The organism is Streptosporangium sp. LJ11 (assembly GCF_051918945.1).
Classification (GTDB): domain Bacteria; phylum Actinomycetota; class Actinomycetes; order Streptosporangiales; family Streptosporangiaceae; genus Streptosporangium.
Window position 1 is genome coordinate 1 of the sequence record NZ_JBPXMB010000016.1, and the last position, 57671, is coordinate 57671.

Annotated in this window: 46 protein-coding genes and 2 tRNA genes (1 of these 48 running past the window's edge); 14 read left to right on the forward strand and 34 right to left on the reverse strand. The window is 70.8% G+C overall.

The window, feature by feature from the left end; translation table 11 throughout:
- Positions 1-541 precede the first annotated feature (541 nt).
- Together ACTOQ3_RS23295 and ACTOQ3_RS23300 are read left to right on the forward strand one after the other, a co-directional pair.
- Positions 542-952, forward strand: coding sequence for a hypothetical protein (locus ACTOQ3_RS23295; RefSeq protein ID WP_440085460.1), 411 nt, complete (start codon positions 542-544; stop codon positions 950-952).
- A 53-nt stretch (positions 953-1005) separates the two neighbouring features.
- On the forward strand, positions 1006-1239 hold the full coding sequence (locus ACTOQ3_RS23300) for a hypothetical protein (protein ID WP_440085461.1): 234 nt from the start codon (positions 1006-1008) through the stop codon (positions 1237-1239).
- 129 nt (positions 1240-1368) lie between these two features.
- Here the strand turns inward: ACTOQ3_RS23300 and ACTOQ3_RS23305 are convergent, their stop codons facing one another.
- The 7 genes from ACTOQ3_RS23305 to ACTOQ3_RS23335 all read right to left on the reverse strand — a co-directional run bounded on the left by ACTOQ3_RS23305 (position 1369) and on the right by ACTOQ3_RS23335 (position 8816).
- Entirely contained in the window at positions 1369-1797 is a 429-nt protein-coding gene (locus tag ACTOQ3_RS23305) for a PH domain-containing protein (RefSeq protein ID WP_440085462.1), read from the reverse strand.
- Between the two features lie 138 nt (positions 1798-1935).
- Positions 1936-2012: transfer RNA gene (locus tag ACTOQ3_RS23310), tRNA-Met, on the reverse strand.
- 610 nt (positions 2013-2622) lie between these two features.
- Positions 2623-2696 (reverse strand) — tRNA-Met (locus tag ACTOQ3_RS23315).
- Positions 2697-2770: 74 nt separating this feature from the next.
- Entirely contained in the window at positions 2771-5716 is a 2946-nt protein-coding gene (locus ACTOQ3_RS23320) for a UPF0182 family protein (protein ID WP_440085463.1), read from the reverse strand.
- 279 nt (positions 5717-5995) lie between these two features.
- Complete coding sequence (locus tag ACTOQ3_RS23325) at positions 5996-7042, reverse strand: YlbL family protein (RefSeq protein WP_440085464.1); 1047 nt, start codon at positions 7040-7042, stop codon at positions 5996-5998.
- Positions 7043-7125: 83 nt separating this feature from the next.
- Entirely contained in the window at positions 7126-7551 is a 426-nt protein-coding gene (locus ACTOQ3_RS23330; protein WP_440085465.1) for a molybdenum cofactor biosynthesis protein MoaE, read from the reverse strand.
- 191 nt (positions 7552-7742) lie between these two features.
- The gene (locus ACTOQ3_RS23335; RefSeq protein ID WP_440085644.1) at positions 7743-8816 is read right to left on the reverse strand and encodes an NAD-dependent epimerase/dehydratase family protein; all 1074 of its coding nucleotides are present in this window, start codon (positions 8814-8816) and stop codon (positions 7743-7745) included.
- 130 nt (positions 8817-8946) lie between these two features.
- On the opposite strand from ACTOQ3_RS23335, the gene ACTOQ3_RS23340 reads away from it, so the two are divergent.
- The 3 genes from ACTOQ3_RS23340 to ACTOQ3_RS23350 all read left to right on the forward strand — a co-directional run bounded on the left by ACTOQ3_RS23340 (position 8947) and on the right by ACTOQ3_RS23350 (position 11922).
- Entirely contained in the window at positions 8947-10218 is a 1272-nt protein-coding gene (locus tag ACTOQ3_RS23340; protein ID WP_440085645.1) for a zinc-dependent metalloprotease, read from the forward strand.
- On the forward strand, positions 10215-10760 hold the full coding sequence (locus ACTOQ3_RS23345) for an NUDIX hydrolase (RefSeq protein ID WP_440085466.1): 546 nt from the start codon (positions 10215-10217) through the stop codon (positions 10758-10760). Before ACTOQ3_RS23340 ends, ACTOQ3_RS23345 begins: the two co-directional genes overlap by 4 nt.
- A gap of 160 nt (positions 10761-10920) precedes the next feature.
- On the forward strand, positions 10921-11922 hold the full coding sequence (locus ACTOQ3_RS23350; protein WP_440085467.1) for an endonuclease/exonuclease/phosphatase family protein: 1002 nt from the start codon (positions 10921-10923) through the stop codon (positions 11920-11922).
- Positions 11923-11989: 67 nt separating this feature from the next.
- Here ACTOQ3_RS23350 and ACTOQ3_RS23355 read toward each other — a convergent pair whose 3' ends face one another.
- The 3 genes from ACTOQ3_RS23355 to ACTOQ3_RS23365 form a co-directional block, all read right to left on the reverse strand.
- The gene (locus tag ACTOQ3_RS23355; protein WP_440085468.1) at positions 11990-12571 is read right to left on the reverse strand and encodes a DUF2064 domain-containing protein; all 582 of its coding nucleotides are present in this window, start codon (positions 12569-12571) and stop codon (positions 11990-11992) included.
- A 14-nt stretch (positions 12572-12585) separates the two neighbouring features.
- A complete protein-coding gene (locus ACTOQ3_RS23360) occupies positions 12586-13101 on the reverse strand; it encodes a M48 metallopeptidase family protein (RefSeq protein ID WP_329085638.1) in 516 nt (171 codons plus the stop codon).
- A 141-nt stretch (positions 13102-13242) separates the two neighbouring features.
- Positions 13243-14028 (reverse strand): enoyl-CoA hydratase/isomerase family protein, encoded by a 786-nt coding sequence (locus ACTOQ3_RS23365; RefSeq protein WP_440085469.1) that lies wholly within the window; start codon positions 14026-14028, stop codon positions 13243-13245.
- 449 nt (positions 14029-14477) lie between these two features.
- Here ACTOQ3_RS23365 and ACTOQ3_RS23370 point away from each other — a divergent pair, with 449 nt between their 5' ends.
- Both ACTOQ3_RS23370 and ACTOQ3_RS23375 read left to right on the forward strand, forming a co-directional pair.
- Positions 14478-15578: a ThiF family adenylyltransferase gene (locus ACTOQ3_RS23370; RefSeq protein ID WP_440085470.1), complete on the forward strand. Its 1101-nt coding sequence runs from the start codon at positions 14478-14480 to the stop codon at positions 15576-15578.
- Positions 15579-15641: 63 nt separating this feature from the next.
- Complete coding sequence (locus tag ACTOQ3_RS23375; RefSeq protein WP_440085471.1) at positions 15642-16979, forward strand: ABC1 kinase family protein; 1338 nt, start codon at positions 15642-15644, stop codon at positions 16977-16979.
- A gap of 441 nt (positions 16980-17420) precedes the next feature.
- Here the strand turns inward: ACTOQ3_RS23375 and ACTOQ3_RS23380 are convergent, their stop codons facing one another.
- From ACTOQ3_RS23380 to ACTOQ3_RS23400, 5 genes are all read right to left on the reverse strand, one after another.
- Positions 17421-17615, reverse strand: coding sequence for a hypothetical protein (locus tag ACTOQ3_RS23380; protein WP_440085472.1), 195 nt, complete (start codon positions 17613-17615; stop codon positions 17421-17423).
- Positions 17616-17747: 132 nt separating this feature from the next.
- The gene (locus ACTOQ3_RS23385; protein WP_329085648.1) at positions 17748-18017 is read right to left on the reverse strand and encodes a WhiB family transcriptional regulator; all 270 of its coding nucleotides are present in this window, start codon (positions 18015-18017) and stop codon (positions 17748-17750) included.
- A 128-nt stretch (positions 18018-18145) separates the two neighbouring features.
- Entirely contained in the window at positions 18146-18430 is a 285-nt protein-coding gene (locus ACTOQ3_RS23390; protein WP_440085473.1) for a hypothetical protein, read from the reverse strand.
- 130 nt (positions 18431-18560) lie between these two features.
- Positions 18561-19427: an acyl-CoA thioesterase II gene (tesB, locus tag ACTOQ3_RS23395; protein WP_440085474.1), complete on the reverse strand. Its 867-nt coding sequence runs from the start codon at positions 19425-19427 to the stop codon at positions 18561-18563.
- The gene (locus ACTOQ3_RS23400) at positions 19424-21496 is read right to left on the reverse strand and encodes an ATP-dependent DNA helicase UvrD2 (protein WP_440085475.1); all 2073 of its coding nucleotides are present in this window, start codon (positions 21494-21496) and stop codon (positions 19424-19426) included. Before ACTOQ3_RS23400 ends, tesB begins: the two co-directional genes overlap by 4 nt.
- Before the next feature lie 190 nt (positions 21497-21686).
- On the opposite strand from ACTOQ3_RS23400, the gene ACTOQ3_RS23405 reads away from it, so the two are divergent.
- Both ACTOQ3_RS23405 and ACTOQ3_RS23410 read left to right on the forward strand, forming a co-directional pair.
- Positions 21687-22919 carry an alpha/beta hydrolase gene (locus ACTOQ3_RS23405; protein WP_440085476.1) on the forward strand — a complete coding sequence of 411 codons (1233 nt, stop codon included), beginning with the start codon at positions 21687-21689 and terminating at the stop codon, positions 22917-22919.
- 78 nt (positions 22920-22997) lie between these two features.
- Complete coding sequence (locus ACTOQ3_RS23410; RefSeq protein WP_440085477.1) at positions 22998-23252, forward strand: glutaredoxin family protein; 255 nt, start codon at positions 22998-23000, stop codon at positions 23250-23252.
- Positions 23253-23399: 147 nt separating this feature from the next.
- On the opposite strand, the gene nudC is transcribed toward ACTOQ3_RS23410, so the two are convergent.
- The 6 genes from nudC to ACTOQ3_RS23440 form a co-directional block, all read right to left on the reverse strand.
- Positions 23400-24377 (reverse strand): NAD(+) diphosphatase, encoded by a 978-nt coding sequence (gene nudC / locus ACTOQ3_RS23415; protein WP_440085478.1) that lies wholly within the window; start codon positions 24375-24377, stop codon positions 23400-23402.
- 325 nt (positions 24378-24702) lie between these two features.
- Positions 24703-25302 carry a class F sortase gene (locus ACTOQ3_RS23420; protein ID WP_440085479.1) on the reverse strand — a complete coding sequence of 200 codons (600 nt, stop codon included), beginning with the start codon at positions 25300-25302 and terminating at the stop codon, positions 24703-24705.
- 2 nt (positions 25303-25304) lie between these two features.
- Positions 25305-26021 carry a hypothetical protein gene (locus tag ACTOQ3_RS23425; protein WP_440085480.1) on the reverse strand — a complete coding sequence of 239 codons (717 nt, stop codon included), beginning with the start codon at positions 26019-26021 and terminating at the stop codon, positions 25305-25307.
- Between the two features lie 96 nt (positions 26022-26117).
- Positions 26118-26780 (reverse strand): response regulator transcription factor, encoded by a 663-nt coding sequence (locus ACTOQ3_RS23430; protein ID WP_362837064.1) that lies wholly within the window; start codon positions 26778-26780, stop codon positions 26118-26120.
- Between the two features lie 91 nt (positions 26781-26871).
- On the reverse strand, positions 26872-28260 hold the full coding sequence (locus tag ACTOQ3_RS23435; protein ID WP_440085481.1) for a sensor histidine kinase: 1389 nt from the start codon (positions 28258-28260) through the stop codon (positions 26872-26874).
- Positions 28261-28329: 69 nt separating this feature from the next.
- On the reverse strand, positions 28330-28743 hold the full coding sequence (locus ACTOQ3_RS23440; RefSeq protein WP_440085482.1) for a hypothetical protein: 414 nt from the start codon (positions 28741-28743) through the stop codon (positions 28330-28332).
- Positions 28744-28920: 177 nt separating this feature from the next.
- Here ACTOQ3_RS23440 and ACTOQ3_RS23445 point away from each other — a divergent pair, with 177 nt between their 5' ends.
- From ACTOQ3_RS23445 to ACTOQ3_RS23455, 3 genes are all read left to right on the forward strand, one after another.
- Positions 28921-30078 carry an ATP-grasp domain-containing protein gene (locus tag ACTOQ3_RS23445; RefSeq protein WP_440085483.1) on the forward strand — a complete coding sequence of 386 codons (1158 nt, stop codon included), beginning with the start codon at positions 28921-28923 and terminating at the stop codon, positions 30076-30078.
- Positions 30079-30155: 77 nt separating this feature from the next.
- Positions 30156-31946: an IucA/IucC family protein gene (locus ACTOQ3_RS23450; protein ID WP_440085484.1), complete on the forward strand. Its 1791-nt coding sequence runs from the start codon at positions 30156-30158 to the stop codon at positions 31944-31946.
- On the forward strand, positions 31943-33595 hold the full coding sequence (locus tag ACTOQ3_RS23455; protein WP_440085485.1) for an IucA/IucC family protein: 1653 nt from the start codon (positions 31943-31945) through the stop codon (positions 33593-33595). The genes ACTOQ3_RS23450 and ACTOQ3_RS23455 overlap by 4 nt, the downstream gene beginning before the upstream one ends.
- Positions 33596-33642: 47 nt before the next feature.
- On the opposite strand, the gene ACTOQ3_RS23460 is transcribed toward ACTOQ3_RS23455, so the two are convergent.
- Positions 33643-36876, reverse strand: coding sequence for a penicillin acylase family protein (locus ACTOQ3_RS23460; RefSeq protein WP_440085486.1), 3234 nt, complete (start codon positions 36874-36876; stop codon positions 33643-33645).
- A 307-nt stretch (positions 36877-37183) separates the two neighbouring features.
- On the opposite strand from ACTOQ3_RS23460, the gene ACTOQ3_RS23465 reads away from it, so the two are divergent.
- The gene (locus ACTOQ3_RS23465) at positions 37184-37987 is read left to right on the forward strand and encodes an SAM-dependent methyltransferase (RefSeq protein ID WP_440085487.1); all 804 of its coding nucleotides are present in this window, start codon (positions 37184-37186) and stop codon (positions 37985-37987) included.
- A 51-nt stretch (positions 37988-38038) separates the two neighbouring features.
- On the opposite strand, the gene ACTOQ3_RS23470 is transcribed toward ACTOQ3_RS23465, so the two are convergent.
- From ACTOQ3_RS23470 to ACTOQ3_RS23485, 4 genes are all read right to left on the reverse strand, one after another.
- Complete coding sequence (locus tag ACTOQ3_RS23470) at positions 38039-38875, reverse strand: carbohydrate ABC transporter permease (protein WP_440085488.1); 837 nt, start codon at positions 38873-38875, stop codon at positions 38039-38041.
- Between the two features lie 3 nt (positions 38876-38878).
- Positions 38879-39820, reverse strand: coding sequence for a carbohydrate ABC transporter permease (locus ACTOQ3_RS23475; RefSeq protein ID WP_440085489.1), 942 nt, complete (start codon positions 39818-39820; stop codon positions 38879-38881).
- On the reverse strand, positions 39817-41106 hold the full coding sequence (locus ACTOQ3_RS23480; protein WP_440085490.1) for an ABC transporter substrate-binding protein: 1290 nt from the start codon (positions 41104-41106) through the stop codon (positions 39817-39819). Before ACTOQ3_RS23480 ends, ACTOQ3_RS23475 begins: the two co-directional genes overlap by 4 nt.
- A gap of 98 nt (positions 41107-41204) precedes the next feature.
- Complete coding sequence (locus ACTOQ3_RS23485) at positions 41205-42374, reverse strand: trans-sulfuration enzyme family protein (RefSeq protein ID WP_440085491.1); 1170 nt, start codon at positions 42372-42374, stop codon at positions 41205-41207.
- 62 nt (positions 42375-42436) lie between these two features.
- Between ACTOQ3_RS23485 and ACTOQ3_RS23490 the strand changes: the two genes are divergently transcribed.
- Positions 42437-43453, forward strand: coding sequence for a LacI family DNA-binding transcriptional regulator (locus tag ACTOQ3_RS23490; RefSeq protein WP_440085492.1), 1017 nt, complete (start codon positions 42437-42439; stop codon positions 43451-43453).
- A gap of 120 nt (positions 43454-43573) precedes the next feature.
- On the opposite strand, the gene ACTOQ3_RS23495 is transcribed toward ACTOQ3_RS23490, so the two are convergent.
- The 8 genes from ACTOQ3_RS23495 to ACTOQ3_RS23530 all read right to left on the reverse strand — a co-directional run.
- Positions 43574-44320: a hypothetical protein gene (locus tag ACTOQ3_RS23495; RefSeq protein WP_440085493.1), complete on the reverse strand. Its 747-nt coding sequence runs from the start codon at positions 44318-44320 to the stop codon at positions 43574-43576.
- Between the two features lie 43 nt (positions 44321-44363).
- Positions 44364-45557 (reverse strand): cytochrome P450, encoded by a 1194-nt coding sequence (locus ACTOQ3_RS23500; RefSeq protein WP_440085494.1) that lies wholly within the window; start codon positions 45555-45557, stop codon positions 44364-44366.
- A gap of 31 nt (positions 45558-45588) precedes the next feature.
- Positions 45589-46296 carry a TetR/AcrR family transcriptional regulator gene (locus tag ACTOQ3_RS23505; RefSeq protein WP_440085495.1) on the reverse strand — a complete coding sequence of 236 codons (708 nt, stop codon included), beginning with the start codon at positions 46294-46296 and terminating at the stop codon, positions 45589-45591.
- A gap of 155 nt (positions 46297-46451) precedes the next feature.
- On the reverse strand, positions 46452-50222 hold the full coding sequence (locus tag ACTOQ3_RS23510) for an ATP-dependent helicase (protein ID WP_440085496.1): 3771 nt from the start codon (positions 50220-50222) through the stop codon (positions 46452-46454).
- Between the two features lie 132 nt (positions 50223-50354).
- On the reverse strand, positions 50355-53522 hold the full coding sequence (locus tag ACTOQ3_RS23515) for an ATP-dependent helicase (protein ID WP_440085497.1): 3168 nt from the start codon (positions 53520-53522) through the stop codon (positions 50355-50357).
- 475 nt (positions 53523-53997) lie between these two features.
- The gene (locus ACTOQ3_RS23520; RefSeq protein WP_440085498.1) at positions 53998-56898 is read right to left on the reverse strand and encodes a CDP-glycerol glycerophosphotransferase family protein; all 2901 of its coding nucleotides are present in this window, start codon (positions 56896-56898) and stop codon (positions 53998-54000) included.
- Between the two features lie 183 nt (positions 56899-57081).
- The gene (locus tag ACTOQ3_RS23525) at positions 57082-57390 is read right to left on the reverse strand and encodes an MGMT family protein (protein ID WP_440085499.1); all 309 of its coding nucleotides are present in this window, start codon (positions 57388-57390) and stop codon (positions 57082-57084) included.
- On the reverse strand, positions 57378-57671 hold the 3' portion of the coding sequence (locus ACTOQ3_RS23530) for a hypothetical protein (RefSeq protein ID WP_350947866.1). The gene runs 57 nt beyond the window's last position; only the last 294 of its 351 coding nucleotides appear in the window; its start codon lies off the right edge, out of view — the gene reads right to left on this strand; it ends in the stop codon at positions 57378-57380. Before ACTOQ3_RS23530 ends, ACTOQ3_RS23525 begins: the two co-directional genes overlap by 13 nt.

Here is a 57671-nt window from a genome sequence, read left to right on the forward strand (position 1 = left end):
GCTTCATGCACTGGCTTTTAACACACTGTTGAGTTCTCAAGAAACGGACGCGTACACCATCACCCTGACCCGACCAAGTGGTCCGGCAGAACTCCGGGGCGTTCCATTTCGTGTCACTATCTTATCAGGAGTGTCGGTTTCGTGTCAAACTGTCGGATTTCCGACGCTCGACTCGAACCCGCCGAACCCGCTAGGATTGCGACTGCCCCGTTTCCAGGGCAACCCCTCTAACTTACTCCAACATCCGGTGGTTGTCCAATCGTGCGGACACGCCCGATTTGCCGGGATCAGAGAGGGTTTTGCTGGGCAATTCGTCCGCCCCAGGAGGTTTAAACCTGGGACTTCGTTGCCCTGCGGAAAGAACACTACCAGGACTCTCACGTCACAGAGACAACTTGCCAACCATCCCGGAGACTCACGCGTCCCAAACAGTCATAGGAAGTCGAAGCGCGCAACCAGACGTCAAGCCATTCGCAATCGACTCTGGATACGAAGTAGGCGCGAGGGTCAGGATCCTGACTCCGCCGTGGAGGTGAGCACCATGACCCGCTCGGAGTTCGACGACATCCGCGCGCACATCGACGCGGAGGCCGACCATCCAGGTGACCTACTGAGGGTTGCCAGGTCTCTGCTGAACGACCTTGAAGACGCACGCATGAGGGAGGCGACCCTCCGCGCCTACTATCTGCGTCTCCTCACCGCGGCTCGGGCGACGGTCGCCGCGGAGGCGGCCGGCTATCCGGAGCCGTTGACCTTCCTCACCGACGAGCTCGCCAAGCGTGGCCAGCTCCCGACATCCGAGGACGAGGTGAACCGGATCCTCGCCGACGCCCATACCGCGGCGGCGTTGCTGGCCTGTCTCGAGGAGACCCCTCTCGGAGCCGCCCCGATGGGCACCGGCGGGTCTCGCGCGCGGAGGTGTGCCGGCACCAGCCGTAGCCTCCCACGATGAGGCGTTCCGCGTCATTGACCTGGCCTTGAACCAAGATCTGTAAGACTCCAGGCATGTTGCAGCGAGGGCTGAATTGGGCTGCGGCGACCCTCGTGGGCGTCTTCGGCTTTGTCTGGACCGGTGTAGTGATGTTCGCGGCCGTCGAGACCTCGGCGTGGACCTGGATCGGGCAGGTCTCCTTCGGGACCTTCCTCACCTGCTGGGCTCTCTACAAGGCGAGTCTGCTGGTACGCCGTACCAAGCCCAGTTTCGTCCCGAGACATCGCCGGGTGAGGGTCAGAGCCTGACGAACGTCATCGCGGGCCGAGCCCGGCAGCCGCCGACCGGTGCCGGGTCCCGGCCCGTGGCGGTGCCCCGAAGGCATGGCCGGGATCGCCCCGCGAGCCGGGTCCTTCGGCCGGCGGAGCCCGGAGAGGCTACGAACCCGTCCGGAACGAGCGGAGCTCGTCGGCCACCTCCCGGCACGGCGCCCCCAGATCGAACCGGCTGAGGAGGTGGATGCTCTCCCCCGTGTCGATCTCCAGGAGTTCCGTGCGCGAGGTGAAGCGGGTCCGCGTGTCCACCCGGATGCGCTCGACGGATCTCCACGGCACCCGTTCGGATCCGGCGAAGCCCTTCACCACGACAAGGCCCTCACCATCGGCGGTCAGCCGTACCGGAGCGAGGACGTCGCGCACCGCCAGGACCACCAGGACCGCGGACGCGACACCCGCCAGGATCGCGCCTCGGAGGTCGCCGAGGGTCAACACCGTGAGCACCGCGAAGACGAGCGCGGCGAGGATCTTCATGATGAGGAGATCGCGGCGCACGCGCCAGCGCAGGACGGGTTCGGACGTTTCGGCCACAGCGGCACGCTACCTCTCGGACTCGGCATCTTTCGAAGTACCTCTCGCCCACCACGCTTACGACGGTGTGATGCCCGCGGGTTCCGGTTGCCGGAAATGCGAAAGGCCCTGATCTCTGAGAGATCAGGGCCTTTCGATTGGTAGCGGGGACAGGATTTGAACCTGCGACCTCTGGGTTATGAGCCCAGCGAGCTACCGAACTGCTCCACCCCGCGTCGGTGTGTGTTTGAACAATATCCGGAATCCCCCTCCGGCTGCAAATCGGTGCGGGAACGCGGAGTGGCGTACCCCGCGCCGTCCCGTCCGCGAGGGCTCGGGCCGCGGGGTGATCGCCCAGGTCAACATGGCCACGGGTGAGGGCGATGAGCCCGGGGCCACCGGCACGTGAATGACGGTGATGTCCGCGCAACCGGTCATCGACCGCACGAAGCCACCGGGCACGAAGTCCACCGATGAAGAGGGCGTGGCCGGCCAGAGCCGCGACCGGGGCGCCAGAGCACCACCGCGGTCACCAACCGGATGAGTCCGAGCAGGTGGACCGGCAGGACACCCGCGCCGTGCAGGCTCAGGGCCTCCGTGGCGCCGCCGGGGCAGCGCCTGGCGGTCCGGGGTCTTGCGGGGCGGCGACAAGCGCTGCGGCCCCGGGTAGGGCCCTCATGGATCCGCATACCCGCTGTGCAGGAGCGTTTCGCGAGATACGTATCGGTCTCTGCCGGAAGCGGGTTTTTGGCAGAGGGCCTTTTGAGGGAAAAGCCGGTCTTTCCCGGAAGGAGCGGCAACACAAAGGCCCCGGTCGCCGTTTCCGGCGACCGGGGCCTTCTCTTGTAGCGGGGACAGGATTTGAACCTGCGACCTCTGGGTTATGAGCCCAGCGAGCTACCGAGCTGCTCCACCCCGCGTCGGTGTATGTCTTAACCATACCCGGCTTTGGTGGTGGACGCGAATCGAATGGCGCTGGGCCCTCGGGTGGCTCCTAGGGACTCGGTGCGGGCGTCGGTGTGACCGACGGGACCGGTGTGGCGGACGGTGTCGCCGACGGCGCCGAGGTTCCCGACGGCGAGGGCGACGGAGTGGGAGTAGCGCCCGTCGCTTCGGTGCCCTTCAGCTTCGACAGCGCCGCCTGGAGCTCCTTCTGGGCGTTGCCGTAGTCGGTCCAGTTCGGCGGGTTGGCCTGCAGGGCCTTCTGCGCCTTGTCGTACGCCGCCTGTGCCTCGTCGATCGCCTGGGCCAGCGCGGAGGCGGGCTTGGCCTCCTCGGGCTTGGCCTCGCCGGGCTTGGCCTCCTCCTGTGGCGCCGCCTGGGTGCCACCGCCGAAGACCTGCTCCAGTGCGCCCTTGAGCGTGTCGGCCGAACCGACCTTGCTGCCGTAGGCCACCAGGACGCGGCGGAGGATCGGGTACGGCTCCTGGCCGGAGGCGGCCGCGATCTCCACGTAGACCGGTTCGACGTAGACCAGGCCGTCGGCGAACGGCAGGGTCAGCAGGTTGCCGTAGCGGACCTTCGCCTGGCCGAGTCCGAGCAGGTTGAGCTCGCCGGAGAACTTGTTCTGGAAGTTGTTCTGTACCTGACCGGGCCCGGGGATCGTGGTGTTGGACGGCATGCGCAGGATGCGCAGCTTCCCGTAGTCGGCTCCCGGGGTGGCGTCCACGGCCATGAACGCGGCCAGGTTGGGCCCCTGGCGCGGCACGAACGTGGTGGTCAGCGAGAACGACGGCGCCGCGGTCTTCGGCATCTTGACCGACAGGTAGTACGGCGGCTGCTTGATGTCGCGCTCGCCCGACGACGGGTCGTTCGGGACGTTCCAGAAGTCCTGGCCGCTGTAGAAGGCGTTCGGGTCGGAGATGTGGTACTGGGAGAGCACGTCACGCTGGACCTTGAACAGCGCCTCCGGGTAGCGGAGGTGCTGCCTGAGCTCGGTCGACATCTCCGTCTGCGGCTTGATGACGCCGGGGAAGGCCTTGCGCCAGGTCTGCAGGATGGGGTCCTTCTCGTCCCAGGCGTACAGGCTGACGGTGCCGTCGTAGGCGTCCACCACGGCCTTCACCGAGTTGCGCATGTAGTTGATCTGGTCGCGCGGCTGCGGGACCACCAGGCGCGGGTCGGTGATGGTGTCGCGCGTCATCGCCTCCAGGCTCTTGCTCTGGGAGTACGGGTAGGCGTTGGACGTGGTGTACGCGTCGGCGAGCCAGACCACCCTGCCGCCGACGATGGCCGGGTAGGGGTTGTCGTCCAGGCTCAGGAACGGCGCCACCTTGGCGATCCGCGCCTGCGGGTTGCGCTCGTAGAGGATCTTGGAGTTCGCGTTGACGTCACCGGACAGCAGCAGGTTGATCTCGCCGTACTTGGCGGCGTAGAGCATCCGGTTGAGGAAGGACCCGACCGGGACCCCGCCCTTGCCGTCGTAGGTGGTGTTCTTCTGGCCGGTGCCGCCGCTCTCGGGATAGTCGAGCTCCTGCTTCTGCTGGCCGGTGCCGCCGACGACGACGTACTCGGTCGAGCCGGGCGCCTCGCCGAAGTAGATCCGCGACTCCTTGAGCTTCGTCCGGTCCACCAGGGCACCGGTGACCGGCATGTCCTTGGCGTCGAAGTTGGGCAGGCCCTCGGAGTCGACCTCGTTGCCGGGCGCGGCCACGAAACCGTTGCCGTGGGTGTAGACGAGGTGCCGGTTGATCCAGTTGTTCTGCTCCGCCGGCGGTCCGGTGAGCTCTCGCACGGCCACGACGGTGTCGCGCATCGTGCCGTTGGCGTCGGGGTAGCGGTCGACGTCGAGCGGCTCGTGGAAGTCGTAGTAACCGCGGATCCGCTGCTTCTGCTGGTAGGTCTTGGCGACCAGGCTCGGGTCGAGCAGGCGCACGCCGGAGATGGAGCTGTCGGCGGTGACGCTGACCTTGCTCGGGTCGCCCTGAGCCGTGTAGTCGATCACCTCGGCGTCGTTGACGCCGTAGGCTTTTCGGGTCGCGTCGATGTTGCGCTTGATGTACTCCTGCTCCTTGCCCTGCTGGTTCGGCTTGACCTGGAACTGCTCGACCAGGGCCGGGTAGACGCCGCCGATCAGGATGGCCGAGAGCACCAGGAGCCCGAAGCCGACACCGGGCAGCATTCCGCCGGATCGCACGACCCCGGCGAAGAACAGAACCGCGCAGATCAGGGCGATGACCGCCAGGATGCTCTTGGCGGGAAGCACCGCGTTGACGTCGGTGTACGAGGCGCCGTGCCGGAATCCCCGGTCGGAGAAGACCAGCCCGTACCGGTCGACCCAGTAGGCGATCGCCTTCAGCAGCACGAAGACGCCGAGCAGCACCGACAGATGCGCCCGGGCGCCGCGCGAGGCGTGCACGCCGGGTGACTGGAGGCGGAACCCGCCGTACAGGTAGTGCACGATCGCCGCCAGCAGGGCGGAGAGCACCACCGCGACGAACAGGAAGTTCAGCACCATCCGGATGAACGGATAGGTGAACATGAAGAAGGAGATGTCGATCTTGAACTGCGGGTCGACCTCGCCGAACGGCGTCGCGTTGACGAATTCCAGCCAGGTCTTCCACTGACCGGAGAAGGACGATCCCGAGAACAGGCCGAGCACCGCCACGCCGATCAGGAAGATCAGCTTGCGGTGCGGGTCGAGGGCCATCCGGTACCGGTCGGCGCCGCTGGCGCCGCCGAACATCCCCGGGCCGAACATCGGCCGCATCCGGTACGCCATCAGCATGTTGCCGCCGACGATGCCCACCATCAGCAGCGCGCCGACGATGAAGAGCAGGATCTGCGTGACGACCACGCCGGAGAAGACGGCCGTGTAGTCGACCGAGTCGTACCAGAGGTAATCAGTGAAAATGCTGGCGAAGAGGAAGAACAACGCGACTATCGCGACCAGCGCGATCGCGACGGGAACTAGCAGTCGTGGCCGGCGGGGCAAGCGCATTGCCCTGCCGGCTCCGGGGGTCCGGAAGCTCAAGGCCAACCCCTTGTCGTAAGAGCACGGTCCGTGTCTGGCAACCTACACCGGCGGGAGTTGGGTCGCGTTCAGCCTTTCGGGCACGGTCCGGCCACAACGCCCGCTGGTCTCGGGTCCACAGGTCCAACGTACGAGAGGCGCGATGAGTGCCCCGCGACGAGGCCCGGGACCGGAAAACCTGATCTTTTTCGTGGATCGGGCGTGGCGTCCCGCTTTTCCGGCTTCTCCTCCCGCCCGGTTACGGGATCAGCCGGCCGGGCAGCTCGGCACGGAACCCGAGCCGGTGCGGAGCGCGTCGACCGCCTGGACGGCCTCGTGCAGGGTCGAGACCTTGACCAGCCTGAGGCCGGCCGGGATCGCCTTGACCGCCTCGGCGCAGTTTTCCGCGGGAGTGAGGAAGACCGTCGCCCCCGCCTTCCTGGCGCCGACCATCTTCTGCTGGATGCCTCCGATCGGGCCGACCCCGCCCTCCGCGGTGATCGTCCCGGTCCCGGCGATGGACCTGCCGCCGGTCAGCGCCCCGGGGGTGAGCTTGTCGAGGATGCCCAGGGAGAACATCATCCCCGCGCTCGGCCCGCCGACGTCACCGACGTTGATCTTGACCTGGAAGGGGAACTTGTAGCCGACCCGCATGGTGATGCCCACGATGGGGTTGCCGTCCCTGCCCGCGGCGGTCGGGACGGCGATGGTCACGCTCTGGGCGCCCCGGTTGACGACGAAACTGACCTGCTCGCCCGGCTTGTGCCTGCGGACGGAGGCGGAGACGGTCTCGCGGTCGGACACGGGCGTGCCGTCCACCGAGACGATCTCGTCGCCGACCTTGAACTTCCCGTCGGCCGGCAGGCCCTTCTCGGTGGAGGCCACGGTCACGACCGAGCTGTAGGGGATCTTCAACTCCGTCAGCGCCGCCGCGGTCGCGTCGTCCTGGGAGTTGGTCATCTCCTGGGTGTTCTGCTGCTCGACCTCCTTCGCGGTGGTCGTCGGAGGGAAGATCGTCTCCTCGGGCACGACCGCGATGGTGGGATCGATCCATCCCCTGAGCGCGCTGAAAAGGTCGATCCTGGTGCCGGGCCCGCCCTGGTAGGCGACGGTGACGAGGCTGAGCTTGCCTTCCGTCGGATACGTCTGGTGTCCCTCGACGCTGATCACCGGCTTGCCGTCGACGTCGCCGATCGTGTTCTCGGTCGGCCCGGGGCTCAGCACGACGTACGGCACCGGCAGCACGGCGCCGACCAGCGCGAGCATGAGCGTGAGGAAGCCCGCCACCATGAGGGTCAGCGCTCGTCGGGACATGGACAAAGCCTATGCCGTACGACAGGTCATGAAACCGCACCCGGACGCCGCCGCGCCGACGGCCGCGCACCCGCCGGCCGGGCTCACTCGCAGGCCCCGACCCACTCGGAGGAGCCGTCGGTGAAAAGCTGGTTCTTCCAGATGGGGACCTGGCTCTTGAGGTCGTCGATCAGCCTGCGGGAGGCCTCGAACGCCTCGCCCCGGTGTGGCGCGGCGACCGCCACGACGACCGCGATGTCGCCGAGTTCCAGGTCGCCGACCCGGTGGACGGCGGCCAGGGCGGTCACGGGGAAATCCTTGGCGATCTTCTCGGCCACCCGGCGGAGCTCGTCCACGGCGCTCGGGTGCGCCGAGTAGGACAGGCTCGTGACCGGCTTTCCGTGATCCTGCTCGCGTACCGTGCCGACGAAGACGGTCGTGCCGCCCGCGGCGTGGTCGCCGACGGCGGCGAGCACCTCGTCGACGGAGAGCGCGCTGTCGCGAATATCGAGCAACCGGATGACATCCACGCCGCAAAGCGTACCGCCCGGGAAAAACGGCCTTCGGCCGCGCACCCTCTCGGGGGCGGGCACCCGGGTCACCCTGCCTCGTCGCCCTCCATGCCTCCTGTGGACGATGCGAGCCCCTACAAACCCGCATGGTTCATGCGAACTCATACGAACCGGTACGCCAATCGCGGAACGTTCGCCCCGCGCGAACGTCAGGGGCGGCGCTTCTTGCGGGCGGCGCGGACGATCGCCGCGGTGCCGAGGACGGCGACGGTGGCGCCGGCCGCGGTGAGCGTGGCCTCCTTGCCGGACAGGCGGCGGCCCACGACGGCGTGCTTGCCCTCACGCAACTCCAGGAGTTGCTCGAAGGCGGCCTCGTTGCTCCACTGGGGTTTCCATCCGGCCTCGCGCAGCGCGACGCAGTCGACCACCCAGGGGTAGACGACGTAGTGCAGGTCGGTGGCCGGGGCCGGGGTGACGCCGAGGCGGTGCAGGCGCTGGGCGGTCCCGAAGGTCAGCCCGGCGGGCAGCTCCAGCCGTCGCAGCCCGGAGATCTCCTCCACCTGTTCCTGCTCCAGCCAGCCGTCGCCGCCGACGGCCACCACCCCCGAGACCGTGCCCAGCGCCGCCATCTCAAGAGCCGAGACGAGATCGTCCATATGGCAGAACTGCCAGCGGGGGCTGCAGCCCTTGACGGTCAGCAGCCTGGGCGCCTCGAAGTGCCGGGTCACCACGCTGTCGACGCCGGGACCGACCACCGCGGCGGGCCGGACCACGGTCACGTCGAGACCCGGATGGCTGCGCAGGGAGCGCCGGGCCAGCGCCTCGATCTCCAGGTGGTCGCCGACCATGCCCGTGTCGGGCTCGGCGGCGACCGCCGATCCCTCCGGCAGCGGGACGGGGTTCTCGGGAACGGCGCCGTACACCATGGCGCTGGTGACCAGCACGACCCGCCGCACCCGTGCGGCGGCGCTGGCGGTGAGCACCGTCTGGGCCGCTCGCAGATTGTAGGCGCGCCGCTCCGCCGGGTTGACGTCGAGCGCGTAGTCGGCGGCCAGATGCACGAGCACGTCAATATCAGATATGCGGTTCGCCAAGAGCGGATCTCGGACATCGAGGACCCGCCAGGTGACGTCGGGGACATCGCCACGCTGCTCGTCGATGGCCACGACCCTGCGGAAATCCGCAGACGAGGCGACCTTCGCGAGGAAGGCACGGCCTAGGCCCGAGGCGGCGCCGGTGACGGCGACGACGGGGGGCCGGGAGCGTTTCGAGGTAGGCACCAGGTCCTCACTTTGCACTGACCCGCCATGCGACGGATAACGTGGCGGATGTGGACTCCTCCATCCTGCACGAGGTAGAGCGGTGACTGACTTGCCAGGTCGGGAAAACGACCCCAACGAGAATCCGTTCGCCATGTTCGGCAACCCGGAGCAGATCGCAGCGGCAATGCGCCAGTTCGCCGACATGCTCTCCGCTCCGCCGACCTCAGGTCCCGTCAACTGGGACATGGCGAAGAACATCGCACGGCACGTCGTGGTCGCCGAGGGCGATCCAAGTGTCATGGAGGGCGAGCGGCGCCAGATCGTCGACGCCCTGAATCTGGCCGATCTGTGGCTCAACGAGGCCACCTCCCTACCGAGCGGGGTGAGCAACCCCCAGGCGTGGAGCCGTTCCGAGTGGATCGAGAAGACCGTCCCGGTCTGGCAGAAGCTCTGTGACCCGATCGCCGCCCGCATGGTCGAGACCATGAGCGGCACGCTCGGCGCCACCGGTCTGCCTCCGGAGGCACAGGCCATGGCCGGGCCGCTGATGGGGATGATGAAGCAGATGGGCGGCATGATGGTCGGCCAGCAGATCGGCCAGGCCGTCGGCTCGCTCGCCCTCGAAGTGATCGGCTCCACCGACATCGGCCTGCCGCTGTCGGACAACGCCGCCCTGCTGCCCGGCGGCGTCGCGGCGTTCAGCCAGGGTCTGGAGACTCCCGCCGAGGAGATCCGCCTCTACCTCGCCCTGCGCGAGGCGGCCCACCACCGGCTGTTCCAGCACGTGCCGTGGCTGCGCGCGCACCTGCTCGGAGCCGTGGAGGAGTACGCCAAGGGCATCACGGTGGACGCCTCCGCGCTGGAGGAGCAGCTCCGCGGGCTCGACATCAACAACCCCGAGCAGCTCCAGCAGGCGCTGAGCGGCGGCAACCTGCTCAAGCCCGAGGAGACCGAGCGGCAGAAGGCCGCCCTGTCCCGGCTGGAGACCATGCTCGCCCTGGTCGAGGGCTGGGTCGGCACCGTCGTGGACGGCGCCGCGGACGGCAAGCTCCCCTCGGCGACCGCGCTGTCGGAGACCGTACGGCGCCGCAGGGCGACCGGCGGCCCCGCCGAGCAGACCTTCGCCACGCTCGTCGGCCTCGAACTCAGGCCCCGCCGCCTGCGCGAGGCCGCCGCCCTGTGGCAGGCCCTGGAGGCCGACCGGGGTGTCGACGGCCGCGACGCGGTCTGGAACCACCCCGACCTGATGCCCACCGCCGACGACCTCGACAACCCCGACAGGTTCGTACGGGGCGAGCCCGAGCTCGACCTGTCGTCCCTGGAGGAGACCCCGCGGCAGGAGCCTCCGGCCGCCCCGGGCCAGGACGGCGACGACGACGGGAAGGGCCGCAAGGACGACGGCGGCCGGGACGGCGGCGTGTGAGCCTGCGCGCCGACGCGAAGGAGGTGCTCACGGGGTGGACCGCGCCCACGGCCGACGAGGAGATCCTTCGCAAGGAGTTCCTGGAGCACCTCCACGCCAATGACGACGCGATGTGGCGCGAGTGCGTCCCCGGCCACCTGACGGCCACGACCGCGGTGCTCTCCCACGACGGCGAGCGGGTGCTGCTGACGCTGCACCCCAAGGCCGGGATGTGGCTGCCCATGGGAGGGCACTGCGAGCGCGGCGACGCCTCCCTGGAGGCGGTGGCGCTGCGTGAGGCCACCGAGGAGTCCGGCATCCCGGGCCTGCGGCTGCTGCCGGGCCCGCTCGCGCTCGACCGGCACCTGGTCTGGTGCCACCCGCCGCACAGCAGCCACCTCGACGTCGAGTACGGCGCCGTCGCCCCCGCCGGCGTGGAGGCCGTGATCAGCGCCGAGTCGCTCGACCTGCGCTGGTTCCCGGTGGAGGAGATCCCCGAGCTCTCCGACGAGGCGACGCGTCGCCTGGCCCGCCGCGCCCGCGAGGTTCTGCGCTCCACGTGACCGGACGCTCGGCCTCGCACGGCTCGGCGACCGGTTCCGGGCCGTCCTGGGCATGCCCCGAGGGCGTTGGACCGTTTTACGCGTGTCTCACCTTTCCCCGGATATCTTCGTCCTCATCAGGCTGTACGGAGCGGATCGGGGCACTGTGAGTGTGGACATCGTGGCTGACAGGGGCGTCGAAGGCGCCGGGGGCACGGTCGTGCCGCCGGCGCGGCGCCGCCGCTGGAGGATTCCCAGAAGCCTCGCCTGGGCCGCGGTGACCCCGTTCGCCGCCTGGGCGGTGGCCCGGGTGGCCGGGCTCGAACGCGACTCGCTGACCACCCAGCTCATGACCGGTACCCCGTACGTGGCCGCGGCCTCGCTCGTGCCGGTGCTGCTGTCCGCGCTGGCCCGCAACCGGACGGTGACGGCCGTGGCGCTGGTCACCGCCGCGGCGCTCGGCCTCAGCGTGCTTCCCAGGGCCTTGAGCTCCGGGGAGCCCGTGACGGGGACGCCCCTGCGGGTGCTGACGCTCAACACGCTGTTCGGGCACGCCGAACCCGGCGCCGTGATGGATCTGGTCCGGCGGCTGGACCCGGATGTGCTCAGCACCCAGGAGCTGACACCGGGGATGGTCGAGAAGCTGGAGGCGGCCGGGCTGGAGAAGATCATGCCGTACCAGGTGCTGGAGCCGGAGTGGAGCGCCGGGGGCAGCGGTCTGTACGCGCGGTATCCGCTGACCCCCAGGAAGAACCTGTTCGAGGCGATCGGGCACAACATGCCCGCCGCGCTGATGACCGTGCCCGGCGCCAGGCCCGTCGAGATCGTCGACGTGCATCCCTTCCCGCCGCTGGGCAGGCAGGTGTACGACTGGACGGCGGCGCTGGACGCGCTGCCCTCCGCCGCGCCCGACACGATCCGCATCCTCGCCGGCGACTTCAACGCCAGCCTCGACCACGCGGCCATGCGCCGTTTTCTGAGCCGCGGCTATCTGGACGCGGCCGACAGCGCCGGGGAGGGTCTCACCCCCACGTGGCCGGTCAACAAGCGCGTCCCCGCGCTGATCACGATCGACCACGTCGTGGTGGACCGGCGGGTGGGAGTGAACACGGTCAGCGTGCACACCGTTCCCGGCACCGACCACCGGGCCGTCTTCGCCGACCTGCGCCTGCCCCCACCCTGACGGGCACCCGGTCTCGAGGACCCGGACGGCCGGGGACGGGCGGCCGGGCGCTCGATCACCCGAGACCTCAGGGCGAGAGCAGCGCCCGTGTGTTGTCCCAGCCTTCCAGGCCCGGGTCGAGGAGGCGGATGTCGCCGGGGGTGCGCAGGCGGTGCCAGCCCGGGCCCCTCGCGACCATGCGGCTGCCGGGCGCGGAGGCGCGGAGCGTCTTGATCGGATCGAGGTCGTCGAAGCCCACCGCGGCCCAGTCCGGATAGGGCAGATGGGCGGCCAGCGCGACCGTGCCGCCCCCCGCGTCCGGGCAGACGGCGATCCTGGCCCTGCCGAGCTCGCGGAAGAGCTTGCCGATGAGCAGCGGGGGCAGGTCGGGCGCGTCGGCGCTCAGCAGGACCGCCTGCTCGCCGTACGGCAGGGCCGCGAAGGCCGCCTCGACCAGGGCGCTGCCGGAAAGATCGGGGATCTCGACGACCGGGGTGCCCGGCCAAACGATCTCCTCCATGCCCGGGACGCTCGTCACCACGACGGGAGAGACGAAGTCCAGGCCGGCGACGAGCTCGTAGGCGTCTTCGGCGACGGCGGTGAGGAAGTCGGTGGCGTCGACTCCCGGGGGAGCCGCGTCCGCCGCGGAGGGCGTGACGAGAACGGCCACCACTCGATCTTCTGTCAACATTCCTCCGCGGAACCGTGTGCCGCCGTGGAGAATCCCTCCAGGAAGCCCCGCGCCCGCTCGGCCTTGGGATAGCGTTCCACAAGCGCCCAGAAGCGCGAGCCGTGACTCGGCACCAGCAGGTGGACGAGCTCATGCATGATCACGTAGTCGACCACCCACGACGGCATGCCCCGCAGCCGCGTGGAGATCCTGATGGTGCCGTGATCAGGGGTGCACGAGCCCCAGCGGTGCTGCTGGTTCTCCACCCAGCGCACGCTCGACGGCTTCGCCTCCCCACCCAGATAGCGGGCCGACAGATCGACGGCCCGATCGAGCAGATCGTCGTCGGAGGGACGTCTGCGCTGCTCCTTGGCCGCCAGGCGATCGAGCATACGGCGCACCCATTGTTCCTCATCGGTGCTACTCAGACCGGCGGGGAGGAGCACGATCGTTTTCTCGCCGTCGCGGTACGCAGAAACCGTCCGCCGGCGGCGAGAACTGCGGCGGACCTCGACTGTCTCGGGGGGCACATATGAACGGTAGCCGAGAATGGCGAATTCACACCAGGGGGTAGAACACGTTCCCGCTGGTCAATCCCCGTTCGTCGATTGTTCAACACGGGTGATCAACTATGACCGTGACTTATCTAATTAACCTGGATATCAGCCGTCTCATGCGTTGCCGAATCGCGGAGCCCGTCGTTCTCTCTGGGCCGCCAGCCCTTCAAGCATGTCGTCGGAGATCATCGTGACCGGCTGGGCAAGAGATTCCCAGCGCAGCGCGGCGTCGAGGTCGGCGTGCCCGCCACCCGCCAGGGCGATCTTGGTGAGCCGGGTGGCGGCCGGCGCGCCGGCCGCCGTGCGCGACGCGATCCCCATCACCTCGGCCATCAGCGACTCGCGGGGAAACGCCCTGGTCACCAACCCCGCGGGTGCCGCCTCCGCGCCCGTCATCGTCCGTCCCGTGAGCAACATCTCCCGGGCCACGCCCACCCCCGCGACCCTGGGCAGCAGGTAGGTCGCCGCCATGCCGGGGTGCAGGCCGAGCGAGGTGAAGGGGACGAGCAGCTTGGCCTCCTCGGCGGCGTAGACCAGGTCGCAGGCGAGGGCGAGGCACAGTCCCGCTCCGACGGCCGAGCCGTTGACGGCGGCGATGGTCGGTACCTCCAGGTCGGCGATAGCCAGCCAGGTCCGGTAGAAACCGAGCATCCGCTCGCGCAGTGCGGGCACTCCCTCGGCGGCCCGCTCGGCGAGCCAGGACAGGTCTCCTCCGGAGCAGAACGCGTTTCCCGCCCCGGTGACGACGACGCACCGGAGGTCGCGGTCCGCCGCGAGATCGGCGACGGCCAGCCGCCACCGGGCGGTCATTCCGTCGGTCATCGCGTTGCGCCGATCGGGGCGGTTCAGAGTGAGCACCGCGACGCCGTCGTCACGCCGGTCGACCAAGAGCTCGTCCATGCCGGGGAGCGTAACCCACCCTCTCCCGCCCACCACCTCCCGGGACCGCCTGCCCTCCGCCTGCCCCGCAGGCTCCCTGGCCCGCCACCGTCGTCCCCCTCCTTCACGTCGCCCTCGAAACCATCTGCCCGTCTCCCCTGCCGTTTCCCGTCCCGGAAGGCGAGACGGATTTCCCGCCCCGGTGAGCGGAACGGACACCCCTCGTCCGGGAGAGGCGGAAATCCACACGTCCCCGAGACGGGCGTATCCCCGGGACGGAGGGAACGGAAGGCTCATTTCTGATTAATCCCAGGGGCGGGTTGTCCACAGGACGGGAGTTATCCACAGGCGCGGGAAAAGGCGTCCGGGACCGTGTGGGGCCATGCCACGCTGGCACACCCAGCCACCCCCGGCCTGCTCGTCCCCCGCTCACCGGTCATCCGCAGGCCGCCCCGAGGAAAGGTTCTCCGATGCGACCACGTCTGAAGCCCGCTCTGCGCCGCGTCGCCCGTGACGGGCGCACCCTGCAGTTCGGGCTGCATCCCCGCCACGCGGTGGTGCTGACCGATCTCGAACCCGAGGTCCGCCGCTGGGTGGAGAGCCTCGACGGCGTACGGGATCTCGCGGGCGTGCTGGCCGGCGCCGCCGAGGCGGGTCTCGGTGAGGAGCGCGGCCGGACCCTGCTCGACCTGCTGGTCAGCCGTGGCGTGGTGGACGACGCGGGTGCGGGTCCAGGTCCGCTGCGCACGCTCGCGATGGCCGAGCGTGATCGGCTCCAGCCGGATCTCGACGCGCTCTCCCTCACTCCGGGCACGATCGACGGTGGGCTCGCCGCGCTGGAGCGCCGGCGAGAGGCCCAGGTGCGGGTCTACGGCGCGGGCCGGGTGGGCGCGCAGGTCGTCGGCCTGCTCGCAGCCTCCGGGGTCGGCCGGATCTGCGTCATCGATCCCGGTACGGCTCGGCGACGGGATGTCGTCCCCGGTGGCCTCGGCTGGACGGAGGTGGGGATGAGCAGGCAGGACGGCGCGGTCGCGGTGGCCAAGAGGCTGGCGCCCGGTCTCACGGCCTGGACCGGCGACGGGGCGGCCCAGCTGGCCGACGGGGCCAGGCCTCCGGACCTGGCGGTGCTCGCACCGGTGGTGCCGCTGGACGGTCTCCTGGTCAGGGAGCTCGTCGAGTGGGAGATTCCGCATCTGCTGGTCACCGCCTTCGAGGGCTCCGGGTCGGTCGGCCCTCTGGTGCTGCCCGGACGGAGCACGTGTCTGCACTGCCTGGATCTGACCCGACGGGATCGTGACCCCGGATGGCCCGTCGTCAGTGCCCGGCTGGGCGGCTTCCCCGCGGGAGAAATCGCGTGTGGCACGGCGCTGTCGACGCTGGTGGCGGCGTCGGCGGCAGGTCACGCACTCGCTGTGATCGACGGCCGTGAACCCGCTGTGACAAACAGCACAATGGAAATATTGCCAGATTTGAGCTGGAAGAGGCGATCCTGGAGTGTTCATCCTCAATGTCGTTGCTTCCGAAACGAGTTGGGTTCGCTAACAATGGTCGCGTCGGCTACCTGCCGCTGACGGACACACAGCGAAGGGAGGGAGCGGCGTCTCGCTGTACCAGTGGACGCGCCGCCAACCAAGGTGAGTGACCTTCCGCGCCGCGCCGTTGCGCGCTCCGCCAAGCTGGCGGCCCTGCCGATCGGGTTCGCCGGCCGCACCGCTCTCGGTCTCGGAAAACGGATCGGGGGAAAGTCCGCCGAGATCGTCGCCCAGGAAATCCAGGAACGCACCGCCGAGCAGATCTTCAAGGTTCTCGGAGAGCTCAAGGGTGGGGCGATGAAGCTCGGCCAGGCTCTGTCCATCTTCGAGGCGGCACTGCCCGCCGAGATCGCCGGCCCGTACCGCGCCACCCTGACCAAACTCCAGGACGCGGCCCCGCCGCTCCCGGCGGCGACCGTGCACAAGGTCCTCGTCGAGCAGCTGGGCGACGACTGGCGGGAGAACTTCCTGTCGTTCGACGACAGGCCGGCCGCCGCCGCGTCGATCGGGCAGGTGCACAAGGCGGTCTGGCACGACGGCCGGACGGTCGCGGTCAAGATCCAGTATCCGGGGGCGGGCAAGGCTCTGCTCTCCGACTTCACCCAGCTGTCCCGGCTCGGCAAGCTCTTCGGGGTGCTGCTGCCCGGCCTCGACATCAAGGCCGTCCTGAGCGAGTTGCGCGAGCGGGTGGTCGAGGAGCTCGACTACCTTCGCGAGGCCGAGGCCCAGCACGCCTTCGCCCTGGAGTACAAGGACGACCCCGACTTCCTGATCCCGGACGTGATCGCCGCCAACGAGCAGGTGCTCGTCTCCGAATGGGTCGACGGCACCCCACTGTCGCGGATCATCACCGACGGCACCCAGGAGGAGCGCGACCGGGCCGGACTCCAGCTCGTCCGTTTCCTGTTCTCCTCGCCCGCGCGGTTGGGCATGCTCCACGCCGACCCCCATCCGGGCAACTTCCGGATCGTCGAGGACGGCCGGATGTGCGTGCTCGACTTCGGCGCGGTCAACCGGATGCCCGACGGATACCCATCGGTCTTCGGAAAACTGACCCGCATCTTCAACAACGGCGACATGTCGACCGTGGTGCAGGGCCTGCGTGACGAGGGCTTCATCCAGCCGCACATCGAGATCGACCCCGAAGCCCTGCGGGCGTTCCTGGCTCCCTACGTCGAGCCGACCGCCGTGGAGGAGTTCTCGTTCAGCAGGGAGTGGCTCCAGCGGCAGGCCGCCACGGCCACCGACCTGCGTCCCGGCAACGTGGTGCGCCAGCTCAACCTGCCCGCCTCGTACGTCCTCATCCACCGCGTGCACGCGGCGGGGGTCGGCGTCCTCTGCCAGCTCGGCGCCACCGCCCGCTTCCGTGAGGAGGTCATCCGCTGGGTCCCCGGATTCACCGACGAGGATTCGGGAGAACCCACCCTCACCAGCGCCTGAGGGATATTTCCTTCCCCGGGCGCCCCTCGACCCCCTCGGCGCCCGGCGACATTCCCCCGCCGTCCCTCACCGTCCTTCGGCGACATTCCCCCGCCGTCCCCCGCCGTCCTTCGGCGCCCCCGCCGTCCCTGTCCGCGATGCCCCGCGGCGTTCGGCGACATCCCATGCCGCCTCTCGGTGTCCTTCGGAGTCCTTGGGTGTCCCGCGACATCCCCCGGCATCCCTGCCCCGCGATGCTCCACGACGTCCGGCGGCGTCCCGTGGCATGGCGGGCCTGGCGAGACGTCTGAGGGGTGACCCGCCGGAGCGGGTCACCCCTCGTTCGTCCGTCTCGCCTTTCTCGTCCGTCTCGTTCTTCGATCCGTCTCGCGTGCGACCACGTGCGTCTTTCGTGCGTTCTCCACACGTCGCCGCCGGTTCTTACCGAACAGACACGACAGATCAGACGAGGCGCAGGATCGCGCTCCGCAGGCGCGCCGAGGCACGCTCCGCGTCGCGCTTCGCGCGCTGGAGGCGCTGAAGGCCGGCGGCCCTGCGATGCTCCTCCGCCTCGCGGTGAAGGGTCCGTATTCGGTCACGGACCAGTTCTTCTTGCATAGACGACAGGTCGAGGCCTCTGGCGGTGAAGTAGCTCATCGGGATGGTCCTTTCGGAAACGCCCGGCTCGTAATGGCTCGGGTTCTCGGTGGTTCAGGTTCTCGGTGGTTCGGTGGTGTGCGGTTCTCGGTGGTTCATGGTGCTTGGCGGTCCGGGCAGCGACCGGATCGTTCAGGCAGCGACCGGGTTCTTGCGGGGACGCCCGCGCGGACGCTTCCGGGGGACGATCGCCCCCCGCAGGACGAGCTCGCCGCCCCAGACGCCCCACGGCTCCTCGCGCTCCAGCGCGCGGGCCAGGCAGGCCTCACGGATCGGGCAGCCTCCGCAGAGCGCCTTGGCGAACTCCACGTCCTCCGGAGACTCGGCGAACCACAGGTCGGGGTCGGTACGACAGGGGATTGTGGCTTCGTCGATCAGGTCCATGACCGTCTGGGCCCCCATCTGCTTCACCTCTCAGCTAGGTGTTGATCTTCGATTACCTCTTGGGGTGGGGGTCAGGAATGACGCGGACAAACAAGAAGGCCGCGGATCCTGGGTGCGGATCCGCGGCCTGAAGGCTTTTTCCTCGGTCAGGTTATGACCGGAGGATGCCCCCAGGGTTGCGGACCGCGCAGTCCACCGTTTCCGATGTGCTTGGTCGTTGCTGCGTAGCTGTCGCCCACTCGGTTACGAGCAGCCGGAACATCCGTCGCCGGGAAGGCGATCGGAGCGAACCAACGGCCGGTCTCGACCTGAAGATGGGCAGGATTGGCCTGCTGAACCAGAGCTGCCGCGCCGGCGGCGAGGATGATCTGGCTGTCACAAGACAGAACGGTGTTACGGCGCGCGGAAGTGAGCCCCATCTGGGACGACATCAGAATGTTCCTCACAGCGGACTCACCTCCATTCGTGGATCGTCGGACAGTAGCGTCCGACTTGCTTGACCATGACCCTAAACCCCGGCCCCAGGAGGGGGCAACATATTTTCTACCTGCGACTTTGCGACTATCTCACGCGGATCATCGCCTCCTGCACTACCGACACGGCCAGTTCTCCGGACCGGGTGAACATCTCTCCCTTGGCGAGCCCTCTCGCCGCCCCCGACCAGGGCGACTCCTGGGCGTAGAGCATCCACTCGTCCACGCGGAAAGGGCGGTGGAACCACATCGCGTGGTCCAGCGAGGCACCGGAGAGGTTGGACGCGCCCCATGCCAGGCCGTGGGTCAGCAGCACGGTGTCGACCAGGGTGAAATCGGAGGCGTAGGCGGCGAGCACCACGTGCAGCAGCGGATCGTCGGGCAGTTCCGCGTCGTAGCGGAACCACACGTCGGTGTTTGAACCGCGCAGCTCCGGGTCGCGGTAGGCCTCCCAGGTGAGGGGCGTCACGTAGCGGGCGTCCACCGGCCTCGGCCTGGACACCCACTCGCGCAGTGGCGAATCCGTCCCCACGGCCTGGAGCATCCGATCCTGGAAGAGCGGCAGGCCCTCGGGATCGGCCACCTGGGGCATCGTGACCGCCTGGTGCTCGACACCGGTCTCCGTCACGTGGAAGGAGGCCGACATCGTGAATATCGCCTTGCCGTGCTGGACGGCCACCACCCGCCGGGTGGTGAAGGACCGGCCGTCGCGGACCCGCTCGACGTTGTAGACGATCGGGATGGCCGGGTCGCCGGGACGGATGAAGTAGGCGTGCAGCGAGTGGACGTTGCGGTCGTCGGGCACCGTCCGTCCCGCGGCGACCAGTGCCTGGGCGGCCACCTGGCCACCGAAGACACGCTGGATGCGCTCCTCCGGACTACGCCCTCTGAAGATGTCGAGCTCGATCTGCTCCAGGTCGAGCAGGTCCAGGAGCTCCTTTAACGCCTCGTTCACGCGCCCTCCGTCCGGTTCGCAGCGATACGGCACAGTTCGAGCACCGCCTCGCCATAACGATCCAGTTTGACGCGTCCGATTCCGGTGATCGCCAGCAGGTCCTGTTCCGAGAGCGGCGCCCGTTCGGCGATGGCCTGGAGGGTGACGTCGGTGAAGATCGCCCACTGGGGGATCTTCTCGTGCTTCGCCACTCCCGTACGCCAGGACTTGAGCGACTCGAGCAGCGACTCGTCGTAGTCGGCGGGACAGCCGGCGCACCTGCCGAGCTTCTGTTCGGCGGCGGCGGCCAGGGTCTTGCCGCAGACCCGGCAGCTGATCGGAGCGGCGACCTGACGGCGATCGGCCGCCGCGGCCGGGGCGGCGGCGCGGCTTTTCTGCGCGGAGCGGCCGGTGAGCCCGTCCAGGAAGCGGGAGGGTTTGCGGGAACGCCGCCCGCCGGGCGAGCGCGCCAGCGCCCACGACAGCCTCAGGTGGGCGCGGGCGCGGGTGACGCCGACGTACAGGAGGCGGCGTTCCTCCTCGATCTGGTCGAGCGTCTCGGCGTAGATGATCGGCAGCATGCCCTCGGTGACGCCGACGAGGAAGACCGCGTCCCACTCCAGACCCTTGGCGGCGTGCAGCGAGGCCAGGGTGACGCCCTCGACCGGCGGCGCGTGCTGCTCCCCGGCCCGGCGCTCCAGCTCGGCGACGAAGGCGGGCAGGTCGGCGCCGGTGGCGGCGAGGTCCTCGGCGAGGTCGGCCAGGGCCTTCAGCGACTCCCACTTCTCCCGGGCCTTGCCACCGCCGGGTGCCTCGGGGGTGAGCCCGATGCCGGACAGGATGTGGTGCACGGTCGAGACGAGCGTGTCGCCGGGTTCGGCCGAGCGGGCGGCACCGCGCAGCAGCACGACCGCCTGGCGGACCTCGGGGCGCTCGAAGAAGCGGTCGGCGCCGCGCAGCACGTACGGCAGGCCGGCCTTGGCGAAGGCCTGCTCGTACGCCTCGGACTGGGCGTTGACCCGGAACAGCACGGCGATCTCGCGGGTCGGCACGCCGCCACCGACGAGCTTCTTCACCGCCCGCGCCACGCCCTCCGCCTCGGCGGTCTCGTCGTCGTACTCGGTGAAGACCGGTTCGGGGCCGTCCGGGCGCTGGGCGATCAGGGCGAGCTTGTGCGGGGTCCGCGCCCTGTCGAGCACCCGGTTGGCCAGGGAGACGACCTGGGGGGTGGAGCGGTAGTCGCGGACCAACTTGATCACGGTGGCGTTGGGGTGCTCGACCGAGAAGCCGGTCAGGTAGCGGGGGGTGGCGCCGGTGAAGGAGTAGATCGTCTGGTTGGGGTCGCCGACCACGCACAGGTCGTCGCGCCCGCCGAGCCAGGTGTCGAGCAGCAGCTTCTGCAGCGGGTTGACGTCCTGGTACTCGTCGACCACGAAGTAGCGGTACTGCTGGCGAATCTGGGAGGCCACCTCGCGGTGCTCGGTCATCACGGCCGCGGTGAGCTCCAGGATGGTCTCGAAGTCGACCAGGTGCCGCTCGCGGCGGAGGTTCTCGTAGGCCTCGTAGAGCCGGAAGACCTCCTCGGGGGGCACGGGCGAGGTGCGGCCCGCCTTCCTGGCGGCCTCCGCGTAGTCCTCGGGGGCGATCTGGGTGACCTTGGCCCATTCGATCTCGGAGGCGATGTCGCGCAGTTCGGAGCGGTCCTGGTTCTTGCGCAGGGAGCGGCAGGCGTCGATCAGCAGCGGCAGCTTCGACTCGATCACCCTGGGCGGGTCGCCGCCGATGACGCGCGGCCAGAAGTAGGTGAGCTGGCGCAGCGCGGCGGCGTGGAAGGTGCGCGCCTGCACGCCCGGCGTGCCGAGCTGCCGCAGCCGCTGCCTGAGCTCACCGGCCGCGCGTGTGGTGAACGTCACCGCCAGCACGCCCTGGGCGTCGACCACCCCGCTGTGGACCGCGTGCGCGATGCGGTGGGTGATGGCGCGGGTCTTGCCCGTCCCGGCTCCGGCGAGGACGCAGACCGGCCCCCGGACGGCTTCGGCCACCTCACGCTGCTCGGGATCCAGTGCCGCCAGAACGTCGTCGGGCCCCACGGAGCCTCCTTACACGCAGTCGAACACACGCGGTCGAACGGACCGGGCGGCAACATCCTCCCAGTCACCGGCCAAGCATCAGTCATTCTGGCAACTTGCCGCCGTCAACCTATGTGGTTCGTCGAGATGCACAAAGCGGGCTTTTTACTCCACAATGGGGGCCGAACGATTCCGGGGAAGGAAGAGGCCCGTGCGAACTGGGGTAACCGTGGGTGCGCTCGCCCTGGCGGCGGCGATGATCGGACCCGCGGTGGTGTACACGACCGCGCATGCCCACGTGCTCTCGACTCCAGCCCAGCCCAGCGGTACGCCCAGCCCGGCGAAGGCCGGCGCCGGAGGGACCACCGACACGGCCAGGACCGGTACGGCGAGGTCCGGAGCGGACAGGGCGGACACCGGCACGTACGGCACGGCGAGGGCCAGCGTGAGGGTGGCCAGCGTGGGGGTGGCCGGTGTCAGCAGGACCGGTGCCGGCAGGACCTCTGCGGACGCGGCCGAGACCAGGGCCGCCGGAGCCGACGCGACCGAGGCCGGGAAGGTCGGCGCGGGGAAGACCGGTACCTCGAAGAGCGGCACGGGAAGGGCCCGCGAGGGCAACCCGACACCCCCTCCGGTGGCGGAGCCCGACCCGTTGACCCAGGGCACCGTCGTCAACACCGTCACGTACGGCCCGCACGTTCGCCAGCGCATGGACGTCTGGTACCAGACCGACGAGCTGAAGCGGCCCGGCGTCTTCCTGATCCACGGCGGCTGGTGGTCGTCGGGTGACAAGAAGTACATGACCGAGATAAGCCGGAGCTACGCCGAGCAGGGCTACGTCGTCTTCAACATCAACTACCGCCTCTCCACCGACGCCTCCTGGCCGGCCCAGCGCACCGACACCCTCGACGCGATCGCCACCGCGCGGCGGCACGCGGCGCTGTGGTCCTTCGACCCGAACAACTACGTGATCGTCGGCTTCTCCGCCGGAGGCCATCTGGCCGGTGCGGCGGGCACCTACAAGAGCCGCCTGTCCGGTCTGCGCGGTGTGGTCGGCATCTCCCCGGTGATCTCCCCGCTCACGGCGTACACCGAGGGCGCCGACACCTTCGACCTGGAGAAGCGCAAGCTGCGCGAGTCGGCCATCAAGCTCGCCGGAGGCTGTGAGCCCACCGGCAAGTGCGCCCGGGTATGGGCGAGCATGGAGGTCCCGTGGCACGCGAGCCGCGGTGACGCGCCCATGCTGGTCGTGCACTCGGAGGACGAGTTCGTGTCGCCGGAGCACGGCAAGCAGCTCAAGGAGCACCTGCGCCAGGTCGGCGTGCCGGTGACGATCGTCACCGAGCCCGGCATCGAGCACAGCGCGCCTCTTTACCGGCTGCCCGGCGTGGCGGAGCGGGTTCAGCAGTGGGTCGCGGAGAAGCTGCTCTCACCGGGAAGATGAACGGCTCATCGGGAAGATGAACGGCCCTCGCTTTGTTGCCAATGGCGCCGGACATCACATGAGGGGATTTCTCACGACATGGCGCTGACTGTGTACACCACAACCTGGTGCGGCCCCTGCAAGCGACTGAAGAGCCAGCTCAGTCGCGAGGGGATCTCCTACAACGAGGTCGACATCGAGAGCAACCCGGACGCCGCCACGTTCGTCATGAGCGTCAACAACGGCAACCAGGTCGTACCCACCGTCGTGGTCGACTCCCCCACCGGCCGGATCGTCAGGACCAACCCCTCGGTGATCGAACTCAAGCGCATCCTGGCGGGCGCGAGCGTGTAGCCGCTCCCCCGCGACACCCGAGCCCCGGTTCCGCCTCCACGGACACCGGGGCTCCCGTCTGCCGGGACGGCCTCCACCCGGACGGCCCCGCCCAGGACGGCTGGTCGGCTGCCGGTCGGTGATGAGGCCTCCCCGCGGCGGGCGGGGTCACCAGTCGCCGGTCAGCGGTTCGCCGTACCAGGTCTCGATGAGCCTGCGGGCGATCGACACCTCGGACGGCAGGCGCACCTCGCCGCTCTCCGTCGCGGCCCGCAGCTCGGCGCGGCTGAACCAGTGAGCCTCGGCGATCTCCTCGGGGTCGAGGACGAACTCCGTCGACGTGGCCCGCGCGAAGAAGCCGAGCATCAGGCTGCGCGGGAACGGCCAGGGCTGGCTGCCCATGTAGCGCGGCTCGGCGACGCGCACACCGACCTCCTCGGCCACCTCGCGCGCCACGGCGTGCTCCAGCGACTCGCCCGGCTCGACGAACCCGGCCAGCACCGACAGCCGCCCCTCCGGCCACTGCGGCCCCCTGGCCAGCAGGCACCTGTCATCGTCGTCGTGGATCAGCATGATCACCGCGGGGTCGACCCGGGGGAAGTGCTGGCTGCCGTCCTTGGGGCAGACGCGCACGTGCCCGCCCGCGCGCACCTCGGTGCCGCTCCCGCACCGGGGGCAGAACTCGTGGGTGGAGTGCCAGGCGTCCAGGGCGACCGCGTACACCAGCAGCCCGGCGTCCAGGTCGCCCAGCAACGACCCCACCTGGCGGAGCCCCGCGGTGAGGGTCTGGTCCTCCGCCAGCTCCGAGGGGGCCAGCGGGGAGACGATCCGGGTGAAGGAACCGTTGTGGACGCTGTCGGCCAGCGGCGCGGCCACGGCGAAGTAGGCGACGCCCTCGGCGTCGACACCGAGCAGGTAGCGCTCCCCCTCCGGCGCGTCGGCGGTGGGCAGCAGGACCAGCTTGACCTCTCCGCCACTGTGCCGGACCAGCGCCTGCCCGTCGTCGACGACCACGACCCTGGTCGCGGTGTCCGCCCAGGTCCTTTCGAGCCATTCGGCGTCGCCGCGAAGCACCGCCGACCGGTCGATGGCACTGCGCGCGAGCAGCAGCGGCCCCAACAGTCCTTCTTGCGCCGTGATCTCCACGCTGTTCCGCCTCCCCAACCGAGTGCACATACTATGCCGCCGGACGGGACCCTCTCCGCCCTTCCCGGCGTACGGGCGGGAGCGGGCGGTACGCGTTCCAGCACATCACCGGCTTTTCCCTCCTCCCTCTCCCCGTTCCCGCTTCCCCCGGTCCGGGGTTCCCCGGGCTCCCCCGGCTTTTTCCAGGCTCCTCCGGCACGAGCCGAGGTGCGACCGGGGACCCAGGGACGGGAACACGACGCAGGCGCGGGTACCGGGACCTCTCTCCCGATACCCGCGCCTCTCGTGGCACGCTCCACCCGGCTGCCCCCGGGGCGCCGAGCCGTCAGCTCGCGAACACGATCACGTTGTCACGGTAGCTGCGCCGCTCGCGGTCGAAGGTCCCGCCGCAGGTGATGAGCCTCAGCTCGGCTCCCTTGGCGGAGCCGTAGACCTGCCTGTCGGGGATCCGGCTCTTCGGGAAGCGGGCCAGGCGCCGGACGGTGAACGTCACCGTGCTTCCGTCGGCCCTGTCGACGTGGACGCGGTGTCCCGGACGGAGCTTCCCGAGCCGGTGGAAGACAGCGGGTCCCGTTCTGGAGTCCACGTGCCCGGCGATGACCGCCGCACCGGCCTCGCCGGGCTCGGGACCGGCCTTGTTCCAGCCCACCCTGTCGAAGCGCACCGGAGCGACCAGCTTGTTCCTCGCGTCCAGCTTCAGCGCGATCACCGCGGTGGAGACCCCGATCGCCGGGACGCGGAGCCGCACCGGGTCGGCGACCTCACCCCTGGCCGGAGGTCGTACGACCTGGGCGGCGGTGAAGACCGTGGAAGCCGTGGAGGCTGTAGGGGCGCTGTGCGCGGCGACCTCGGTGGAGCACGCGGTCATGGCCACGAGGGCGGAGAGAGTGGAGAGAGCCGCCACGAGGGCACCGGGAGTCCGCACGGTCAGCTCCCCGAGGTGGATCGGCGGCTGAACCAGAAGCCGCCGCCCGCCAGGAGCCCGGCACCGGCCAGTCCCGCCGGCACCCAGAGCGGCACGCCCTCCTTCTCGGCCGTCCCACCGAACCCGGTCTCCACCCCACCGGCCGGAGCACGGTCGTCGTCATCGTCATCGCGCGACGTACCGCCCTGGCCCGTGTCCACGCCACCGGCGGGCGCCCGGTCATCGTCGTCGTCATCGTCATCGCGCGACGTACCGCCCTGGCCCGTGTCCACGCCACCGGCGGGCGCCCGGTCATCGTCGTCGTCATCGTCATCGCGCGACGTACCGCCCTGGCCCGTGTCCACGCCACCGGCGGGCGCCCGGTCATCGTCGTCGTCGTCATCGTCATCGCGCGACGTGCTGCCCTGGCCGGTTTCCACGCCGCCCCGGGGGAGGTCGTCGTCCCGGTCGTCGGCGGGTCCGGCTCGCCGGTCGTCCTTGTCATCGCGGTCATCGCCGTCATCGCGGTCGTCGCGGTCGTCGTCACCGCCGTCGTCGTCATCACCACCTCTGTCGTCATCGTCATCGTCATCGTCGTCGTCCGCGACGTTGGCGACCGCCGTGGGCGGAACCGGGAACGCGGATGCCTGGGCCGCCGGGACACCGGCGAGGACGCCGGTGGTCCCGAGTCCGAGGGTGATCGCGATGGCGAGCAGGGTCCGCCGTAGTACCAGGCTCATCTGGCCCTCCTGAAAGTCGTTGCGCACCTTCTGTGCGGATGACTCCAGATTTCCGGTGGCCGGTGGACCCATCATGAGCACGGGATGAGAGGACTCTCACCGGACTCGCAGGCGGTAGCCGGACCCCCTGACGGTCTCGATCCGCTGGTTTCCCAGCTTGCGGCGCAGGTAGCGGACGTAGACGTCCACCACGTTCGAGCCGGGGTCGAAGTCGAACCCCCACACGTGGCTGAGCAGCTGCTGGCGGGTGAGAACCTGGTCGGGGTGGCGGCAGAAGATCTCCGCGAGGGCGAACTCGCGGGTGGACAGGTCGACGGAGCGCTCGCCCACGTGAGCCCGCCGGGTCCGCAGGTCCAGGGCGAGGTCACCGACGCGCAGGACGGTCGTCTCCGGGACGCGCTCCGGGCGCAGGCGGAGCCGTACCCGTGCCAGCAGTTCCTCGAAGGAGAAGGGCTTGGCGAGGTAGTCGTCGGCTCCGCCCTCAAGACCCGCGACGGTGTCGGCGACGCTGTCGCGGGCGGTGAGGATGATCACGGGGATGGTCGCCATCTCCTGCCGGAGCCGTCGCAGGACCGTGAAGCCGTCGCTCAGCGGAAGCCCGATGTCCAGGATCATCAGGTCGAAGCGACCGGCACGGGCGTACTCGTACGCCGCGACACCGTCCGCGACGACGGTGGTCGTGAACCCGTTGCCTCTCAGGCCCTTCTCCAGGAAGGACGCGATCCGGCCCTCGTCCTCGGCTATCAGGATGCGGTTCACCCTCGGTTCCTCCCTCGGGGGACTGTCACGGTCGCGCCTTCCACACCGTGCGGCGTGGAAGGACATCGGGGGTTCTCCTCGTACGGGGACATCAGTGCTCGTACGAGAGCGTCGCGGGGATCTCCTCGTACGGGAAGGAGATCAGGAAGAGCGCCCCGCCCTCGTCGGCCGCGCGGACCCGCGCGGTGCCCCGGTGCGCCTCGGCGATGGAGCGGACGATGGCGAGACCGAGCCCCGCGCCGTCGTGCGACCCGGTGCGGCCCGCGCCTCGGACGAAGCGGTTGAAGATCCGTTCGCGATCCTGGGCGGGCACGCCGGGACCGGTGTCGCGCACCCACAGTTCCACCCTGCCTTCCCGTACGGCGGAACCGACCGCGATCAGGTCGCCGGGACCGGTGTGCCGCACGGCGTTCGCCACGAGCTGGATCAGCGCCTGGGTGAGGCGCTGCCGGTCGGCCGTGACCTGTTCCTCGGCCACCTCGTCCACCCGCCAGCGACGCTCTCCCAGCGCGCGGGCCTTGGCCACGACCTCGACGGTGAGATCGGCGAGCTCGACCTCACCGAGGGTGAGGAAGCCCGGCTGCTCCGATCTGGCGAGCATGATCAGGTCGTCGACGATCCTGTTCATCCGCCCCAGCTCGTCGGTGACCAGGGCAAGGGTGGCGGCCCGCTCCTCGGGGTCGTCGCCCATGAGTTCGAGGTGGCCGCGGACGACCGTGATCGGGGTGCGCAGCTCGTGCCCGGCGTCGTCGAGGAAGTCGCGCTGCACGGCGAAGGCGCGTTCCAGCCGGTCGAGCATGTGGTTGAAGGTCGCGGCCAGCGCCGAGACGTCGTCGTCGCCGGAGACGGTGAGGCGCCGGCTGAGATCGCCGGAGCCGCCGATCCGCTCCGCCGTCCGGCGGACCAGCCGCACGGGGGCGAGGACCCTTCCCGCGACGAACCATCCGCCCGCCCCGGCCAGGAGGAGCGCCGCCAGCGCGGTGAGGCCGAGCACGCGGACCGCCTCGACGACCTCGCGGCGTTCGAGGTCGTAGAAGACGACGGCCACGAAGGCGCCCTCGACCTCGCCGTCGGCGATCACGGGTGCGACCGCCCAGCGGACGAGCCCGGCGGTGCTGGGGGCCCAGTCCCAGGTGGGTTCGGTCGCGGCGGCCATCCGCGCCACCAGCGCCCGGTCGGTGTCCAGCACGGCCGGGGGTTCCGCGTACGTACGCCAGCGGACCTTCCCGTCGAGGATCACGAAGAAGGTCTCGTGGCGATCGGGCGCGTTGACCTTCAGGTACTCCTGGAGCAGTTCCGGCGGGGAGGCGGTCGAGTTCTTCGCGTACCAGTGGAGTTTCTCCACCTCGTTGGCCAGTTCGGCGTTCACCCGGTCCTCGAGCCTGACCAGCAGGATGGTCCAGGTGGCGAACACCGAGACGCTCAGGGCGAGGGCGACGACCGCGAGCGTCCAACCCACGATGCGGGTCCGTGCGCTCACCGCCCGGCCGTCGCCTCTGCCGCCGCCGTTCCGGCCGTCACCGTCCCGGTCGCCGTCCCGGTCGCCGTCTCAGTCGTCGCCGTCATCGCCACCGCCGTCATCGCCGCCGTCGTCGTCTCCCCCGCCTCGTGGTGGCGGTGGGGGCTGCACCCGTTCGGCCCGCTCCCTTCCGGCCAGGCGGGACGCGCCGGGCTCGCCGGAGGTCGCGGGCCCCGGGGGCGTCCGGCCGTCCCGCGCCTCCTGGTCGCCGGGCGCCCCGGAGGCGTTCGAGGTTCCTGGGCCGGCCGGTGCCGTGGAGTCTCCGGAGGACCGCGGCTGCGCGGTGCCCGTCTCGGCCGTCTCCTCGGCCCGTTCCCCGTCGACCACGACGGCCTCTCCGAGGCTGCCCGGACTGCCTTGGACCAGCACCACGACCGCGAACATCGCGACCGCGGTGACGAGTATCCCGATCACCATGCTGACGGTTGACGTCCTGCGGCTCATGGCGTCCACGCTAGGCGCCGTCATGGGAGATCAGGCTGGGATGGAGATGAGAAGACTCTCATCATCGGACGACACGGACATGTACTGTCAATAGGCCGATCGCCTCCGCGTGCTGATCGGCCTCAGGCTAGGATCGCCGAGTTAGGTTAGCCTTGCCTGATATCGGGGGTCCCTGCATTGCGGCTGTACCTCACCGCGCTCAAGCCGACCGACTCGGTCACCGACGGCTTCCTCCCGGCGGCGCGCGCGCTCGGCTGTGAGGTCACGATCCTCACCGACCGCCCCGAGCGGTACCGCGACTCCGGGGCGGAGGTGCTCCGCTGCGACGTGCGCGACGCGCGGGCCGTGATCGACGCCGTCGCGCACCACCGCGTCCCGGACGCGATCTTCTCGAACTCCGACCACATCCAGGCGGAGACGGCGCTCGCCGCCTCCTACTTCGGTCTCCCCGGCAAGGACTGGCGGGCCTGCGTCGACACCAAGAACAAGGCGCTCACCCGGCGGCGACTGGCCGCCGCCGGAGTCGAGACCGTCCGTTCCGCGCGGCTGGCGCCGGCCGACCCACCGCCCGCCGGCATGCCGTTCCCCGCGGTCGTGAAGCCGCGCGAGGGTGTGGCCAGCGAGGACGTCGTGCTGGTCCGCGACGCGGGCGAGCTCGCGACGGCCGTCGCGGCCATCAGGGACAGGCGGCCGGGAGAGACGCTGGTCGTGGAGGAGTATCTCGACGGGCCGCTGCACACGATGGAGACGCTCGGCGACGGCGAGCGGATCAGGGTGCTCGGCGGTTTCCGCACCACCCTGGGACCGCTGCCGCACTTCGTGGAGGAAAGGCTCGACTGGGAGCCGCCTCCCGGCCGAGACCACGTGCTGCGGGCGCTGGAGGCGCTGCGGGTGGGGTTCGGGGCCTGCCACACCGAGTACGTGATGACCCCGGCCGGGCCGCGGATCGTCGAGGTCAACTACCGGGTGATCGGCGACCACTGCGACTTCCTGCTGGCGAGCATGCTGGACGCGCCCCTGTTCGAAATCGTTCTCAGGGTGCATCTCGGGGCCGAACCGAGGCTCCCCGACCGGGTGGGGGGACATGCGACCGCGCTGAGCCTGGTCGCCGACCGCCCGGGGACCGTGGTGAGGTCTCCCGGAACGATCGTCCCCGCGCCCGGCGATCCGGTCCGGATCTGGCACCGGCCGCTGCGCGCCGTGGGCGATCGGATCGACCTGAGCAACACCAACCGCGACTACATGGGCATCGTCCGCGCGATCGGCCCCGACCGGGCACGCGTGGACGCGGCCGTCGCGGCCTTCACCGCGGAGAACCCGTGGGTGATCGCATGAGCCGGGAGTCCACGGGCGACCGCGTGACCCGAGGTTCCACGGGCGACCGCGTGACCCGGGGACCCGCGAGTGACCGCGTGAACGGCGCAGGCCCCGTGAGCGGGCGGGAACGATACCTCGCCACCCGGGTGCTGAACGCGCTCCTGCGCGAGGACTACGGCGGCCTGGCCGGGCGGGTGACCCGCAGCAAGGACGGCGTCGCGCTGGTCCTGCCCGGGGGCAGGCGGGTCCGGCTGACCCCCGGCTCGCTGTTCCAGGACTTCGTGGCGGCCCCGGAGGAGGCACTGCGCCTGGAAGAGGTCCTGAGCGCCCTGCGGGAGATCTCCGCTCCCGCCGACGCCGCCGGGGTCGAGTCGTTCGTCACGGAGTGCCGCGAGGCGCTGCGCGCCCTCGACCTTCACGACCTCCATCGCGAGGAGGTGCTCGCCAGGCTGGACGCCACCGTCGCCGCCGTACGCCCCGCCGCTCGCCCCGGCCTCACGCGTACACCGGACCAGGGCCAGGAAAGCGGGCATACGGCAGAAAACGGAATTGGGCCTGCCGCGGGCGGCGGGAGCGAACGTGCGACGGGCGCGAGCGGGCGTGCGACGGGCGGCGGGAGCGGACGCGACGGCATGTGGTACGAGACGCTGGCCGCGTTCGTCGATCATCCCGTCTACCCGACGGCCCGGTGCCGGATCGGCCTGTCCGACGAGGATCTGACCGCGTACGCGCCGGAGTTCGCGCCCTCCTTCGAGCTGCGCTGGGCCGCGGTGCCGCGGGAGCGGCTCACCGGGGCGGAGCTGCCGGGGGCGCCCGGATTCCCCGCCGTCGGCCTGGCCGCGGAGCTCGCGGAGACCCACGTGCTGTTCCCCGTGCACCCGCTGACGGTCCCCGCGGTCGAGGAGATCCCGGGGACGGTCGTGGCCCCGCTGGCGCGCCTGGAGGTCAGGCCCACGCTGTCGATGCGCACGGTCGAGATCGCCCCGGGCACGCACCTGAAGCTGCCGCTGACCACCAGCACCCTCGGGCTGCGCAACCGGAGGTCCCTCAAACCGGACACGCTCGCCGACGGGGCGCGGGCCGAGCTGCTCCTGCGGGCCATGCCCGATCCGGAGGTGCTCCTGGCCGACGAGCAGACCTACGGGCACGCCGGGCACGAGTACCTGGGCTGGCTCCTGCGCCGCCACCCCGCGGGGGTGGTCGTCCCGGTCGCGGCGCTGACGGCGCCGCTGCCGGGGGGCGGGCTGGTCGTGGAGGAGCTCGCGGGAAGATGGTCCGGCGGGGACGTCGCCCGGCTGCTCGGCCGGTACCTGCGGGTGCTGTTCCGCTTCCACGTGCGGCTCTTCGTCAGGTACGGCACGGCGCTGGAGGCCCACCAGCAGAACCTCTCGCTGGTGTTCGGCGGCGGGGAGGCCACGGGTGACGGCGCCACGGGCGAGGGGGTCGTACGGCTGCTCGTCAAGGACAACGACGGCCTGCTGACCTCGCCCGACAGGCTGAGGGACGCGGGGCTCGCGGTGCCGGACCTCGCCGACGCGCGGATGTTCACCGACGACCCGCACGCGCTCGCCGACGTGTTCGTGACCATCACCCTGCACCTGGCCGCCGCCGCCGTGACGTTCGGCGCGCTGCCGCCGCCGACGGCCTTCGAGCTGGTCCGCGGCACGCTCGCCGAAGCGCTCGACGCGTACGGGGAGGATCCGATGGCCAGGCTGCTGCGGGCCAGGACCCTCGACGCGGCCCGGCTCGTCGGCAAATCGATGATCACCGCCGGAACCCTGGTGGACAAGGCGCGCACCGGTGCGCGGGACGTGAACAAGTTCTACGGCACGAGCGGGCCGAACTACCTCCGCCAGCCCACCCAGATCACGCAAAGGACGACATGACGAGCCTCGCCCTCGACTCACCCGCCGTCGCCATCGCCGAGGAGGCCTCGGTGTCGGCGCTGCTGCGCTGTTGCGTAAGGGAGATCGCGGGACCTCGCGGGCAGGTCGGGTACGAGGAACCGTACGTGCTGCTGCGCGTCGCGGGCACCCGCCTGCGGGCGCGTACGCACGGCGGGCTCGCGCTGCGCTTCGAAGGGCGGCCCGAGTGGCTGGAGAACGACTCCTGGCAGCCGCTCTCGGCGGACCTGCTCGTCCGGCTGGTGGAGGCCGAACTCGGCGAGGGTGAGGGCGAGGACGAGGGCAACGACGAGTTCGGCGCCCAGGTGGCCGCGAGCAGGGACGCCCTGGCGACGCTGATCGCGGCCCGGTGGGAGGTCCCGCCGCCCGCAGACCCGTGGCTGGCCTCGGAGCAGGCGCTGGTCTTCGGGCACCCGTTCCATCCCAGCCCGAAGGCACGCGGCGGCGAGGGCTGGCTGCGCTACGCGCCCGAGGCGCACGCGAGTTTCCCGCTGCGGCTGCTCGGGGTCAGGGACGACGTGCTGGCCGGGGCGGGTGACACCGGCGCGCTCGACGAGCTCGGCCAGGCGCCGCCCGGCTACTCGCTGCTGCCCGCGCACCCGTGGCAGCTGGAACTGCTCGCGGCGGACCTGGCCGCGCCGCTGGCCGACGGCCGTCTGGTCGACCTGGGCGACAGCTCCCGGACGGCGGTTCCCACGTCGTCGGTCCGCACGGTCTACGAGCCGCTGATCGACCGGTGCCTGAAGTTCAGCCTGGACGTGCGGATCACCAACTGCGTGCGGAAGAACTCCTGGTACGAGCTGGCGGGCGCGGTCGAGCTGAGCCGTCGCCTCGAACCGGTGTTCCTCGACCTGGCGGCCGCCTTCCCCGGCACCCGCTGGCTGCCGGAACCGGGCTACCGCTCCGCGGAGCTGGGCACCCGGCTGCTGGAAGGGCTCGGTGTGATCGTCCGGATGAGCCCGTGGTCGGTCTGCAGGCCGGGGGTGACCCCGCTGCTGAGCGGCGCGCTGGCCGCCGGGCGGCAGGGGGCCGGCGCGGTGCCGGGCGACGTGCCGGGTATGGCGGATCCGGCACCGGGCGGCGCGCCGACCATGGCCGGGTGGCCGGTGGCCGATCCGGTGCGCTGGTGGCGGGCATACGTGGAACGCGTGGCGCCGCCGGTGCTCGACGCCTACCTCGGCCACGGCGTGGTGCTGGAACCCCACCTGCAGAACGTCCTGATCGGCGTGGACGCGGAGGGGCTGCCCGTGGAGGCCGTCTTCCGCGACCTGGAGGGCACGAAGCTCGTCGCCGGGCGGCACGACCTGTCCGGGCTGCCCGGCCGGGTCGCCGAGGCGCTCACCTACGACGCTGCCTCCGGCTGGAACCGGGTGGTCTACTGCCTGATGGTCAACCACCTCGTCGAGATCGCCGCCTCCCTCGCGGGGACCCGGTCCACGCGGGAGCTGTGGGCGGTGGCCGGGGAGGTGCTGGCGGAGTACGCGGCGTCGCGCGGATGGCCCCGGCCGCTGTCGGACCTGCTGTCGGGGGCACCGCTGCCGGCCAAGGCCAACCTGTCGGTCCGGTGGGCGCGCTCGGCGGACCGCTCCGCGGGGTACGTGACGGTCGCCAACCCGCTGGCCACGGCCTGAGCGGCGGGGAGGGCGGCGACGGTCACCGCCCTCCCCCACCCTCTGTGTCAGCGGGGATAGACCTCCAGCTCGTAGAGGGAGTAGCCGTACGACGTGCCGCGCGTGACACCCTGCATGCGGACGTAGCGGGCACTGGTCGGGGTGAATCTCACGTTGTCCACCCCGCCGTTTCCGGCGGTGGTGGAGTGGACGGTGGTCCAGGTGGAGCCGTCGGCCGAGGTCTGGATCGAGTACGCGGCCCCGTAGGCCGCCTCCCAGCGCAGCAGGACCCTGGAGACGGTCGTGGCCGCCCCGAGGTCGACCTGGAGATACTGGTTGTCGCTGGACGAGCTCGACCAGCGGGTGGTCGGGTCGCCGTCGACGGCCCTGCTCGCCGGGTGGAACAGCTGGGTGCTCGACGCCCTGGCGCTCCTGCCCTCCGCCACGTTGGCGATCGCCTCGCCCCGGTGGGCGGGGAACGACACGACCTGCTGGTAGGTCGGCCGGTTCTGCCAGGAGATCAGCGAGTGCGTGATCCCGCCGAGCGGTGAGTGCTCGATGGCGTCGGAGCACCACTGGTCGCCCGCCGAGCACACGTCGTCCGCCGGGTAGGTCGTGGTCGCGGGCTCGGCGAGCGCCGCCGCCAGGCTCTCCAGCAGCACGGTGCGGCAGCCGGCCACCGTGCCGTTCCCGCAGTACCTGGCGGGCAGCGGCCCGGAGACCGGGTCGCCGAGCACGCTCCTGACGTCCTTGCTCACGTAGCCCCACCAGCCGTACTGGAACGCCGACCCCTTGTGCGCCTGGGCCTCGTTCGCGGAGGTGGGCAGGGTGGACGGGTCGCCCTGCTGGTGGCCGGAGGGTGACTCGTTGATCTGGATGGCGTTGACCATCGACTGGTAGAGACCGTCACCCAGCCCGGGCCTGAACTGCGCGCGGACCAGCTTGGGCCACCACGCGTCGAACGCGCGGATCGCCTCGGCGTGGGCGTACGCCCTGCTGCCCTGCGAGGTCTCCAGCCTCCGCGAGCCCGCCGACGTCCAGGCCGACAGCTTGGCGACCGCCGAGGCGAGGGCCGGGTCGGTCACCGCCGCGCTGTCGATCACCCGGAGCAGGTCGGGCAGGACCTTCTTGCCGCGCAGGTCGGTCACGGCGGCGTCGGCCATGATCTTCGTGGTGCCCGCCCGGTCGAGCTTGCCGCCTCCCGACAGGGCCGCCTTGATCGGGGCGTCCAGCAGGTCGGCCCGGTGAACCGGCCCGAAGCTGAAGTTGCCGTCCGCGGCGCCGTAGTCCTTGGCCTGCTTGTTGTTCCAGCTGACGAAGTAGTCCTGGTTCACCGCCTGCGGGTGGGTGGCGGGGGCCGTGTAGGTCGCGGTGTTGGCGGCCGGGTCGAAGCCCGCCCACTCGTGGGCCGCGTCGGCCGTCATCGGCAGGTTCGGGTCGGACACCGCGGACCTGACCGGGGTGTTGCCCGACATGAAGTACGCCGAGTCCCTGGAGTTGACGTAGAACCAGTTGAACGCGAAGCCGATGGTGGAGGCCGAGTTCGTGAACGCCGCCGGGTCACCCATCTGGGCCGGGTCGTTGAACATCTGGAAGCCGATCGCCGAGTCGACCTCGTGATGGTACGTCGACCGCAGCGTGGTGAAGGCGGTGGGCTGCCCGCCGACGGTGCCGCGCCAGCTCACCAGGCCGTACTTCGTGCGCTGGACGACGAGGTCGTAGGAGCCTCGCGCGGTGGAGTCGGCCACGGTGGGCTTCCACGAGTTGGTCTTCCTCAGCGTCTCCATCTCCGTGCAGACGCCCCGGTAGATGTAGTGGTCGGACGCCGTGGTCACCGCGCCGCCGCCGGGCTCGCAGAGCTGGAGGGCGTAGGTGTCGGTGAGGTCCTGGCCGCTGGAGGTCGCGCTCCAGGCGTAGTCGGTGCCCCGGCCGAGCAGCACGTAGAGGTTGAGCCCGGCGAAGGCGGCGCCGCGCGCCCGGATGCCGGGTCCGGAGAGCTCCTGCAACATGAGCAGCTGGGGGGCGAAGTAGCCCGTCTGCGGGCCGAACACCGCGACCGGGTTCCCGGTCGCCGACTTGGCCGCCGAGACCACCACGGCGTTGGACATGCCGGGCTTGGAGTTGTCGACGAGCAGTCCGTCGAGCACGCCCTTCTGGGCCGATGCCGAAGCCGGGGAGGTGGCCGAGCCGGTCTCGTTCGCGGTGATGTCCACCGGCGCCGTCGACGGGTCGGGGAGGACGACCCCGGTGGCTCCGGCGGGCGCGTCGCCGAACGGGAAGCTCTGGCCGTTGTGCAGGGTGAGCGTCGTCTCCGGGTCGTTCTGCGCCCGGAACGCCGCCCAGACCTGGTCGCCGGCCGCGGTGCCGTACTTGGCGCGGGCCGCGACCCGCACCAGCGCGGACTGCATCTCCGCCCCGCCGCCGCCGCCGAACAGGCCGCCGATCACGCCGGAGATCGCGACGAGGTCGGTCATGGTGAAGTCCACGGGGCCGCCCGCGTTGGTGATCGCGTCGAGGTGCCCGGTCAGGACGTACTCGCCGGGGCAGTTGCGGTCCGCCATGCAGCGGTCGATGTAGGCGTTGACACCGGCGATGTAGTTCTGCACGTCGGTGTAGAGCTGCGCGCCCCGGGGGCCGGAGTCCCTGACCCTGTTGATCTGCGCCTGGAGGTCCGCCTCGGTGTAGGGGGAGTTGCGCCACGCGCTCTGCTCCAGCGCCCGGTTGCCCGGCGCGCCGCCGGCGAACGGGGTCAGCTCGCCGCGGCCCACGTGCCGCATCAGGTCCATCACCCACAGGCGGTCCTGCGCGCCCGCGTACCCGGCGCCGAACATCGTGCCCTCGCGGGTCGTCCCGGTGATGTGCGGGACACCGGTCGCCCTGTCGCGGACGATCGTCACGTCCGAGCGCGGGCTCGTGGTGCTCTCCACCTGTCCCGCGGGGACGCCGAACGAGGCGTCGTTGAAGAAGTCGGCGATCTGGTCGTTGGTCAGGCCGGTGTAGCCGGACAGGAGGTTCGCGTACCTGCCGAGCTGGTCGTCGCTGTGTCTCGGCTTGGTGCCCAGGGTCTGGTGGGCGAGGATCCCGGCCAGGGTGGCGTTGCCGTTCTGCCCCGGGGGCAGGATGTCGGAGCACTCGCCGAGGCAGTAGTCGTCGGGAGGGAGAACGGCCGCCGTGGTTTCAGACGCGGTTTCGGACACGGTTTCGGACGCGGCAGCGGATGCGGGCACGACGGGGGATGCCAACGCGAGGACCAGCGACAACCCGGAGGCCGCCATGATCACCCGCCGGAGACGTGCATGCATTAGGAGGGTCCCCTAAACATGAGGCGTACTCGGATGGTGAGAGGAACATACGTTCCGCCCAACACCGAATCAATGGCCGCTGTGATAATCGCCCGTACCACTTGTGACTCGTTGTCAGAGGGGTCGGTCGACCTCGGACGGCGAGGGTGTCGCATGCCATCCGCCGGGCGGGGCGAGGGTCGGCGGGGTCGATCTCCTCCGGCCGGGTGACGGCGAATCAGGGTGATGATCGCCTCATCTCGCTGCCAGAACGTGAAAGACTCTCTAAGATCAAACCCAGACAAAAGCTGGAAAGTCTGGAGAAACCGTGGATGATCAGGCTTCGCCGGCCGGGGTTGACCCGAGTGTGCCCAACGTCGCCCGGATGTACGACTACTACCTGGACGGCAAGGACAACTTCGCCGCCGACCGGGCCGCGGCCGAGCAGATCCTGAAGCTCTTCCCCGATACCCGCGACTCCGCGCGGGAGAACCGGGCGTTCCTCGCGCGTGCCGTACGCCATCTGGTCGAATCGGGTATCCGGCAGATCGTGGACCTGGGCTCCGGGCTGCCCACCCGGGGCAACACCCACGAGATCGCGCACGCGGTCGCGCCCGACACCCACGTGGTCTACGTGGACTACGACCCCGTCGTGTGCGCGCACAGCCGGGCGATCCTGGGGAAGGGCGACAACGTCACCGTCGTGCAGGCCGACGTGCGTGACCCGGAGACGCTGCTGGCCGAGCTGCGCGAACACGTCGACCTCGACCGGCCCGTGGCGTTCCTGCTGCTCGCCATCCTGCACTTCGTCCCGGACGAGAACCCCGACGGCGCGGGCGCGTACGAGATCATCCAGCGGCTGCGCGAGGCGAGCGCGCCGGACAGTCACCTCGTTCTCAGCCACGCGATCGACGCCAGCCCCGACAGCACGCCGGAGGCGCTGGAGGTCTACAAGCGGGCCACCGAGGCGCTGAGCCTGCGCACGCACGAGGAGATCGCCCGCTTCTTCGACGGCTACGAGCTGGCCGAGCCCGGTCTGGCGTTCCCCCAGGACTGGCGCCCCGTCGGCCCGCCCCTGATCGGTGAGCGGAACACCTCGATCGGCTACGTCGGGGTGGGCCGCAAGCTCTGACCGTCACGCTCTCCCGGCGCGTGACGTGCCGGGAGGACGGCACGGGTGGTGTCAGCCCTTGACCGCGCCCGAGGTCATGCCCTCCACGATGTAGCGGCGCGCGAAGGAGAACAGCACGAGCGTCGGGATGACCGAGACCACCGTCGCGGCCGCCATCGGGCCCCAGTCGATGTCGTACTGCGTGATGAACGAGTTCATCGCGACCGGGATGGTCTTGGTCTCCTCGCTGTCGATGAAGGCGATCGCCAGGAAGAGCTCGTTCCAGCACTGCACGAAGCCGAAGATGAAGGTGGCGGCGATCCCGGGCAGCATGACGGGCACCACCACGCGCACCATCGCCGTCAGCCGTGAGCAGCCGTCGACCATGGCCGCCTCCTCGAGCGCCGCGGGGACCCGTTCGTAGAAGCCGCGCATGATGATCGTCGAGAACGGGACGAGCATCGCGACGTAGACGAGCATCAGCCCGCTCAGCCGGTTGAGCAGGTCGAACCCGGACATCATCAGGTACAGCGGGCCCAGCGCGATGAACAGCGGGATCATCTGGGTGACCAGGTAGGCGAGCATGAGCGCCCCGCGCCCCGGGAAGTGGAAGCGTGCCAGCACGTAGCCGCCCAGCATCCCGGTCGCGGTGACCACCGCGGCCGAGACCAGCGAGACGATCAGGCTGTTGCCGAGATACGTCCCGAACGAGGCGAAGGAGAAGAGCTCGCGGTAGTGGTCCAGCGTGGCGCTGCCGGGGAGATAGCGCAGCGGCACCGCGAAGATCTCCGAGGTGGGCTTCAGCGAGGTGATCAGGATCCAGTAGAGCGGGAAGACGGTGATCAGCAGCCAGACGCCGAGGACCACGGCCTTCGCGATCCGGGCGGGCAGCGGGGCCGGGCGGCTCACGGGTCAGTCCCTCGCCTTCTCGAACCGGGTGGCGTTGAGGTAGAAGATGCTGAACGAGAGCAGGATCCCGAGGGTGAAGATCCCCACCGCGCCGGCCTTGCCGTAGTCGCCGTTCTGCACCTGCTCGATGAGGTAGGTCGTGGCGATGTGCGTGCTTCCCGCGGGACCGCCACCGGTCATCGAGTAGATGAGGTCGGGGAAGTTGAGGATCCAGATGACCCGCAGCAGGACGATGAGCACCAGCGTGGTCCGGATCGCCGGCAGCGTCACGTGGCGAAACTGCCGGAAGCGGGAGGCGCCGTCGACGTCCGCCGCCTCGTACAGCTCGCGGGGCACCGACTGGAGCGCCGCGATGATCATGATGGCGAAGAACGTCACGCCGTACCAGACGTTGGCGATGATGATCGAGGCCATCGCCCAGCCGGGCGAGGAGAGGAAGGGGATCGGCTCGTCGGCCAGGCCGGTTTTGATCAGCAGGTCGTTGACGACGCCGAACTCGCCGTTGAACATCCAGCGCCACAGCAGGCCGATGAGGAAGCCCGACATGGCCCAGGGGAAGAAGACCCACGCCTGGTAGAGCCCGCGACCCCGGAAGTGTTCGCGCAGCAGCAGGGCGAGGCCGAAGCCGAGCACGAGCTGGAACACCACGGACACGGCCACCCAGATCCCGGTGTTGGCCAGCGCGGTCCAGAACTGGTCGTCGCCGAGGACGGCGCGGAAGTTCTCCAGCCCGACGAACGGCGTGGAGGTCAGGTCGAACAGGTTGTAGCGCTGGAACGCGAGCACGCCGCCCCGGATCATCGGGTAGTACGTGAACACCGCGACGAACACGACCCCGGGCAGCAGGCAGAGCGCGATGAAGCGGGCCCGCCTGGCGTCGAAGACGGGCCGGGTCGCGCGTTCGGTGGCCCGCCCGCGCGACCCGGTCTTCTCGACCACCGTCACGATGTCTTCTTCTTGGCCTGATCCGTCCAGAACGCGTCCCAGCCGCCCAGGACGTCCGCGGCCGTCTTGCCGCCGGTCAGCAGGGACTGGATGTCCTTGTCTGCGGCCTGCTGCCACTCGCTCCAGCCCGGGTAGTCGACCGGCCGGATCGTGATCACCTGCTTCTCGTCCTGCTGGGCGTCCAGGTACGCCTTCCAGGCTCCCTGGGAGAACTCGGGGTCCTGAGCGGCGGCCTTGGCGATCGGGATGAGCGAGTTGCCCTTGGCGAACTTGATGCTCTGCGCGCTCTCGCTGAGGAACTGGACGAGCTTGGTCGCCTCGTTCTTGTACGTGCTGAAGGACGTCACGCCCCAGCCGGCGTACCCGACGGGCTGCAGCGCGTACCCGCCGGGACCCTTCGGGATCGGCGCGGCGCTCCACCCGTTCTTGGGCACGCCGCTCTCCTGGATCGTCTTGATCACTTCGGGGTCCTGGACGAGCATGCCGGTGACGTTGGATGTGAAGCCCTGCACCATCTCCGGGAAGCTCCACGAGACCGAGTCGGCGGGTGACGCCTCCTTGAACAGCCGGACGAACAGGTCCATGGCCTGCGCGGCCTCCGGCGTGGACCAGATCGTCTTACCGTCCTTGAGGAAGAACGACTTCTCCGGGTCCACCTTGTCGCCGTTGAAGGCGCTGACGATCAGGACGGCGTAGTCGAAGCCGCCCTTGCCGCCGCGGAAGGAGTATCCGTAGCGGCGCTTGCCCTTGTCGGTGAGCCGCTTGGCGGTGTCGTGCAACTCCTGCCAGGTGGCGGGCGGCTGCGCGACGCCGGCCTCGCGCAGCCAGTCCGAGCGGTAGAAGAGCACCTTCTCGTAGAAGCCGTAGGGGATGAGGTACGGCTTGCCGCCCACCTCGACGGCCTTCTTCTGGGCGAGCTCGGTCAGCTCGCCCCAGCCGGGCCAGCCCTGCGTCGGGAGCTCGGCGAGCCAGCCGTTGTTGGAGAACGACTTGGCGGTGTGGTCGCGGACCTCCAGGACGTCCACGCCCTTCTTGGTCTGCAGCACCTGGGTGATCTTCTGGTCGGCGCTTTCCAGGGGCGGCGAGATCAGCTCGACCTTGACCCCCGGGTTCTGCCGCTCGAAGTCGGTGATCAGGCTCCTGAGGAGCTTGGTGCGGTCCGGGCTGGTCAGGCTCTCGATCATGCGCAGCCTGACCGTGCCTGCGGCGTCGTCGGCGCCGCAGGCGGCCAGTGTCATGGTCAGCACGCCGACCATCAGGGCGGCGAACCTGGGGGGTGTTCTCATGGTCTCCCCAACGGGGTTGGCTCAACGGAGGGCAGTGCCTTTGACAGCGCTGTCACAACTCTGGATGACGGGGATGCTACGGAGCCCTCAGTGGTCCGTCAAGACTTCTCCAGGGCGTTCGCGAGATCGGCGATCAGCGTGGCGGGGTCCTCCAGCCCCACCGAGAGACGGACCAGTCCCACCGGGATCTCCATGGTCGCGCGCACGGAGTCCAGCGTGGTGAGCGCCGGCGCGTTGACCAGGCTCTCGTAACCGCCCCACGACACACCGATGCGGAAGTGCCGCAGCGCGTCCACGAACCGGCCCACCTCGGCGACGTCCTCGGTGTCCAGCTCGACGCTGAAGACGCTGGAGAAGCCCGTCATCTGGGCGCTCGCGAGCTCGTGCCCCGGATGGCCCGGCAGGCCCGGGTGGTTGACCGCCCGGACCGCGGGGTGCTTGACCAGGAACTCCGCCACCCGCAGCCCGCGTTCCTGGTGTGCCGCCATGCGGATCGGCAGGGTCCGCAGCCCCTTGATCGCCTTGCTCGCCTCGTGGGCGGACAGCGCGGCGCCGTACAGCTGGTACTCGGTCAGCGCCAGCGGCCTGACCAGGCGCGCCGGGCCCGCCACGACGCCGCCGACGAGGTCGCTGTGGCCGCCGATGTACTTGGACAGCGAGTGCACGACCAGGTCGACCCCCATCGTGAGGGGCTTCTGGAAGATCGGCGTCGCCCAGGTGTTGTCCATCACGGTGGTCAGGCCGCGGCCGCGCGCCCACTCGGCGAAGGCGCGGATGTCGATGACCCCGTAGCGCATGTACGAGGGTGACTCCAGGTAGAGCATCCGGCTGTTCGGCTTGACAGCGCTATCAAGAGCGGCAGGATTATCGGTGTGCACCGTCGTATACGACACCCCGAACTTCTGCAGGTAGCGGAGGAACTGGGTGGTCGGACCGTAGACCGCCCCGAGCACGATCACGTGGTCGCCCGCGGAGACCAGCGAGGAGATCGTCGCGGCGATGGCGCCCATGCCGGAGCCGAAACACTTGGCCCGCTCCGCCCGCTCCAGCGCGGCGAGCTTGCGCTGGAGCAGGTCCACCGTGGGATTGGTGCCGCGCGAGTAGACGTAGTTCTCGTCCTCGGCCGCGAGGCTCCCGGACAGCGCCCCCGCCGTGGGAAAGGTGAACAGGGAGCTCTCGAAGACCGGCGGGTTGACCGCGCCGAGCATCCAGGGCTCGTCCTCGCCGTACCGGCTGCAGATCCAGTTGTCGTCGATGTGTTCGTACATGACTGCGCAAGGTACAACATGTTCCGGAAGATCAGTCCGACCAGTCCGGGAAAAGGATGGGGATGAGCCCTCGCAGGACCACGATGGCCGACGTCGCGCGCCACGCGGGGGTCAGCCTCAAGACGGTCTCCCGGGTGGTGAACCAGGAGCCCCACGTACGGCAGGACGTGGTGCGACGCGTCCAGGACGCGATCACGACGCTGGGGTTCCGGCGCAACGAGGCCGCCAGCCGGCTGGCCAGGGGCGGCTCGGTCCTCACCCTGGGCCTGGTGATCGAGAACATCTCCAACGAGTTCTACTCGCGGCTCGCCAAGGCCGTGGAGTCGGCCGCCTCGGCGCACGAGGCCCTGGTGGTGTTCGGCAGCTACGAGGAGCGGGCCGACCGCGAGGTCATGATCATCGAGACGATGTACGGGCGGGGCGTGGACGCCATGGTCATCGTCCCGACCGCCGGTGACCACGCCTGGCTGGCGGAGTACGTCGCGAGCGGGCTCACCGCGGTCTTCGTCGACCGCGTGCCCGAGGGGATGGCGGAGGTGGACACCGTGCTCCTCGACGCCGGAGCGGGCGGCCGGATCGCCACCGAGCACCTGCTCGCGTACGGCCACCGGCGGATCGCCCTGATCTCGGACAACGACCCGTTGAGCTCGGTGCACGCCCGGGCCGAGGGGCACCGCGCGGCGCTGCGCGCGGCCGGGGTCGCCGCGGACCCGGCGCTGTGCGTGACCGGCGTGTTCGACCCCTGGCGGGTGGAGCAGGAGGTACGGCGGCTGCTCGCGCTGCCCGATCCGCCGACCGCGTTCTTCGCGACCAACAACCGCGCCGCGCTCGGCCTCGTACAGGCCCTGCGCGACCATCCGGGTCCCCGCCCGGCCTTCGTCGGCTTCGACGACTTCGAGATGGCGGGGGTCCTCAACCCGGGGATCACCGTGGTCCGCTACGACGTCGGCCGCCTCGGCAGCGCGGCGGTGGAGCTCCTGCTCGACCGGCTGCGGGATCCCGCGCGCCCGAGGCAGCAGGTGACCGTGCCGGTCGAGCTCGTCGTCCGCGGTTCGGGAGAGCTGCCGCCACCGAGGTGACGCCCGCGCCGGCATGGCGTCGCGCGGGCACGGCCGCGCCGAAAAACCTCAGCGGCGCCCTCCACAAGGCTTCCCGAGCCGTGACCGAGGTGACGCCCGCGTGGGCGGGGCCGCCGAACCTCAGCGGCGCCTGCTACGAGACCTTCCCGAGCCGTGTGACCGCCTCCTGGGCCTGGCGGCCCCGGCGAACTCCACGAGGCGGGGACTCGTTCTCGCGGGAACCTCGGCCTTCGGAGCGGCGGTGACCCCGCCGGGAGGCATGCTTCGGCGCCGCAGCTCGCCCAGCACGCTGAGCAGGACCGTCAGCAGCACGATCGCGCCTCCCACGACCGGGGTGAGCGTTCCGACGAAGCCCCGGTCCTCGACCTCCCGGGCCTCGAACACCCCGTCGGGATCCACCAGCATCTCGACCGGCGCCCCGACCTTCAGCGGGTCGTCGTACCGGAAGGTCTCGATTCTCTTTTCCAGCGGCCGCCCGTCCGGCAGGCGCAGGACGTACTCGTAGTGGTCGGCCCCCTTCCGGAGATCGATCCACGTTCGTTCCGCGACGGTCGTGGTCACCGGCTCGCCGTAGGCGCGCAGGTAGTGGTCACCTGGCAGGTAAGGGCAGGTGGACGCCAGCACGGCGAGGAGCGGCACCGCCACCCAGATCGCCCAGGGGACGCCCTCGGAGATCCGTTTCAGCGCCATGGCGGGACCGACGGCCAGGACGGAGGAGAGGACCAGCCCCAGCAACCACCACCACAACGAGTCGAGGGCCAGCAGGAAACCGATGAGACACCAGGCGGCGGCGACCGTCGTGAGGAGCAGGAGGCCCCTCACGACGACCCGCCACCAGCCGGCTCGCAGTACCGCCGCTTTCGTCACATGACGAAGCCTGGCAGCCGCGGGAGCGGCGGAACAGCCTCGTTCAGGAACCGGAGGTGAGCAGCGGCAGCTTGCGCACCCCGGTCATGCTCGGGCTCGGGATGAAGCGCGGCGGCTCGTCCGGGTCGGTGCGCAGGTGGGGGAAGCGGTCGAGCAGGAGGTTGAGCGCGACCTTGCCCTCCAGACGTGCCAGCGGCGCGCCGATGCAGAAGTGGATGCCCCGGCCGAAGCCGAGGTGGGGGTTGGGGTCGCGGGAGGGGTCGAAGACGTCGGGGCCGGCGAACTGCCTCGGGTCGCGGTTGGCCGCCGCGATCCACACCATGAGGAGCTGGTCGGCGGGGACATGCTGCCCGCCGAGCTCGACGTCGGTGTTGGTGACCCGGCCGACGGCCGCGAACGGGCTGAAGAAGCGCAGGGACTCCTCGATGGCGGCGGGGATCGCCGACCGGTCCCGGCGAACCCGGGCGAACTGCTCGGGATGGGCGTCCAGGCATACCACCGTGTTGCCCAGCAACATGGTGGTGGTGATGTGCCCGGCCACGAGCAGGATGTTCGCGAAGTTCACCACCTCGGCCTGGGTGAGACGCTCGCCGTCGACCTCGGCCTCGACGAGTTTGGTGAGCAGGTCGGCGCGCGGGTGGCGTCTGCGCTCGTCGGCGTGCTCGCCGATGTAGTCGGCGAGGTGCTTGAACTGCTCCATGGCGACCGCGACGCTGCGCTCCTGCTCCTCGCTCTGGTCGACGAGCGAGAACTGCTGGGTGTTCACGAACATCTTGTCCACCCACTGCTTGAACAGGTGGCGGTCGCCGGCGGGCACCCCCAGGAGTTCCGCGATGACGATGACCGGCAGCGGGTAGGCGAGGTCGGTCACCAGCTCCAGGCGGCCCGGGTCGGCCACCTCGTCGAGCAGTTCGCGGGTCAGCTCGGCGATCCGCGGTTCGAGGTCGGCGACGACCTTCGGGGTGAAGGCGTGGCTGACGAGCTTGCGCAGCTTGCCGTGCTCGGGCGGGTCCATCTGCGTCAGCATGCCCTCGCTGCTCATCTCCAGGCTGGGCAGCACGCGGCCGGTGTCGGAGGAGAAGGTCTTCGGATCGCCGAGGATCCGCAGCGTCTCGGGGTAGCCGTAGACGTTCCACATGCCGGTGGCGGCGTCGAAGGTCACCGGCTGGTCCGGGTGCCGTCCGCGCAGCCAGAAGTGCCCCTCGTGCAGGCCCCATGTGTCGGCGATGGTGGTCATGGTCCGCCTTTCTGTCGGGACGGGTCCGGGGTCAGCCGGGCTCGTGCGTGCGGTCGTGCGCGTAGATCCAGGTGCGGTAGGGCGGGATCAGGGCCTCGAAGACGGCGATGACCTCTGAGGCGGCCTTGGCCAGCTCCTCGGGCTCCGGCGGCTCGGGCGGCTCGAAGGCGTGCCTGACGATGAACGAGATCGACTCGGCCTTGGCCCGCGTGTCCACCTCGACGCCCATCAGGTTCTCGGCGTCGTGGAGGTGGAACCCCATCATCATCGCGCTCAGCGTGTACGACAGGTTGGGCACGTCGTCGCGGAACAGGCCGTGCCGGATCATCGCGTTGTAGAACCGCTCGGAGGCGAGCAGCTCCTGGCTGTGCAGGAAGGCGTCGGCGAACCTGCCCTGCCTCTGCTGCACGTACGCCTCGGACAGCGCCCGCAGCACCGACCTGTCACCAACCATGAGGAAGGACTCCGACACGAAGCGGTGCGGCAGCAGCATCGCCGGATCCCGACGCAGCCCGTCGAGGAGCTCCTCGACATAGGCGATGGACTCGCGCAGCAGCACGGCCTCGAACAGCTGCTGCTTGGTACGCCAGTGCAGGTAGACCGTGCCCTTGCCGATGCCCGCCAGCTGGGCGATGTCCTCGATCGTCACCTTCCGGTAGCCGAGGCGCACCAGCAGCTCGGCCGCCGCGTCGAGGATCCGGTCGGCGCGCCCGTCGGCCTGCCCTGCTCGCTCCGCCACTCCGGCACCTCTCACTCTGATCACTCTGACTTCGTGACCAATTATGAAATCTGGTCAACAAGTCAGACAGTAGGCCTCCTTCCGGGAAGGGACAAGCCCGTTTCGGGGGTCGTCGCCGGAATCTCGCGCCGGACCGCCGGATCAGCCGGGGACGATCAGCGGAGGGCCGGCACCGACTCGACGAGGGTGACGAGGCCACGCTCGTCGAGGAGGTTGACGGGGCGGACCGTCTCGTTGAGCAGGACGTAGTGGAAGGCCGCGCTCACCCGGTCCAGGGGGACGGCGGCCAGGTGGGACCAGGCCAGCCGGTAGGCGGCGAGCTGGACGGAGGCGGCGGCCTCGGCCTTCTTCCCCTTCGGGCGACGGCCGGTCTTCCAGTCGACGACCTCGTAGCGGTCGTCGGAGACCTGGAAGACCGCGTCCATCCGGCCGCGGACCACCCGATCGGCGATCATGGTCTCGAAGGGGACCTCGACGTCGAACGGCTCCCTGCCCGCCCACTCGCTCTCCTCGAAGCGGGCGCGCAGCTCGTCGAGGTGGGCGTCGGTCTCCTCGAAGTCGTCGGACGCGCCGGGCAGCTCGAACTCGTCCATCAGCCGCTGCTGGCCCCAGCGCCCCTCCAGCCAGCGGTGGAAGGAGGTGCCCCGGCGAGCCAGCGGAGCGGGCTTCTTGGGCACCGGGCGGCGAATCTGCCGGGCCAGCGCCTTGGCGTCGGAGGCCAGGGTGACGAGGGAGGACACGGTCAGGTGGGTGGGCAGCTCCACCCGGCCGCCACCGCGCCGCCGGTTCAGCTCCCGCTCCCTGAGCAGGAGCTCGATGTCGCGCTCCCACGCCTTCGCGCGCTCCCTGTCCCACCCTCGCAGATCGGTCGTCGGCACCGGCCGCCGCTCGGGCGGCTCCCCGGCCTCGGCCTCGAACCCGGCCCAGGGCTCGGACTCGGACTCGGCTCCGGATTCGGGTTCCGCGGTCGCCGCCACCGCCTCGGCCCCGCCCTCGGACACCGATCCCGCCCCAGATCCCCCGGACACCGGCGCGGACCCGGTTTCCGGTCCGGACCCGGCCTCGGACGGCGTCCCGGACACCGCTCCGGCCCCGGCCGGTTCGCTCCGCAGGGCGGGGGACACGGCACCGGACACTCCGGGAAGAGGCCCGCCCGCCTCCTGCGGATCGGCGGGGAACGGCACGTCCTCGTCCTCCGGATCCGCCGGGAAGGACTCGTCCCACGGGTCGCCGGGAAAGGGCACGCTCTCGTCGTCCGGGAAAGGCACATCCGCCTCCTCCGGGAGAGCCTCCGGGGCCTCCGGGAAGGGGACGTCCTCGTACGCGGACGTGGAACCGGCCCCGCTCCCGGAAGCCGCGCCCCCCGCCAGAGCGGCGAGGGCCGCCTCGACCATGGTGGCGCCGTCGAGGACCGCCGCGTAGCGGACGTCCTCCGGGGCGATCGGCCATACGGACTCGGCGGGCTCGGCGAGGAGCGGGTTGGTGGCCCCCTCCTCCACCTCCGGAGCCCAGAAGGCCACCCGGCCGCAGGTCTCGCGGATCTCCACCAGGAAGTCGGACGGCTCCAGCGGCTTGGCCGCGGTGCCCCAGCGGTAGCCGGAGGCGATCAGGAGGTAGTGGGCGCGGGTGACGGCGACGTACGCCAGGCGGCGCTCCTCCAGCAGGTCGCGGTCGCGGCAGCGCTCGTCGAAGTCGGCCAGCTCCTCCTTGGCGAGCCCGGCCAGCTCCGGCAGGTCCGAGGCGTCGCCGCGCAGCGGGTAGGGCAGCTTGCGGGGGTTCTCCGTCCATTTCGGGCTGGTCGTGGCGCGGGCGGGGAACATGGTGCCGACGGTGAGCGTCCCGGCCTTGGACAGCGCCTGGGACAGGCCCGGCACCACGACGACCGGCCACTCCAGGCCCTTGGAGGCGTGCACGGTCATCAGCTTCACGCTGTTGCTCTCGCCCACCCGCCCGGCGTCCAGCCCGTTCTCCTCCTCGTCGGCCGCCTTCAGGAACGCCAGGAACGCGCCCAGCGTCGGGTCCTCGGAGTCGCCGGCGAACCGGGCCGCGGCGTCCAGGAAGGCGTCGAGGTCGGCGCGGGCGGCGAACGGGCCGACGGCGGTCCCCCTGGCCGCCACCTCGATGTCCAGGCCGAGCGTGCGCTCGATCTCCAGGATCAGGTCGGGCAGCGGCTGGCCGGTGTGGGCGCGCAGGACGCGCAGCTCCTGGGCCATGGCCACCAGCCTCACCGCGGCGAGGGGGGAGAACAGGTCCTGCCAGGCGGGGCGGTCGGGCAGCTCGTCGAGGGCGTCGACCAGGCTGCCGCGCTCCTCGGCCATGTCCGCCACGACCTGGTCCAGCGGGTCGGCCACCGGCGAGGAGCCCTCGCGGGTCTCCCGGTTCAGCTCGCGGGCCCGCTCGCCCAGCTCCTTGAGGTCGGCGGGGCCGATCCGCCAGCGGGGGCCGGACAGCAGCCGCACCAGGGCGTCCCCGGCGCTCGGGTCGTAGATCACCCGCAGCGTGGAGACGATGTCGGCCACCTCGGGCACGGTGAGCAGGCCGCCCAGACCGACGATCTCGACCGGGATGCCGCGCGCCTCCAGCGCCCTGCGCAGCGCGGGGAACTGCGAGCGCTTGCGCGCCAGGATCGCCACGTCGTGCGGCTGGAGACACTGCGGGCCGCCCCAGGCGCTCTGCTTGGCCCTCTTGCGCTCGCCCTCGCCCCAGGGCATGCCGTCGGGCGCGCTCTCCGCGCCCAGCACCCTGGCGATCCCCGAGGCGATCCACTCCGCCTCGTCGTCGGCGGTCTCGTGGAAGGCGCACACCACCCGGCCGCGATCGACCCGGTTGCCGCCGGGCACCAGGACCGGCACCTCTCTGGCCTCCATCCGCAGCGGCAGCTGGAGCCGGGCGGCGACGTCCAGCACGGCGTCGCCGTTGCGGAAGCTGACCGACAGGCGGTTGATCGGGGCGAGCTCTCCGGACGCGGTCCTGAAGTCGCGGGGGAAGCGGGTCAGGTTGCCCGCGGAGGCGCCGCGCCAGCCGTAGATGGACTGGCAGGGGTCGCCCACGGCCGTCACCGGATGGCCTCCGCCGAACAGGGCACGTAGCAGGACGAGCTGGGCGTGGCTGGTGTCCTGGTACTCGTCCAGGAGGACCACGGCGAACCGCCCGCGCTCGATCTCGCCGACGTCGGCGTGCTTGGCGGCGATCCTGGCCGCCAGCGCCATCTGGTCGCCGTGGTCGACGACCTCCCTGCTCCGCTTGAGCCGGTCGTACGCCTCGACCAGCGGCAGCAACTGCTCCCTGGCCCGCTGGACGGCCAGCGGCCTGCGCTGGTCCTTGACCGGCGTGCCGGGCAGCTCGGCGTACCGGCCGGCGAGCCAGGCGCCGACGTCGCGCACGTCCTGCGGGGTGCGCAGGTGCTCGGCCAGCTCCCCGGCCAGCTCGAGCACCGCCCGCGTGACGGTCGCCGGGCTCCACTCGACCTGCTCCATCGGCCCGTCGTACGCGCTCACCACCCGGCCGGCGAGCTGCCAGGAGACGGCCGGGGAGACCAGGCGCATGGTCGGCTCCAGCGCCTCGCGCAGGGCGTGGTCGGTGACCAGGCGGGCCGCGTAGGCGTGGTAGGTCGAGATGGTCGGCTCGCCCTCCATCAGGTCGGCGGGCACCTGCTTGGTCTCGACCAGGCCGTTGAGCCGCTCGCGCACGCGCGCGGCCAGCTCTCCGGCGGCCTTCCTGGTGAAGGTCAGGCCGAGCACCTGCTCGGGGCGGACCAGGCCGTTGGCGACCAGCCAGACGACGCGCCCGGCCATGGTCTCGCTCTTGCCCGACCCGGCTCCGGCCATCACCACCATCGGTTCGAGACCGGCCTCGATCACGGCGGCCTGTTCGGGGGTCGGCGGCAGGATGCCCAGCTTGGCGGCCAGCTGGACCGGGCTCAGCACGTGGCGCCCCCGTGACGGGCCGCGCGACGCGAGCCCGATCCTCCCGTACGCGTGACACGGCCGGGCGCGGGCGGCGGGCCTCCCGCACGCGTGACGCGGTTCAGCACGGGGCGTCCCCCGGGGTCGTGCGGCTCAGCACACCTGATCTCCGTTCTTGCTGACCGGGCAGCTCGACCGCACGGCGCAGGTGCGGCAGCCGTCGTTCACCTTGGCCTGGAAGAACGGCCCCGACATGCCGACGGCGACGGTGTCGACCATGTCGCGGGCCCAGCCGGGGTCGGGATCGTCCGCCAGGGGAGGCTGGATCTGCTCCTTGGCGGCCTTCTTGCCCGCCGCGTCGCCCACCTGGACCAGGGCCGCGCCGCCGGGCTCGGTCATGCCGTGCCGCTGGAAGGCGCCCAGCAGCGCGGCGAGCTGGTAGACGCCGAGCTGGGGGTGGCGTTCGAGATCGGCGTCCTTGGGGCCGTTCTTTCCCGTCTTGATGTCGATGATCACGGCCCGGCCCTCGCCGTCGCGCTCGACCCGGTCGACCCGGCCCTTGATCTGCACGCCCTCGGAGACCATGGCCGTGAACGCCTCCTCCAGGCCGACCAGCTCCCGGGGGTTCTCCTCGTGCCAGCGAACGAACTTGGAGATCATCTCCTCGGCGACCCTGCGCTGCTTGCGGTTGTACCAGACGCCGCCGAAGTCGAGCTCGTGCCAGACGTCGTCCAGGCGCTTCCCGAGGGTCTCCTCGGTGGGCATGCCCGTCGCGGCGAGGACGGCGAGCGCGTGCACCACCGTGCCCAGGCCGCGGGCCACGTCGGTGCCGCCCGCGCCCACGGAGGTCTCCAGCAGCCAGCGCAGGCCGCACTTGCTGAAGCTCTCCACCGCCGAGGGCGAGACGCGCACGATGTCGTCGGGCCAGCTGAGCGGGCGGTCGTCGGAGATGGGGGTGAGGGCGTACCACTCGTTGGGGTGGGCGCCGGGCACCCCGGAGGCCGCGAGCCTGGCCAGGTGCTCGGCCGCGGACCTGCGCAGCGGCTCGGGCCTGGTGGAGTCGGCGACCGCCGAGCGCAGGTCGGCCACGAGCGCGGACATGCTGAGCCAGCGGGACCGCTCGTCGACGCCCGCGTCCTCGGCAGAGCCGGGGACCAGCTCGGTGAGGAAGCGGGAGGGCCGCTCCTCGGTGTCGTCGCCGCCCACGGCGGTGACGATGAGCCTCTTCCTGGCCCTGGTGGCGGCCACGTAGAACAGGCGGCGCTCCTCGGCCAGCAGCTGCGAGGCGAGGGCGGCGGAGACGGCCGCCGGGTTCTCGTGCTCGGAGCCCTCGGCCCTGGCGACCATGTCGTCGGTGCTCAGGATGGACCCGCGCAGCCGCAGGTCCGGCCAGGCACCCTCCTGGACCCCCGCGACGATCACCACGTCCCACTCCAGGCCCTTGGAGCGGTGCGCGGTGAGGATGCGGACCGTGTCCCCGTCGGGGGCGCGGTCGGCGAGGGAGTCGCCGGGGATCTCCTGGGCGACCAGGTCCTCGACGAACACGTCCACCCCGGCGTGCGGGAGCCGGTCGACGAACCTGGCCGTGTGGTCGAACAGCGCCACGACGGCGTCGAGGTCGCGGTCGGCCATGGTGCCCCTGACGCCGCCCCTGAGGCTGATGTCGGTCCACTTCCTGGCCAGGCCGGTGGCCTGCCAGACGGCCCACAGCACGTCCTCGGCGGTGCCGCCCTGCCGTACGGCCTCGGTGGCGGCGGAGATGAGGCCGGCGAGCCGTTCGGCGGGCAGCGCCACGTGCGGCTCCACCCTCACCAGCTCCCGCGCGTCCTTCAGCGCCGCGACCATCAGCTCGCCCGAGGAACGCGGGCCGGGGGTCTCGCGCTCGGCGGCGGCGCGTTCCACCATCTCGTCCACGTCGTGCTCGTCGGGGTTGGCCAGCGCCTCGTGCTCGGCGATCCGCAGGGCGCGGCGCAACCGGCGCACCCCGATCATGTCGGTGCCGCCGAGCGCCCCGGTCAGCAGCTCCTCCGCGACCCCCTCGTCGAGGGTCTCCGGGTGCAGCGCCACCTGGATGAGCCTGATCAGCGGCCGTACGCCCGGCTCCTGGAACAGCGGCACCTCGCCGCCGCCGACCACGACCGGCACCCCGGCGGTGACCAGGGCGCGGCGCAGCAGCGGCACCTGGCGCGTCGCCGACCGCACCAGCACGGCCATCCGCGACCAGGGGACGCCGTCCAGCAGGTGCGCCCTGCGGAGCGTGTCGGCCACGATCGCCGCCTCCTGGGTGGCGCCGTCGGCCACCAGCACCCGTACGTCGCCGGGCTCGGCGTCCGGCAGGGCTCGCAGGTCGCGGTGGGCGGCGCCGCCGGGGGTGGCGGGCAGGCGGGCGGTGACCCGGCGGGTGGCCCGCAGCAGGTCCCGGCCGCTGCGGCGGCAGACGCGCAGCGCGACGACGGGGGCCTTCGCGCCGTCGGCGGCGCGGAAGCGGTCGGGGAAGTTCATGATCCCGCGGACGTCGGCGCCGCGGAAACCGTAGATCGACTGGTCGGGGTCGCCGACCGCGATCAGGTCGCGGCCCTCCCCGGCCAGCTGCTGGAGCAGGAACTCCTGCGCCGGGTCGGTGTCCTGGTACTCGTCGACGAAGACGGCGTCGTACGCCGACCGCTCGCGGGTCCGCACCTCGGGGTCGGAGAGCAGGGCCCCCGCCGCGCGGATCAGCTCCGCGTAGTCGAGGACCGGTTCGAGGTCGAGGTCGAACCTGGCCTGGTAGCGGTCGGCGAACCCTCCGGCCGCCACCCAGTCGGCGCGGCCGTGGCGGCGGCCCAGCTCTCTCAGCTCGGGCCCGTCGAGGCCGCGCTCGGCGGCGCGGGCCAGGAAGTCGCGGAGCTCCTGGGCGAAGCCACGCGTCTTGAGCGCCTCGTGCATGTCGTCGGGCCAGTGCGTGGCGCCGTCCTCCAGCTCGCCGTGGAGCAGACGGCGGATCTCCAGAAGCTGCTCGGGACCGGTCAGCAGCCGCGGCGGCAGCCCTCCGGCGAGCACGGCCTCGCGGCGCAGCAGCGCGTAGGCGTAGCTGTGGAAGGTGAGGGCGAGGGGGGTGCGGGTGGTGCGGCGCATCCGGGCGGTGATGCGCTCGCGCAGCTCCTCGGCGGCCTTGCGGCTGAAGGTGAGGACGAGCACCCGTTCGGGGTCGACGCCCCGGCGCTCGATCCTGTCGACGACGGTCTCGACGATCGTGGTGGTCTTGCCGGTGCCGGGCCCCGCGAGCACGAGGAGCGGGCCGCTCTCATGGGCCACCACCGCCCGCTGGTGCTCGTCGAGCACAGGGGCAACAGCCCTCCCCGCGCCCTCACGACGTATCAGCCGCCAGTCCTGACCACTCACAACTCGCCATTCCACCAGATCCCGGACGATGATCGTGCCGAGTCGGCGGGTACGGCATGGCGGATTCTCCGCCGAACACGGCGGGCGGCGGGCGGTTTCCGGAGGATCCGCCGGCCCGAACACCGCGCGGACCTGGGCGGAAACCCCCGAGGAGGGAGGTCAGGGCGGGTTCACGGGTGGGACGGGCGTCGTGCGGGCCGCTCGCGGAACCACCGGAAACCGGTCAGGGATCACGGGGCATCCGGGAACGGGCCGGGAACCGGTCAGGGACCGCGAGACGACCGGGATCGAGCCGGGATCGAGCGGGAACGAGCCGGGAACGCCCTCGCGGAGCGAGCCCGGAGACGGTTCCGGGGGCCGTTTCCGGGAAACGGCCCCCGAGGCCGGTCGGATCACCCGGACCGGCGCGGGACGATCAGGTCGGGAAGACGTGGTCGACGAGCCTCGCCGTCGCCTTACCGTCGTCGCGGGGCGCGTAGGTGCGCTGGAAGAGGTCGTACTTCTCGGCGTGGGCGGCGACCACCTCGTCGATCGACCGCAGGGCCGTGATGACCTCCGCCCCGGTGGACAGCAGCGGGCCGGGGGCCTCGGCGGCCAGGTCGAGGTAGACGCCCCGCTTGGACGAGTAGCGCTGCAGGTCGTAGGTGAAGAAGAGCATCGGCCTGCCGGTCGCCGCGAAGTCGAACATGACCGACGAGTAGTCCGTGATCAGCACGTCCGCGATCAACAGCAGATCCGTGATATCCGGATATGTCGTGACGTCGCGCCCGAGGCCGGCGCGCACGTTCGGCGCCGCCTGCATCGAGTGACCCCGGATCAGGAACTCGTGGCCCGGACCGAGCACCCGGTGCGCCTCGGCCAGGTCCAGGCGGATCGAGGCGTTCTTGCGGTCGTAGTCGCGGTAGGTCGGCGCGTAGAGAACCACCCTGGCGCCCTCGGCGATGCCGAGCCGCGCGCGCACCGCCGCGGCCAGCTCGTCACGGTCGGGGGCGACGAGCACGTCGTTGCGCGGGTAGCCGCTCTCCAGGACCTCGCCCTGGTAGCCGAACGCCTTGCGAAGGACACGGGTCGCCCAGGGGCTCTGGGAGACCAGCAGGTCCCAGCCGCGCACCTCGACGGCCTGCCGGTGCCAGGCGGGCGGCTTGGGATCGCGGGACATGTGCGGCAGGTCGTTGCCCAGGCGCTTGACCGGGGTGCCGTGCCAGGTCTGCACGACGACCTGGTCCTCGCGGGACCGGAACCACGGCGGCAGGAAGCCGTTGGTCACCACGTAGCGCGAGCGGGCCAGCGCCGCGTAGTGCTCGCGGCTGCCCGCGCGCACCACGGTCGGGCCGGCGCCCGTGCCGAAGCCGAGCTCCCGCGGGCCAGGAGGCACGAACGCGCCGTCCTTGACCACCCAGATGTGCTCACCGGCGTCACCGCGCCGCACGCGCTCCTCGTAGACGGCGCGGACGCTGCCCTCGTACTGCCGCCCGTCGTAGGCGGCGTAGACGGTCGCGTCGTTCAGCTCGCGGGTCCGCTCGGCGGGGTAGAAGTGCCGGCGCAGGGCGTACAGGCCGCCGGCGCCCTTCTCGTCGTCGGGAAGATGCTCGGCGACGGACAGCACCGGGATGTCGAAACGGGTGGAGATCAGGCGGTACTCGCGGCCGTCGAGGATCTTCGTGTCCTCGTCCAGCCCGTCGAGGATGGCGTGGTCGACGCGGAACGGGACGACCTGCCCGGCCGCGTCGCGGACCGCCATGCTCCAGGTGCCGCTGCTCAGCGGGGCCGTGTCGCCGAAGCGGGGCATCGCGGCGGGCGCGAGCCGGACCGTGAAGCGGGAGTCCTCGCGCTCCAGGGGGACGGCCTGGATCAGCCCGCTGCGGTGCTTGAGGGTCAGCGCGGCCTCGCCGGAGCCCGGGTAGGAGCCCTCCAGGGTGAGCACGCCCCGCTCGTCCCAGGTCGCCGCGGTGATGACCGGGCGGATCCGGTGGGCGGAGACGCTCACGCGGTCGCGCCGGTCGCGCAGCACGGTGATCTCGCGGTCGCCGACGACCGTACGGCTCTCCTGAGCCTTCCCGATCATGACGGAGGCCGCGGGGTCGCCCTTGGGCTCGATCCAGAGCCGGCCGCCGTCGCGCTCCTGCAGCAGGGACGCCGTCGCGAGCGGCACGACGACGGTGGTGCCGCCCTCGACGGGGGTGAAGTCGGCGGCGATCCGGTGGCCGTCCAGGCGGGCCTGTCCCCTGGTCACGCCCTTGCCCGGCAGGAAGACCTCGACCTCCAGGCGCTCGCCGGCCAGCCGTACGCCGGCCAGCTCGGCCCGGGTGGGCTGCAGCACGATCTGGAGGGCGCGGTCGGAGGTCCAGACGGGACGGATCCACCAGCCCTTGCCGAGGTCCAGCCCCGCCGGGCGCTCGGTGCGGCCGATGGAGGGGCCGCGCAGGAGGCCGCCGGCGCGGGCGCCCCGGCTCCAGATCACGATCTCGGTACGCCAGGTGGTGGTGTCCTGCACGGTCGCGCGGCGGCGCAGCAGCCGCTTGCCCCCGCGCACCACGGCCCGTACGGCCGAACGCCAGCGCAGCGGCCACGGGCTCATCTCGGCGGTGAAGCCGGACCAGTCGTAGTTGCAGCCCGCCTCCTCCGCGCCGTGGGTCGCCTCGGGGTGGAAGACCCTGCGGGTGCGGAGCCGCACCGGCGGCAGCCAGCGCGGGCCGCGCAGCACCACGCTCGCCCGGTTGAAGCGGCGGCTTCGCACGGACAGTCCGGCCAGGTAGGCGTGGCCGCTGATGTGCAGCCGCCCGCCCGACCAGGAGATGTCCTCGATCTGGGTCATCGGGATGAGGTCGGCCGCCCGCAGCCGGTACAGGGCCTCGGGCAGCTCGTCCTGGAGCGGCAGGTCCGCGTACCAGCGGAGGCTCTTGCGGACCCGCTTGGACGGCTCCGCGGCGGCGGTCACGAGCTTCTGCAGCGCGTCGCCGTCGGCGAGGTCGTCGATCCCCCGATGCTCGATCAGGTGGAAGGCGATCCTGCGGGCGACCGGCAGGTCGCGCTTGACCTTCGCGTCGACGCCGGTCACGTACGGCTTCACAAGCGTGACGAACTCGCGGCGCCTGGCGGCACCCCGCTTGGCCGCGATCTCCAGCCGGGACCCCAGGGGACCGGCCAGCGCGTCGGCGTCGAAGCGGCGGCGCTCAGCCGGTTTCAGCCCGTCGGCCAGCACCGCCGCCATGATCGAGTCGAGGGGTTCTCCCCGGTCGCAGAGATCCTGGACAGCCCGCAGACGATCAGCGACGGGGTCGCCACTGGATCGTGCGGGAGTGGCACCGGTGGCCATGGGGGAAGCACCGCCTTTCGGACAGAGCGCTGTCCTAGGCCATGGTAGTGCGCCACGGCAGGGCCGGTTACGCCGTGATTTACGGGCTTGCAGGATTTACAGGCATTTGTGATCTAGCGGGTTTCCCCCGCCCTCCCGCCCGCGCGGTCCACGGTTCCCACCCCACCTGGCCGCGCGCTCGATCTACGGCTTCCCGTCCCACCTGGCCGCCCGCATGTCGGCGCGGGCGCCCCTGAGCGGGGTCCGCTCCTCGCGCCAGCTCGCCAGGCACCGCTGCTCGTGGCCGGGCGGCGGGGTGCCGTCGGCGTGCACGACACGCCACCAGGGCACGCCCCCGCCCCAGGTGGACATCACCCTGCCGACCTGGCGCGGGCCCCCCTCGCCGAGATACTCGGCGATGTCGCCGTAGGACATCACCATTCCGGGCGGGATGCGCTCGACCAGGTCGAGCACCCGCTCGGCGTACGGGGTGGGATGGCCTACTGGCTCCATACGGTCGGTCCGGCGGAGAGGATCTCGTCGAGCTTGCCGAACTCGTAGGCCGCCGAGCCGTTCAGCTGCTCGACCAGGCCGCCGCGGATCGCGTAGGACTCGCCGTCCTCGCCCACCAGCCGCGCTCCCAGCAGGGCGGACACGCGCGCCAGCTGGGCCACCTGCCAGTCGGATCCGGGAGTGCCGGAAAGGCGGCCGTCCCATACCGCGATGGCATGGACCGCGCCGTTGTGGCGGGCCAGGATCTCCCCCGACTCCTGCGAGCCCCTGAACTCGAACCC

Excerpts from the sequence above, each read along its gene's own strand:
- ACTOQ3_RS23410 (WP_440085477.1), top strand. The coding sequence starts at position 22,998 with ATGGCGCTGACTGTGTACACCACAACCTGGTGCGGCCCCTGCAAGCGA.
- ACTOQ3_RS23300 (WP_440085461.1), top strand. The coding sequence starts at position 1,006 with ATGTTGCAGCGAGGGCTGAATTGGGCTGCGGCGACCCTCGTGGGCGTC.
- ACTOQ3_RS23500 (WP_440085494.1), bottom strand. The coding sequence starts at position 45,557 with ATGACCACCATCGCCGACACATGGGGCCTGCACGAGGGGCACTTCTGG.
- ACTOQ3_RS23295 (WP_440085460.1), top strand. The coding sequence starts at position 542 with ATGACCCGCTCGGAGTTCGACGACATCCGCGCGCACATCGACGCGGAG.
- ACTOQ3_RS23480 (WP_440085490.1), bottom strand. The coding sequence starts at position 41,106 with ATGAGAACACCCCCCAGGTTCGCCGCCCTGATGGTCGGCGTGCTGACC.
- ACTOQ3_RS23425 (WP_440085480.1), bottom strand. The coding sequence starts at position 26,021 with ATGAGCCTGGTACTACGGCGGACCCTGCTCGCCATCGCGATCACCCTC.
- ACTOQ3_RS23390 (WP_440085473.1), bottom strand. The coding sequence starts at position 18,430 with ATGTCGTCCCAGATGGGGCTCACTTCCGCGCGCCGTAACACCGTTCTG.
- ACTOQ3_RS23340 (WP_440085645.1), top strand. The coding sequence starts at position 8,947 with ATGTTCGGCAACCCGGAGCAGATCGCAGCGGCAATGCGCCAGTTCGCC.
- ACTOQ3_RS23320 (WP_440085463.1), bottom strand. The coding sequence starts at position 5,716 with ATGCGCTTGCCCCGCCGGCCACGACTGCTAGTTCCCGTCGCGATCGCG.
- ACTOQ3_RS23485 (WP_440085491.1), bottom strand. The coding sequence starts at position 42,374 with ATGTACGAACACATCGACGACAACTGGATCTGCAGCCGGTACGGCGAG.
- ACTOQ3_RS23525 (WP_440085499.1), bottom strand. The coding sequence starts at position 57,390 with ATGGAGCCAGTAGGCCATCCCACCCCGTACGCCGAGCGGGTGCTCGAC.
- ACTOQ3_RS23325 (WP_440085464.1), bottom strand. The coding sequence starts at position 7,042 with ATGTCCCGACGAGCGCTGACCCTCATGGTGGCGGGCTTCCTCACGCTC.
- ACTOQ3_RS23385 (WP_329085648.1), bottom strand. The coding sequence starts at position 18,017 with ATGGGGGCCCAGACGGTCATGGACCTGATCGACGAAGCCACAATCCCC.
- ACTOQ3_RS23490 (WP_440085492.1), top strand. The coding sequence starts at position 42,437 with ATGAGCCCTCGCAGGACCACGATGGCCGACGTCGCGCGCCACGCGGGG.
- ACTOQ3_RS23455 (WP_440085485.1), top strand. The coding sequence starts at position 31,943 with ATGACGAGCCTCGCCCTCGACTCACCCGCCGTCGCCATCGCCGAGGAG.
- ACTOQ3_RS23440 (WP_440085482.1), bottom strand. The coding sequence starts at position 28,743 with ATGAGCCGCAGGACGTCAACCGTCAGCATGGTGATCGGGATACTCGTC.
- ACTOQ3_RS23365 (WP_440085469.1), bottom strand. The coding sequence starts at position 14,028 with ATGGACGAGCTCTTGGTCGACCGGCGTGACGACGGCGTCGCGGTGCTC.
- ACTOQ3_RS23460 (WP_440085486.1), bottom strand. The coding sequence starts at position 36,876 with ATGCATGCACGTCTCCGGCGGGTGATCATGGCGGCCTCCGGGTTGTCG.
- ACTOQ3_RS23370 (WP_440085470.1), top strand. The coding sequence starts at position 14,478 with ATGCGACCACGTCTGAAGCCCGCTCTGCGCCGCGTCGCCCGTGACGGG.
- ACTOQ3_RS23380 (WP_440085472.1), bottom strand. The coding sequence starts at position 17,615 with ATGAGCTACTTCACCGCCAGAGGCCTCGACCTGTCGTCTATGCAAGAA.
- ACTOQ3_RS23520 (WP_440085498.1), bottom strand. The coding sequence starts at position 56,898 with ATGGCCACCGGTGCCACTCCCGCACGATCCAGTGGCGACCCCGTCGCT.